Here is a 56905-nt window from a genome sequence, read left to right on the forward strand (position 1 = left end):
AAACCACTGGCTGCCCAGAGTTTCGGGTACATGCTGATATTGGTGAAGCCCGGCAAGGTATTGATCTCGTTGATCACCACATCACCCTGCTCTGTCAGGAAGACATCGACCCGCGCCATGCCGCGACATTCCAGAACCTGAAATGCCTGTAATGCAATAGCACGAATGCGGTCGTGTGTTTCCGGTGGCAAATCCGCGGGCACAGCGATGGATGCGCCGGACTCATTGATATATTTGGTATCGTAAGAGTAGAAGTCGTCATGCAGGATCACTTCGCCGCACACGCTGGCCTGCGGATGATCGTTGCCTAATACCGCGCATTCAATTTCGCGACCTTTGATTGCCGACTCCACCAATACTTTATGGTCGAAGCTGAACGCGTCATCCAGAGCACGAAGGTAACCGGCCTCATCGCTGATTTTACTCACACCGACCGATGATCCCTGATTCGCCGGTTTGATAAACAACGGCAAACCGAGTTGCTGCGAAACACTGGCAAAGGTGTTCTTCTGACGATTCGCGCGGGTCAGACAGACGAATGGCGCGACGGAAAGCCCGGCATCGCGCAGCAAACGCTTGGTCACGTCTTTGTCCATGCTGACCGCCGACCCTAAAACGCCGGAGCCGACAAACGCGATATTCGCCATGCGCAGTAAACCCTGCAAAGAGCCGTCTTCCCCCAGCGTACCGTGGACAATCGGGAAGATCACATCCACCTGCGACAACGCACTGGCGCTGTGGGTTTCGATTAACTGATTTTCGGTCTGACCGGGGATCAGCGCGACCTGATTATTCGAGCGGTTAAGGGCAATCAGCGAGGGGTTTTCAGCGTTGATCAGGTAGTTGCTGGCATCATTAATATGCCATTCGCCTTTCTTATCAATACCCAATAACGTCACATCAAAACGTTGTTTATCAATGGCATCGACTATGTTTTTCGCCGACTGCAATGACACTTCATGTTCTGCCGATTTACCACCAAAAATGATGCCTACCCGTAATTTACTCACCTGCTGCTCCTTGCTGCCAGCGTGAGGGCTGGCAGCGAATTTTTCTGTTAACGTTTTGGCTTAAAACTAGTCAACCACAAATAATTTCGCGCCAACCGGCGTCGATGAACGATGCGCCTCGGCATTGTCCGCCACCTGATAACTCATCCCCGGAGAAAGCGTAAACGTGCGGCCATCCTCCAGGCGCGTGTGCAATTCACCTTCCAGACAAAACAGAACGTGGCCCTTGCTGCACCAGTGATCCGCTTCATAACCGGCGGAATATTCCACGATGCGAACGCGTATATCGCCAAATTTCTGGGTGCGCCACAGCGCCATCCCTACATCGCCCGGATGCTGAGTCGGCGTGACCTCGCGCCAGTCGGTGGTGCAAAACGGAATCGCATCAAGCTTCATGAATTTCTCAGTGTCGGAAAACAAGGAAAGCCAGCATAAAAGTGAGCGCTTAATTTATCAATCGCTTGCTAAAACAAAACCACGGGAGAAAAAACCGGCTTTGGAAGAAAAGTTACGTAAAGACGATTAATCTCAGAGACAGCCCGCAGCCCTCGCGGGCTGTGGCCTGTAAGCAGGCAGCCAAAATACGGTGAAAAGACTGTGTTGCCGGAGGTGTCTGTGCGACAGACTTCACGTTTTATCGACTATGCTTATTGTTCGAATGAGACAGCGGAAACATAACGCAGAAAGGCGTACGCACCTCAATTCCAACGCGCGGCTGATTTTTAAAGCGGCGCGCCACAAAACAAGGAGCACCACATGCCATATCAAACGATAAATCCGTTCAACAACAAACTCATCAAAGAATACCAGACGCACAACGATAAGCAGGTCGAGGAAACGCTGGCCACCGCGCATGCGTTGTACAAATCCGACTGGGCACAGGGCGATATCCAGCAACGTGTGAAAGTCCTGCACAAGCTGTCGGAAATCATGTCGTCGCGCGTCGATGAACTGGCCAAAATTGTCAGCGTCGAGATGGGCAAGCTTATTGAGCAAAGCCGGGGCGAAGTGCAAATTTGCGCAGACATTGCGAAATTCTATGCCGAAAAAGCGGAAGAATTCCTCAAACCTGTGCCTTATAAGTCAGACCTGGGTGAAGCCTGGGTAGAGCACCATCCAATCGGCGTGATCATGGCCGTCGAACCTTGGAACTTCCCGTTCTACCAGCTGATGCGTGTTCTGGCACCGAATCTGGCTTCCGGTAACAGCGTGATTGTGAAACACGCCAGCATTGTGCCGCACTGTGCGGAAACCTTTGAAAAGCTGGTGACCGAAGCCGGTGCGCCAAAAGGCGCTTATACCAACCTGTTTATTTCGCAGGATCAGGTCGCGTCAATCATTGACGATGACCGCGTTCAGGGCGTGGCGCTGACCGGTTCGGAAAAAGCCGGTGCCGTGGTCGCAGCCCGTGCTGCCGGTAAGCTGAAAAAATCCACGCTGGAGCTGGGCGGGAACGACGTGTTTGCCGTGCTCGACGATGCGGATATCGATAAAGCGGCTAAAGCCGGTGCGCAGGCACGTATCTCCAACGCAGGTCAGGTGTGTACCGCGGCCAAACGTTTCATCATTCATGAAAAAGTCGCCGATGAATTCCTGAAAAAATTCACCGATCACTTTAAAGCGCTGAAGATGGGCGATCCGCTGGATAAATCCACCACGCTGGGCCCGTTGTCCTCTGCCGACGCGGTGAAAACGCTGAGCAAGCAGGTGGATGACGCCGTAAAACACGGGGCGAAACTGCACTTTGGCGGTAAAAAGGTGACAGACAATCCGGGTAATTTCTTCGAGCCAACGATTCTGACGCATATCACCCGCGACAATCCGGCATATTTTGAAGAGTTCTTTGGCCCGGTCGCCCAGGTGTATGTGGTGAAAAATGACGAGGAACTGGTGAAACTTGCCAATGACTCGCACTACGGCCTCGGCGGTTCGGTCTTCACCAAAGACATGGACCGTGCCCGTAAGCTGGCAAGCCAGATTGAAACCGGCATGGTATATGTCAATTCACCGACAGACACCGCCGCCGAACTGCCATTTGGTGGGGTTAAGCGCTCAGGTTTTGGTCGCGAGCTGTCAGATCTGGGGATCAAAGAATTTGTGAACCAGAAACTGGTCGTGCTGGCCGCGAAATCGTAACTGTTTCAACCAGAGTTCTGTACCCAAAATAATTCAGGCGGCAGCAAGGCCGCAAGCGAAGGAAACCCGATGAGCTGACTTATGCCAGTGATTCGGGTGACTGAATGTCGCCAACGCCCCTGCGGTTTGAATTATGACGGGTAGCCTTGACCCACGACAAAGCGGTATTGCATACAGCCTCTCTATAATCGGGGCTGTTTGTCTTTCCACTGGTGAATCACATGGCGTATGAACTCAATCTCGACTGGCCAGAGTTTTTAGAAAAATACTGGCAAAAACAACCTGTTATTATCAAAAAAGCGTTCACAAACTTTGTCGATCCGATCACTCCGGATGAGTTAGCCGGCCTTGCGATGGAACCTGAGGTGGACAGCCGCCTGGTCAGCCATAAGAACGGGCAATGGCAGGCGAGCAACGGGCCTTTCGAACATTTCGATAATTTGGGTGAAACCGGCTGGTCGTTGCTGGCGCAGGCGGTTAACCACTGGCACGCGCCTTCTGCCGAACTGGTTCGTCCTTTCCGTGTACTGCCTGACTGGCGTCTCGACGATCTGATGATCTCCTATTCCGTGCCGGGCGGCGGTGTCGGCCCGCATATCGATCAATATGACGTATTTATCATTCAGGGCATGGGCAGCCGCCGCTGGCGTGTGGGGGATGCTTTGCCAATGCGCCAGTTTTGCCCGCATCCGGCGTTATTACACGTTGACCCTTTCACGCCAATCATTGATGAAGATCTGGAACCTGGCGACATTTTGTATATTCCGCCAGGCTTCCCGCATGACGGTTTCACCCATGAAACGGCGCTAAACTATTCCGTCGGTTTTCGTGGCCCGAACACCCGTGATTTCATCAGCAGCTTTGCGGACTATGCGCTGGAAAACGATCTCGGTGGCAACCACTACAGCGACCCGGATCTGACACTGCGCGAGCATGTGGGCAAAGTTGAAGAGTACGAACTGGATCGTGTGCGTAATATGATGCACGAGCTAATCAATGAGCCGGAATCCTTTAAACAGTGGTTCGGACGCTTCGCCACCACGCCACGCCATGAACTGGACATCGCTCCCGCTGAACCGCCGTTTGAAGCTCACGAAATTGTCGATGCCCTGACGCAGGGCGACAGCCTGACCCGTCTCAGCGGCCTGCGCGTGCTGAATGTGGGCGGGCGTTTCTTCGTGAACAGCGAAGCGCTGGAAACCGATAATGTGAAGGCGGCCGATGCGTTGTGCCGTTACACCTGCATCAGTAAAAATGAGCTGGGGAACGCGGTACAGGATCCGGAGTTTATCGCTGTACTCACCGATCTGGTGAATCAGGGTTACTGGTTTTTTGACGAGTAAAAACTGACGCGGTTGAAACGAAAAAGGCGGCATCCAACAGGGACGCCGCCTTTTTTATTCCGCGTTTTATGGCCGGTAAAGCTCGACCGGCGTTTTCGATCTCCGCACTTCAGGCTCAAACAGCGCTATCTCTTCACCCTGAATATATTTCGCCCGCAGCATCGCGGAAATCTTGTCCATTATCATGACGATAGCCACCAGAATAAGCGTGATAAACATCACCACATCCCAGTTCCACAGCCGCATATTTTCCGCATACACCAGGCCAATCCCCCCTGCCCCGACAAAGCCGAGCACCGCGGCAGAACGGGTGTTGGATTCAATCTGATACAGCGACAGTGCAAGGAAGGTCGGGAACGACTGGGTAAAGATACCAAAGCGGTGGGTTTGAAGCGGTGAAGCGCCCAGCGCCCGCAGGCCACGGCTTGGCGAGCGTTCCACGGCTTCATGCCCTTCGGCGAATAATTTGCCCAGTAACCCTAAATCCTGCATCACTATCGCCAGCACGCCTGCCAGCGGCCCCATGCCGACGGCGCGAACGAAAATCAGCCCCCAGATCGCCATATCCAACCCGCGCAGCACGTCAAGAAGCCGGCGAACGATCAGCGAAACAGGTCTGAGCAAGGGAGTGTTCATCACGTTTCGCGCAGCCAGAAATGACAACGGCAATGCCAGGAAAGAGGCGGTGATCGTGCCGGCAAAAACTATCGCCAGCGTGATGCCAATTTGCGAAAAATAGTACATAAACGGCCATTCGGAGACGTTGTGCCAGACGAACATGCGCAGGAAATAGCGCCCGACTTCACGGCTGCCGCGCACCACTTCGCTCCACGGAATGCCGAAGTAACTGAAAAAGTAGACGTAATACAGCGTAATCACCACGGCCAGTATCGCGAGGTAGCGCAGATAGCGGCGCTGCGCGGCAAACAAATGTCCGTGCTGTTGTTTCAGGCTGCTGACAACATGAGGTTCAAGCGCATCGGTTAACATCAGAAAGTGCCCTCCACAACGCGTTTGCGCAGTTTTCCTGAGAGATAATCCATTATCGATACCACCAATATAATCAGCAGTAAGGTCATGCTGACCTGATCATAACGGTCGAGCTTGATTGAGGTCATCAGCTCCTGCCCGATGCCACCGGCACCGACCAGCCCGAGAATGGTGGACTGACGGAAGTTGATCTCAAGGCGCATAAAACTGTAGGACAGGAAAATCGGTTTCACCTGCGGCCACATGGCGAAACGCATGCGCTGCAGTCGCCCTGCGCCGCAGGCACGCAGGCCACGCACCGGTTTATCCGAGGCGGTTTCAATGGATTCGTAAAACAATTTGGTCAGGCTGCCAACGGTATGTAATGTCAGCGCGATAAAACCGGGGATTGCCCCCACGCCAAAGGCCATGACGCACATCACCGCCCAGGCCAGTTCCGGCATGGTGCGTAAGAAAGCGACAAACGTGCGGATACTGAATTTTATCCATTTTGGCGAATCGGTATTATTGGCGGCAAGAAATGCCAGAATAATGGCCAGCGCGGTGGATAAAATCGTCGACGAAAGTGCCAGCTGAATAGTTTCCCAGATCAGCGGCAACTGAATATTAAGCCGGTAGCCCCAGTAAGCGAAAGACCCTTCAGTATGACCATCAGCAAATAACAACGGCCAGTGCAATACCGGCACCGTTTCACCGATATAATCAAAAAAACTCGGCGCGGAAACAATAATGGTTTTCAGATTTAGCTCGGAAACATTGCCTGACCAAAGATATAAAACCAGCATCAATCCTGACCAGATCAGCGCTTCACGCTTTTGTTTCCCGCGCACCTGCTGATAATAACGATTGAAATCTTTATTCAAAATAATATTTCCGGTTTACAGATAATAATAATTCCTCCCCCTGCGAAGGAGGAGGAAACTACGGATTAACGACCGCCTTTAGTCAGCTCACGCTTCATATCGATAATCTGCTGATATTCCGCCAGCGACGTTTCACCGATGTGTTGTTTACCGCCGACGGCTTTCACGAAGCAGGCGTGGTCTTCTTTATCCAGTTTCTTGATGGCAGAAACCAGTTTGGCTTTAAATGCCGGTGGCAAATCGCTGCGCACTAAAATCGGGCCGTTAGGGATCAGCGGAGATTCCCAGATGATACGGATTTTCTTCATCAGATCCGGATGGTCCATGCGGATCATTCGGTTGAATGCCCCTGAGGTATAACCGGTTTCACGGTCACCAATCATTGAAGCCCAGGTCACCGCGCCTTCGAACTGGCCGTTCAGCACGCCAAGAATGTCCTGCTCATGGCCGCCGGAGAAGGTAACGCTGGAGAAGAAGTTGTTGTATTTATTATCCGTTGTGCCGCCAAACTCTTTCTTGAACGCCTGATTCGGGATCAGGTAACCGGAGGTGGAATCCGGGTCAGCGAAGCCAAAGGATTTACCTTTCAGATCAGAAATTTTCTGGTACGGGCTGTCGGCTTTGACCACGACAACCGAGTGATAACCGCGGGATTTGTCGGTATCGTCGATCACAATACCCACCAGATCCACTGCTTTCGGGTTATTAATATAAACCGACGCGAAAGACGACGGAGACATACTTAATACCATGTCGACTTTCTTGCCTAATAACCCCTGAATAACGCCTGAATAATCGGAGGAATTACGCAGTTTAGTATCCACATTTAATTCTTTATCGAAGAAATCTTTGACGCACTGATTATCCCCGATTTGCTGAGTCGCATTCTGCCCGCCCAAAATACCTAAGTTCAGTTCTTTAGGCGCATCTTCTGCCATGCTGTGCATTGCGGTAAAGGAACCTGCAACAAAGACTGCCAGACGTAATAACTTCTTCATGTAATGGTAACCTTGTGTAGATTGAGAGAAAGTAGAAATAAAGCGTGCCAAAATTGAGTCTTATAATTAAACCGCTACGGCTTCATGTTCCTCACCGTATAACTGATGCAGGATCCCGTCAGTTAACTGATCAGGATGACCATCAAATATAATTTGCCCTTTCGCAATGCCAATAACACGGGTGCAATAATCTTTCACCAGTTCGACCGAATGCAAATTCACCATCACTGCGATATTTTCTTCGCTGACTTTTTTCAGTGCATTCATGATGCGCAGGGTATTTTTTGGATCGAGAGAAGCAACGGGTTCATCGGCCAGCAAAATTTTGGGGTTTTGCATCAGTGCGCGACATATCGCCACCCGCTGCATCTGCCCGCCGGAAAGATTTTCGGCGCGTTGTAACGCATGCGGCAACATGTGCAGCCATTCCAGCAGGGAAATCGCCCGGGCGCGGTCTTCGTCGTTAAACTGGTTAAAGAATGATTTGAAAGTTGAGGTATGGCTCAGACGCCCGAGCAACACGTTAGTCAGTACATCCAGACGCGGGACCAGGCAAAAATCCTGAAAGATCATGCCACAACCGGAACGCCAGCGGCGCAACGCTTTGCCGGTCAGCCCGGCAAGCTCCTGCTGTTCACCATTTTCGTAATGACACACCACGCTGCCGTCGGTTAACGGAATGGTGCCATTGAGAACGTGCAGCAGCGTAGATTTTCCTGCACCGGAGCGGCCAATCACCGCGACAAACTCACCGGCGTGCAGATCAAAATTAATGTCATTAAGAACCCGCTGGCCGGATTTGTAGGATTTCACCAGGCCTTTGACGTCGAGTACTTTGTTCAGATGCTGTGTCCCGGCCTGAGGATATTCAGCCTGTGCCAGCTTAAGTTGTGCTTGCGCCATGATGCTGTCTCTCGGTTGCTTTCATTATCTGGCGTTCATTAAGCGCGAGTTTTATGACACATCAATGACGATTTAATGGACAGCGCATGACAAAAAGACGCTGGAATAAGTCTATGATTGTAGGGGTGCCAAATGCGCATCACGTCAAAAAAGGAAGATGAAATGGATAATCAGACACTCATCGCCGCATTGAAAGAGATTGCCGGCATCCGCCATGTTCTGACCGGTGACAGCAACACCGAGCGCTACCGTAAAGGGTTTCGCTCCGGCGGAGGCAAAGCGCTGGCGGTCGTATTCCCGCAGACATTGCTGCAACAGTGGCAACTGCTGAAAGTGTGCATCGCGGCCGATAAAATCGTCATCATGCAGGCTGCCAATACCGGCCTGACCGAAGGCTCGACGCCCAGCGGGGACGATTACGACCGCGACATTGTTATTTTCAGCACGCTGAAGCTGGATAAGATCCAGTTGCTCGACGGCGGCCATCAGGTGATAGGCTTTCCCGGCAGCACACTCTATAAGCTGGAGAAAATGCTTAAGCCGTACAACCGGGAACCTCACTCGGTGATCGGATCATCCTGCATCGGTGCCTCCGTTGTCGGCGGGATCTGCAATAACTCCGGCGGCTCGCTGGTCAAACGCGGCCCGGCCTATACCGAAATGGCACTCTACGCACAGATAGATGAGCAGGGAGAGCTGAAGCTGATTAATCATCTGGGTATCAACCTCGGTGATACACCCGAGGAGATCCTGACGCGTCTGGAAAAAGCGGAATATCTTGAAACCGATATCCTGCACGATAAGCGGCTGGCGTCCGATAACGAATACGCCTCACGCGTTCGTGAAGTGGATGCTGATACGCCGTCACGCTTTAACGCCGACCAGCGCCGGTTGTTTGAGGCCTCAGGTTGTGCCGGAAAGCTGGCGGTTTTTGCGGTACGCCTCGACACTTTCCCGGCAGAAACCCAGCAGCAGGTGTTTTACATCGGCACCAATGACACCGCCGTCCTCACTGAACTGCGCCGTCAGATCCTGCGTGACTTCACTCATCTGCCTGTTGCGGGCGAATACATGCATCGTGACATTTTCGATATCACCGAAGTCTATGGCAAAGACACCTTCATGATGATCGACAAACTTGGCACCGATAAAATGCCGGATATGTTTACCGCCAAAGGTAAATTCGATGCCCACGCCAGCAAAGTGCCTTTTCTGCCGAAAAACTTCAGCGACCGCGTCATGCAATGCCTGAGCAAAGCCCTGCCCAATCATCTGCCTCCCCGGATGAAACAATACCGCGATCGTTTTGAACATCATCTGCTGCTGAAAATGTCAGGTCAGGGCATTGATGAGGCCAGAAACTTCCTCACCCGATTCTTCAGTGACGGTCAGGGCGATTTCTTTATTTGTTCTGCCGATGAAGGTAAAAAAGCTTTCCTGCATCGCTTCGCCGCAGCGGGTGCCGCGGTGCGTTATCACGCAGTGCATGAAAAAGAGGTGGAGGACATTCTGGCACTGGACATCGCGCTGCGACGCAATGACCGCGAATGGTTTGAAACCCTGCCGGAGGATATCGATAACCAGCTGGTGGCAAAACTGTATTACGGCCATTTCATGTGCCACGTTTTCCATCAGGATTACATCGTCAAAAAAGGCGCGAACAGCAAGGCGCTGAAACACAGGATGCTTGAGCTTCTCGACGCCAAAGGCGCGGAGTACCCGGCCGAGCATAACGTCGGGCATCTGTATATGGCGAAACCGCACCTGAAAGCCTTCTACCAACAGGCCGATCCCACCAACAGCTTCAATCCGGGAATAGGAAAAACCAGTAAGTTGAAAAACTGGCAGGAATAACAAATCCTGGAGCATGGATTATGCGGGGTTAGTTTGTTGCTCCCTCCCCTTCGCTGTGGAGGGAGCAGTGCAGATCAAAATAGCTGAGTTCCGTAACCCCACATGATCACCGTCAGCGCGAGCAGCAGCTCAAGAACCAGAACACCCATTGCCAGAGTTGAACTGGAGAACAGAAAGCCTTCGCGCCGGTCGATATTCAGGAAGTTCGGAATACCGAGATACAGCAGATATCCGCTGTAGCACAAACCAATAATACCGACGAACAGGCACAGCCAGACCATCGGATATAACGCGACGATCCCGCTGAGGAACATCGGTGTGGCAACGTAACCGGCAAACACGATGCAGTTGTTGAGTGTCGGACGACTGTCATAGCGACGCGCCATCCAGTAGATAATTCGCCCCATCAGGGCGACAGCACCGAGCATCAGAACATAAAAAATAACGGCGATGTAGGACGCGGTGAACATGGAAACCAGCAGTTTCTGCCCGTCACCGAAATTCCAGCCAAGCTGCGTGGTTCCGATAAAGGAACAGACAACCGGAATAAGCGCCATCAGAAGAACATGATGAGAATACACATGTGAAACGGTTTCCCGTTCACGCTGGATTTGTTGCAGTTCGGGACCTGGATGGGACAACAGTCCCCAGACATGATTTACCATGAAACACCCCCTTGTACGCCGAAAGCCGCCAGCGGCGTGCGGTGATAAACCTTCGGGAATGCCCGTTACACTGAGGCACAAGGAAGGTGGCGACCTGTCTAAATTATAGCCGTTATTGTTGAATCTGCAGAGGCGGCCAATTCTGCATGAAGGATCATTGGCCGCCTCGGGTCGCCTTTAATGAATAAAGCGTGCAGCGGTAAAGGTCACGCCAACTAACACCAGCATCATGCTGATAATCCATCGGGTCTGTTGAATCATCAGATCATAAAACATGGCCTGCATCCCGCTCAGGGAAGCTTCAATTTTCACAAAGCGTGCGTCTACCTTTTCAAATCGTTGATCGATTTTGTCAAAACGCTCATCTACACGCTCAAACTGGTTATCGATCCGGACCAGATGATCGTCAATCCTCAGCAGGTGTCCGTCGATGCGGGCGACGCTCTGCTCGGTTCTCCCGAGACGCACCCCTATATCTGTCACGGTTTCAGTGAGCGTGACCATCTGGTGTTCCAGCTTGCCGACTCGGAGGTGGGTATCCGTGACCACGTCGGTCAGTTGACTGACCTGCTGTTCCACCTTCCCCACACGCAAATTCAGTCCAGCAAGTTCCTCACCGGTTTTAATTCCCTGCTTTTCAATACTGTTGATCTGATTTTGCAAAAGCTTTTCCATTAGCGATTTCTCCTTGGGTGCTTCCGGCCAGGCTGGTGCGCCTGGGAAATAGAGCGTCGGGTTGACGGGCGATATATCCATTGTGCTGAGCTGATACATAGTTGGTTATCCCTCACATGTGTTTCCCTGTTCAGATATCCTTAATCTGCAACCAGTTTGCACTGTATAAATAACCACCTCAAATCAATTTATTGCTCGTTTAACACACCGATTTTAATGTATCTATGTTTGAGGTCGTTGCATTGAGCAAAGAAATAACTCCAGATAAATTAGCATGTTACGCGTGGCGGTAACGGTGGTGAGTTACACGAAAACAAACTTAACCGCTATAACCGACTTCGCAGCATATCCGCCCTTCATCTCGATCCCGTCGCCAGTTATTGTTGACGCCGTTTATGCTCGCAGGAAAGACGGAGTGCTGAATAAAATAATGTATTTTTATCAATGCGTTATGATTGTTATGGGCAGCCAGAACACCCGGTAACGCGTGTTAACCGGCGCCAGCCACTCCCCATTCCCCCCACAAACCGTTAACGTAAAGGCTGAATCTCTCAAGGAGGCCGCTATGCGCATCACCTGCTTACACACCGCCGACAGTAATATTGCCGTTTTCGATAACGCCGCCCGCCAGCTTGGGCTTGATCATCATGAAATAACGCATCTCTCCCGGCCAGATTTACTGGCTGCGGCGGAAAGCACCGGCGGCATGACGGCGGATTTGCAACATCAAACTGCACAACTCCTGCGCAGCCTTGCCACCCATGCAGACCGTGTGCTGCTGACCTGCTCAACGCTCGGGGCTGCGGCCACGCTGGCAAACGAAAGCAGCCCGGCACCGGTTTTTCGCGTGGATCAGGCGCTGGCAGAGCAGGCGATGAAAACGCCGGGAAACGTGGTGGTGCTTTGCGCGGTGGAAAGCACCCTGGACACCACCCGGCGGCTGTTTGAACAGGCAGAAAGGCATCCGCTGGCGGTGCTGGAGGTCCGGCTGGTAGCGGGAGCATGGGAGAAATTTAAGCAGGGAAATCTGGCGGGCTATCTGCAAACGATTGCCGCTGCCGCTGACACCGCTTACCGGCAAGGCGCCGACTGCGTGGCGCTGGCTCAGGCTTCGATGACGGGTGCGGCAGAACTGACACAGATCGGGACGCCGCTCACCGCACCGGTTTGTGGCCTGCGGGCCGCCGTGTCTCAGTAACAGGCAACAAAAAGGCGAAAATCGAAAGAGTGGCTATACTCAAGGTGAAATATCATTGGCTTAGCACATCAGGCCGGTGAAGACTAAGAGTAGATTAAGGAAAAAATATGAAAATTATTCTGTGGATTATCGCCATTATCTTTATCGTCGGCTTACTGACCCTGACAGGGGTATTTAAACTGATCTTCTGATCGGCACGTCTGAACGTTTCTGCGCACAAAAGAAAAAGTCCGGCCACTGCGCCGGACTTTTTTCATCTGATTTCTGCTCATCAACGCGCTTATGCGACTCAGGCTGACGCAAAAATCAGTCCTGAGCCTCTTCCACGCTCGGCTGCGACTTCTGCTGATCTTTCTGTTTACGGTAGTTTTTCGCAATCTGCGGAACAGGCACCGTTTTACCGGTTTCCATCCAGGTGCGCAGACGGTTGGCATCGGCGAAGGCGGTGAATTTCCCGAAGGCATCCATCACCACCAGCGTCACCGGTTTACCATTGATGGTAGTGCGCATCGCCAGACAGTGCCCGGCGTCATCGGTATAACCTGTCTTGGTCAGCTGAATGCTCCAGGACGGGTTCATGATCAGATGGTTAGTATTCCGGAAAGGCAGTGCATAAGACGGATGGCTGAACACGGCGGTTTTTTCAGAGGTCGTGCTCAGTTCGCCAATCAGCGGATAGCGTTGAGAAGCCAGCAACAAACGGGTCAGATCGCGCGCGGTGGAGACGTTGCGCGGCGATAAACCGGTTGGTTCGGCGTAACGGGTATGCGTCATGCCCAGCGATTTGGCTTTGGCATTCATTGCTTTAATAAAAGCGCTGTAACCGCCCGGATAGTGCGCCGCGAGACTGGCGGCCGCGCGGTTTTCTGAAGACATCAGCGCCAGCTGAATCATCTGACGGCGGGTAATTTCACTGTTGAGTTTCACGCGGGAGAAGACGCCGCGCATTTCAGGGGTATTGCTGATATCAATATTGATGACTTCGTCGAGCGGAAGTTTCGCATCCAGCGTCACCATGGCGGTCATCAGTTTGGTCAGGGAGGCAATCGGCCTCACCTCATCCGGATTTCGCGAGTAAATCACTTCGTGGCTTTTAAGATCAACCACCATGGCACTGCCTGAAGCAATTTGAACCATCGGGGCGACGGCCTGCTCGTGCTTTGCAGCGAGCGCGGCTGGGGCAGACAACATGCCTGTATTTAAGGCGAATAAGCTCAGAACCAGAAGACGGATTTTCACATGCATTGCTCTGTATTTAAGAAAGTTGTCATAAAATCATGTCGAAACAGCCGCCGAATTATAAGTTAGGCGAATAGTCTTAGCACTCGCAATTTGCAAATCTATTTGTCACAAAGTCTGTCATCCCTCCCCGCAAACCGTGGATTGGCGAGTAAGTGAACACTCGCCACAGAAGTCACAGACGTACGGGGTGAACGGTGCGGAAGGGAAAATCGGTTACAGAAGGGGATAAACCAATTTTTGCAGGCGCGGGATATTCGTCAGCTGGTTTTTTGCGTCAATGACATTCAGTTCGGGTACATATATCGCCGCAATAAAATCAATATTAATGCCCCCCTGACTGACGGGATGGTCAATAAACGTAGGATGAACAGCCACCGCCTGATTTAACCCATACAACACAGGGAAATTCTGACCGGTTAACCCCATTGATGAATAATTACCTGCGCTTTCCAAATAATTCTGCAAATAATTCATACTTACGCCTTTAGAAATGGGCTGGTTCTTATAAATATTCTCGACAGAATAGCCTCTTTCTCCTGACGTCAGTGAATGGTGGGCAAACCAGCCGGTGCCATCGATTTCTTCCATGCTCAGCAAAGCCCGGAAGCGCACCAGGCCGGCGAAGCTCCCGCTGTGGGATCCATGAACATAGCAGACGCCGTGAGATAACATTTTCAAATACTGCGGCTGCTCATGCGTTTTAATAATTTTTAGCGGGGATATTTTTAATGGTCTTTTCACAAGTCACTCCTTTTTTATTATCAGTCCTTCTTCTGTCGCATGCTTAATAACTCAATATTTATATATAGATGACCTATTTAAATTCACCATCTGAATTTAAACCCTGAATTTACCTGAAAAGAATACCATTCGAGTTTATAAAAAATAACCCTTGTATAGGATAAATAACTTCGCCTTTAAAAAATTCACTGCGCTAAGTTAATATAATCATTCTGTTTATAAACAATGCATTGGATATTAATCACTGAACGAATTACGCAGACTGTTAAACCGGCTGCGTAATTCGCTATCCTGTTCGTTTATTTCAATGATTAACCTGGAGAGGTCATTACAAGGCCGTTTTAGATTCAATCAGATAACCAATTTCCTGCCCGTAAGAGAGTTCAAGCGTATTGCCATCGGGGTCATCGAGAAATGCCCAGTAGCCGACCGGTGCACCGGAATCCGTTGGCTCCTGACGCAGAACGCCCGCAGCGCGTGCCTCGGTCAGTCTGGCATCCATCGCTTCTCTGGAAGCGCAGGCGACACCGAGGTGACCGAATGGGCCGAGTCGGGTGTCGGTGTTTTCAGGGTCTTCGGCCAGCACGATGGCAAAATGGCGGGTCATGTCGCTGAGCCATGCCACGGGTCTGGCATCCGTGCCCCGCTCGCCGCGCCGGTGGATGACTTTCATGTCGGCAAACTGTTGGTAGAACCTGATGCTGGCATCAAGATCTTTCACCGCAAAAGCAATGTGACTCAGACCGATATCGTTGTTTTCCATGATACTTCTCCCTATTTAAGCGTTGCCGCGCGAAGAAGTCATGGAGTGACACTACCGGTTAATGCGTTCGGCAATGTCCTTCGACGTCTTCAGCACGCGCACTTCAGTAAATAACTCCGAGGCTTCGTCGTACTCTTTTCTCAAATATCCCAGCCACTGTTTGATGCGCGCCACGTGATACAACCCGGTATCGCCCTGCTTTTCAAGACGGGTATATTTTTGCAACAGCGTCATCACATCCGGCCACGGCATACGCGGTTCGTTGTATTTCACCATCCGGCTGAGGTTGGGAAGATTCAGCGCGCCGCGCCCCAGCATCACCGCATCGCAACCGGTGGTTTGCATACAGGCCTGAGCGCTGGCGTAATCCCAGATTTCGCCGTTGGCGATAACAGGAATACTCAGACGCTGACGAATTTCGCCGATCGCCTGCCAGTTGATACGCTCCGCTTTATAGCCGTCTTCTTTGGTGCGCCCGTGCACGGCCAGTTCGGTCGCGCCCGCCTGTTGCACCGCATCGGCGATTTCGAAGCTGCGGTCCAGAGAATCCCAACCCAGCCGCACTTTCACGGTGACCGGCAGGTGCGCGGGAACCGCTGCGCGCATGGCTTTCGCGCCCTGGTAAATCAGCTCCGGATCTTTGAGCAAGGTCGCCCCGCCGCCGCTGCCGTTGACCATTTTCGACGGACAACCGCAGTTGAGATCGACGCCGTATGATCCAAGTTCGACGGCACGCGCGGCATTTTCTGCCAGCCATTCAGGATATTGACCGAGCAGCTGCACGCGAACCCGTGTACCGGAAGGCGTGCGGCTGTCGTGATGTAATTCGGGGCACAGACGATGGAAGACTTTGGCGGGCAGCAGTTGATCAACCACACGCACAAACTCAGTGATGCACAAATCGTAGTCGTTCACTTCGGTGAGAAGTTCACGAACCAGGGGATCAAGCACACCTTCCATCGGAGCCAGTAATACGCGCATTGCAGTTCAACCCTTAAAAATGACGCGCAAGAGTAACGCAAGGCCCGTCTTCCGGCAATTACCCCTGTGATAAATCGCGGTCAAGGTGCGTCTGCGTGGCACTCTGCACCTGCCGCGCCTTCACCGAACGCCAGGCAATCCACACGGCCAGCAAAGCGGGAACAGCGAACAGCAGGAACATCCAGAACGCGGCGCTGGACGCGCCGGCATCGCCTTGATTCACTCCGGCAAAGTTCGCCACGGTGCCCGCCAGTGCGGCACCCAGCGCGGCGGCGAACGACTGCACCACGGTTATCGATGCGCCGGCTTTTTCGCGATCCTCTTCAGGAGCCTGTTGCAGCACGCGGGTCAGCAGATGCGGCCAGCCCAGACCGATCCCGAATCCGGCCAGCGTCAGGCCAAGCACCACACCGCTGATGTTCAGCCACGGCATCCCGAAAGCCACCGGCACCGTGAACAGCAATAACAGCAAACCGGCGGCCAGAATCAGCGGCCCCGAGATAATGGCGTTATCGGCGCGACGCCCCGTCCAGCCTGAGCTGGCCACTTCACTGAGCGTCCAGCCCGCGGCAGCGGCGGCAGTAATGTACCCGGCGGCCAGCGGCGTCTGGCCGTGCAGATGTTGCAGCAAATAAGGCACGAAGAGTTCACAGCCAAGACCGATAATCAGTAACGTCATCACCAGATATAAACCGTACAGCGGCGATGAGGTACGCAGCGCATCACGCGGTAACAACCGGACATCGGCGGTAAATTCCCGGTGACGCAGAATCAGCATCATCAGGACCGCAACCCCGAACCCGAGAAGATTCACCAGGCCGTGCGTGGACAAACTACCCGCAGACACCACCAGCACCGAGCCAGTCAGCAGCGCCAGTTGCATCAGCGGCAGCGGTTCTTGCGGTTGTTTCACCCGCTGAGATTTTGGTAAAAGCCGCCAGACCCAGAAACCGAACAACGATGTCAGCGGCAGCAGCAAGCCAAATGCCCAGCGCCAGGCGTGCAGCTCCGCAAAAATTCCGCCAATCGCCGGGCCTACCAGCGTGGCAATCCCCCACATCGCGGAAATCAGCGCCATCGCGCGCGGCCAGAGGGATTCCTTAAACAGAAGATTGATCATCGCGTAGGAAAGCGCGAACAGGAATCCGCCTCCGAGCCCCTGTAGCGCCCGTCCCAGCAGCAGCACCGGCATGCTCGGCGCCACCGTACAAATGGCCGCTCCGGCGATAAAAATCGCGGTGGCGGTGAGATAGCTGCCGCGTGGCCCGGCGGTGCGCATCAGCCGGGCAGATAGCGCGGAGCCGAGGATCGAACACACCACATACAGCGTGGTATTCCACGCATACCACGCCAGCCCGCCGATATCCTGCACGACGGACGGTAAAATCGTGATCACGATGTAACTGTTGGTGGCGTAAAGCGCGACTCCGGCGCTCAGGGTAATGGCACTGCCCCGGTTTTCCGCGCTGAATAAATCCGACCATCCGCTCTGACTTTCCGACATTTCTCTGCATCCCTTTGGTTTGTGCTGTCCACGCATTGAAGCATGTTGTGGTTATGGTATGATTAAAACAAGAAATCACTTGGAATATGTTTTACGTAATCTAGAACCCGGCGAGGCAATATGTCAAGCAGTGACTTGGAAAATAACAATCTGGTCAGGCACAGCGTGGCTGAACGCATCCTGACGTTGCTCAAAACCCGCGGGGAATTACAGGCCAGTGACGCCGGTCATCTGTTAGGCACCAGCGGCGAAGCGGCGAGACAGCAGTTTGTCAAACTGGCGAAAGAAGGTCTGGTGGAAGCCAAATCTGTCTCGCAGGGCGTCGGGCGTCCGGCACAGTTCTGGCAACTTACCGCACAGGGACATGCACATTTCCCCGATGCGCACGCCGATCTGACTGTACAACTGTTACAGCTTATCCGCACTTCATTGGGTGATTCTGCGCTGGATCAGTTGATCACCTCGCGGGAAAATCTGACGCAGGATAATTACCAGCTGGCGATGACCGGGGCGAATTCACTGGAGGAAAGACTGCAAAGGCTGACGGAGATCCGCACCCGTGAGGGGTACATGGCGGACTGGACGCTGCAGGATGACGGCAGTTATCTGTTTGTCGAAAACCACTGTCCGATTTGTGCCGCGGCCGCGACCTGTCAGGGATTCTGCCGGGCCGAACGTGACGTATTCAGCAACGTGCTTTGCGCCAGCGTCGAACGCACCGAGCATATTTTGCAGGGTGCACGCCGTTGCGCGTATGTGATCACCCCCTGACGGCACAGGCTTAACGAAAAACAGGCAAAAAAAAACCGCCTTCATGGAAGGCGGTTTAGCATCGGACTGTCGGGGAGCGTTACTTGTTGCCGCTGCCCGCAGGACCGCTGCGACGCTGGCCTGCATGTGCAGGACGCGCACGGGCCGGACGGTTTTCACCGGAGCCACGGTTTTCAGAAGTACCGCTGCGCGCGCTGCTGCCGCCCGGACGCGGAGCGCCAGAACGTGGAGCACCGGAGCGCGGTGCGCCCGGACGCTGGCCCTGACGTGGTGCGCCACGACCGCCGCCGCCACCACTGCCCTGACGACCATTGATGATCGGCTCAGCTTTGATGCTTGGGTCTGGTTCATAGCCTGGCAGTGCGACACGCGGAATTTCACGCTTGAGCAGACGCTCGATGTCACGCAGCAGTTTATGTTCGTCTACGCATACCAGAGACACCGCTTCACCGGTGGCTTCTGCACGGCCTGTACGGCCGATACGGTGAACGTAATCTTCCGGTACGTTTGGCAGTTCATAGTTCACGACGTGCGGCAGCATATCGATATCCAGGCCACGTGCCGCGATATCCGTCGCAACCAGTACGCGTACTGAGCCGGCTTTGAAATCGGCCAGTGCGCGGGTACGGGCGCCCTGACTTTTGTTGCCGTGAATCGCCGCGGCAGTGATGCCGTCTTTATTCAGCTGTTCGGCCAGATGGTTAGCACCGTGTTTAGTACGGTTGAACACCAGCACCTGTTTCCAGTCGCCTTCGCCGATCATCTGTGACAGCAGTTCTCTTTTGCGTTTTTTATCAACAAAGTGAACCGTTTGATCAATTTGCTCTGACGCGGTATTACGGCGTGCCACTTCGACAGAGGCCGGGTTGGTCAGCAGTTTGCTCGCCAGCCCTTTGATCTCATCAGAGAAAGTGGCGGAGAACAGCAGGTTCTGACGCTTGGCAGGCAGTTTGGCCAGCACACGACGGATGTCGTGAATGAAGCCCATGTCCAGCATACGGTCGGCTTCATCGAGCACCAGAATTTCAACCTGAGATAAATCAACAGCACGCTGATGTTCCAGATCCAGTAAACGGCCCGGCGTTGCGATCAGCACATCCACACCACCGCGCAGTTTCAGCATCTGCGGGTTGATGCTCACACCACCAAATACCACCATCGAACGCAAGGTCAGGTATTTGCTGTAAGCCTGGACGTTTTCACCGATCTGCGCCGCGAGTTCACGGGTCGGGGTCAGGATCAGCGCACGAACCGGGCGACGTCCTTTGAATTGCGCATTGGTATGGCTCAGCATATTCAGCAGCGGCAGAGTAAAACCAGCGGTTTTACCGGTACCGGTCTGCGCGCTGGCCATCAGGTCACGACCCTGCAACACAACAGGAATAGCCTGACGCTGGATAGGCGTAGGTTCGCGATAGCCCTGTTCTTCAACAGCACGCAAAATTTCGGCACTTAAGCCGAGGGAATCAAATGACATATAAGGAAAAGCTCCAGTCCACTCTAACCCGAACGGGGTTCGGTGCAGTTTCAAGAGTGGATGATCAGACGAGGCAAATGAGGCATTACCACGAGGATTCGGCACAAACTGCAGTGCGCCAGTTGGGGCGATAATAGCACAGAACGCCGCTTCGCGTGAAATAATCTCCTTTTGGCTGTAACCAGTGATGTCAGTCACAGACGCAGGTGAAATAATGTGACCGGATTTTCTACCGATATATCCAGAAACTTTGATACAGGATAATCAATTATTCACCTTATCAATACGTTCCCACTTTTTGAACTCCGCAGTGGGGATTAGCTTGCTATGCTGCTGAGAGTTCCCTTTCTCTGCTTAAGGCCGCACCGCAGCACCATGGAAACCTGGAAAATAAATTTAATCTCCGTCTGGCTGGGGTGTTTTTTCACCGGCATGGCGATGAGTCAAATCCTGCCTTTTTTACCGCTTTATATCGAACAGCTGGGCGTCACTTCTCACGAATCTCTGAGTTTATGGTCGGGTCTGGTCTTTAGCGGAACCTTTCTGGTTTCGGCGATTGTCGCGCCGTTGTGGGGCAGCCTTGCCGACCGCAAAGGCCGCAAGCTGATGCTGCTGCGTGCGGCGCTCGGCATGGCTATCGTGATGATGTTGCAGGGTTTCGCCACCAACGTCTGGCAGTTGTTCATCCTGCGCACGCTGATGGGGCTGACGTCCGGCTACATTCCCAACGCCATGGCGCTGGTCGCCTCGCAGGTGCCACGCGATAAAAGTGGCTGGGCGCTGGGAACACTGTCAACCGGTCAGGTTTCCGGGGTGATTATCGGCCCGTTGCTGGGCGGTTTTATGGCGGACCATCTCGGTTTGCGCACGGTGTTTTTCGTCACCAGCGGCATGCTGTTTATTAGTTTTCTGATCACGCTGTTTTTGATTAAAGAGCGCGTGGTGCCGGTCACCAAAGCCAACCGGCTCAGCGGCAAAGCCGTCTTCACCACGCTGCCCTATCCGTGGCTGATTGTCAGCCTGTTCGTGACCACCATGATGATCCAGTTAGCCAACGGGTCCATCAGCCCGATCCTCACCCTGTTTATCCGCGAACTCTCCTCAGACACCAGTAATATCGCCTTTATCAGCGGCGTGATTGCCGCCGTGCCGGGCGTTTCCGCCCTGATGGCCGCACCAAAGCTCGGCAAGCTCGGCGACCGCATCGGCGCGCACCGTATTCTGATCGCCGCCCTGGTCTTCTGTTTCATTCTGTTTTGTCTGATGGCGCTGATTAATACGCCGACGCAGCTGGGCATTCTGCGTTTCATGCTGGGTTTCGGCGATGGCGCACTGATGCCCGCCGTGCAGGCGTTGCTGGTGAAATACAGCAGCGATCAGGTGACCGGCCGGATATTCGGTTACAACCAGTCGTTCATGTACCTCGGCAATGTCATAGGCCCGCTGATTGGTTCAAGCGCCTCGGCGCTGCTCGGATTCCGCTGGGTGTTTATCGTCACAGCGATTCTGGTGCTGTTTAATACGGTTCAGGTGTGGTGGAGTTTTCGGCAGGTACCGACGGGGCGCATCAGAATACCCTAACCGGGTATCCGGGGCGGGTTGGATCATTGGGAAAGGGGTGGCTTGTTGGTTTAAAAATCTTCACCTTTCTAAAAGTGTTCAAAGCCGCCCATGCCACGGCCATCGGCATAAAAAAAGGGACACTTCTCAGTGTCCCTTTTCATTTTCATTCAAAAACCTTAACGACGGTTGCCGAAAATACGCAGCAGCATCAGGAACAGGTTGATGAAATCCAGATACAGCGTCAGCGCGCCAACAATCGAATATTTGCGGAAGTTATCGCGGTCGTCTGCGGACAGCTGCGCGCCCATATTTTTCAGCTTCTGGGTGTCATAGGCGGTCAGACCCACGAAGATCAGCACACCGGCGTAAGAGATGATGTTGGCAAGGCCAGAGCTTTTCAGCCACATGTTCACCAGTGACGCCAGAACCAGACCAATCAGCGCCATGAACAACATGCTGCCGATACCGGTCAGGTCGCGCTTAGTCACGTAACCGTACGCACTCATCGCACCGAACATCCCGGCTGCCACGATGAAGGTGCCGAAAATAGAGTCGCCGGTGTAAACCAGGAAAATACTGGAAAGCGTCAGGCCGGTCAGCGCCGAATACAGCATGAACAGGCCGGTCGCGACCGTGCCGCTCAGGCGATTCACCATGCCGGAAATCACGAAGACCAGCGCCAGCTGCGCGATGATCAGACCGAAGAAAGTAATCTGGCTTGAGAAAACAAAACTCATTATTTTTTCAGAACCGGAAGCATACCAGGCCACAAATGCGGTCAGCAGCAAACCACAGAACATCCAGCCATAGACTTGCGCCATATAAGCCTGAATGCCGGTATTCGCGCGTTCAACAATTGAACCGTTACTGCGTGGATATCGATCCATGATGATTACCCTTTTGCATGGAGGACGAAAATGAGGCTGAATCAGCCTCCCGATTTTTAAAGCGTATCACAGATAGACAGAAAAGCATGGACGGTCTGCATGCGGTTGAGGCGCGATTTACCAGCGCGCGGCAGCGTCTTTATCGCTGTCACGGGCATCCACCCAGCGGTCGCCCTCTTCCGTTGCTTCACGCTTCCAGAATGGCGCACGCGTTTTCAGGTGATCCATAATAAATTCAGTGGCTTCAAACGCCATACTGCGATGCGCGCTGGTCACGCCGACGAACACGATTTCATCGCCCGGAAACATCGGGCCGATGCGGTGATAAACAGACACCCGTTGCAGCGGCCAGCGGCTGCGGGCTTCGGCGACAATCTCAGCCAGCGCTTTTTCGGTCATGCCAGGGTAATGCTCCAGCGTTAACGCGCTGACGTGATTACCCAGATTATGATTACGCACTTTGCCGGTAAAGGTCACCACGGCGCCATCTGCGTCAGATTGCGCCAGCCAGTTGTACTCGTCGCCGACGTTAAAACGGGCAGCATCGACGATAATTTTGGTCTGATCCATCTCAGCCTCCGGTCACCGGCGGGAAGAATGCCACTTCATCACCGGCTTTCAGCGGATGCGCCATGTCGGTCAGCGTCTGATTGACCGCCACCAGCAGTTTTCCCGATTCCAGCGCCAGCGCCCAGCGGTCGTCCCGCCCGGCAAGTGACTGACGTAAATCATTCACGGTCGGAAATTCCGCCGGCAGTTGCAGCGCAGAAGTGCCGACCAGTTCGCGCACCTGGGCGAAAAATAAAATGTCGATCATAGCTCCGCCTTACCTTCTGCCTGAGTTTCCGCCTTAAAGTCCCCGGATTTGCCGCCGGTTTTTTCCAGCAGGCGGATCGGGCCGATGACCATGTCTTTCTGAACCGCTTTACACATGTCATAGATAGTCAGCGCAGCCACAGAAGCCGCCGTCAGCGCTTCCATTTCCACGCCGGTTTTACCGCTCAGGCGGCAGCGGGATTCGATGCGCACGCGGTTATGTTCCGGCTGCGCTTCCAGATTCACTTCTACTTTGGTCAGCAACAGCGGATGACACAGCGGGATCAGATCCCAGGTTTTTTTTGCCGCCTGAATGCCGGCAATACGCGCTGTGGCGAACACGTCACCTTTATGGTGATTGCCGCTGATGATCATCGCCAGCGTGCTTTCCGCCATCTCAACAAAGGCTTCCGCGCGGGCTTCGCGCACGGTTTCCGCTTTACCGGAGACATCCACCATATGGGCGTCGCCGGAAGCGTTAATGTGTGTGAGTTCTGACATGCTTATTTCTTCAAATGTGGAGTGAAATTGCACGGGCCCTGACGGGCGTCGAGCTGGGCTTCAATGATGTTATCCCAGGCAGTCTGGCAGGCGCGGGTGGAGCCCGGCATGGCGAAAATCACGGTCTGATTGGCGATTCCCGCAATGGCCCGTGACTGAATGGTCGAGGTGCCGATATCTTCGAATGACACCATGCGGAACAGCTCGCCGAAGCCTTCGATTTCGCGGTCAAACAGCGGTTTCAGCGCTTCCGGGGTGTTATTTCCGGCATTAAAACCGGTACCGCCGTTGATCAGAATCGCCTGGGTTTTTTCATCCGCAATCCATGCGGAAACCACCGCGCGGATGCTGTAAATGTTCTCTTTGACGATGTGCTGTGCGACGACGTGGTGACCGCTTTCGGTCACGGCTTCTTTCAGGTAATGCCCGGACGTGTCTTCAGCGTCGGTGCGGCGGTCAGACACCGTCATGATCGCGACAGATAAAGGCAAAAAATCTTTACTGGCTTTGCTCATCAGTTTGCTCCTTAAACGATTAGTACCGGATTCAGCCGCCGATAAACGACAGATTCTGGGTAATGCCGGTATTGCCTTCATGCAGGAAGTGAGTCTGTTTTTTACGGCTAAGGCCGCCCTGAATGCGGTGCATCAGGTCGTCCTGCTGCATGTCGTCGGCCAGTAAATCGCGCAGCGCAATACCCTGCTCGCCGAACAGACACAAATGCAGATTGCCGGTGGCAGATACGCGCAGGCGGTTACAGCTGGCGCAGAAGTCTTTTTCGTACGGCATGATCAGACCGATTTCACCGAGGTAATCCGGGTGGCTGAAGACCTGCGCAGGGCCGTCGCTGCGGGAGCGGATCTGTAACTGCCAGCCCTGACGCACCAGTTGCTCGCGCAGCACTTCGCCGGAGACGTGGTGTTTACGGAATAAATCTCCGCCGTCGCCGGTTTCCATCAGTTCAATGAAACGCAGCTGAATCGGGCGGGTTTTTATCCAGTCGAGGAAGGTGCCGAGGCTCGCGTGATTCACATCGCGCATCAGCACGGTATTGACTTTCACCTTGCTGAAACCGGCATCAAAGGCAGCGTCAATGCCGTCCATCACCTCGCGGAATTTATCCTGGCCGGTGATGGCGTGAAACTGGCGGGCATCGAGGCTGTCAACGCTCACGTTGATGTTGGTCAGCCCGGCATCACGCCATTTGCTGATGTCACGCGCCATGCGATAACCGTTAGTGGTCACCGCGAGGGTTTTGATAGAGGGGTTTTCGCGCACGGCGGCAATGATTTCGCAGAAGTCGCGGCGCAGCGACGGTTCGCCACCGGTCAGGCGCACTTTTTCCGTTCCCAGATTGGCGAACGCGCGGCTGACCCGACGGATTTCATCGAGCGAAAGAAAACTTTTATTGCTGTGTCCGTGCGGCTTGTAACCGTCCGGCAGACAGTAGGTGCAACGGAAATTGCACACGTCGGTGATCGACAGCCGCAAGTAATAAAACTTGCGGGCAAAAGCATCAGTAAGTTGAAGCACCTTAAACACCTTTCCAAATACGGGAGATGCGGGCATTTCTGCCATGCACCCTGGTGACGTTCGTCACGGCCAGCGCACCATATTGTTTCTGTGGGAAAATCGTCAGAAAGCAACTTAGGAACAAAGGCTAGGAGTTGATTCATTGCATTCTTTGCAGAAGCCATGAACTCGGGTAACGGCGCATATTCTAACGCCGCAAAGTCCGGATCACCAAGATGGTTTTTCGTTATGCATTTTGATATATAACGCTTTTTCACCACAAAATGCCGCATTTTCAACGCCAAAAGCACTGGTTTTTGAATACAGTGAGACAGCGGTGAAGTGATAACATCTTGTTGCAAAATTATGTAAAATCCGCAGCAGGAAACAGACTCCCTCACCCGCTTCAGAAGGAAATTATGCGCAACAGAACTTTAGCCGATCTCGACCGGGTGGTGGCATTAGGCGGAGGCCACGGGCTTGGCCGCGTGATGTCTTCGCTTTCCGCCCTTGGGCCACGCCTGACGGGCATCGTGACCACCACGGATAACGGCGGGTCGACAGGCCGTATCCGCCGCTCGGTGGGCGGTATCGCCTGGGGCGACATGCGCAATTGTCTGAATCAGCTGATCACTGAACCGAGCCTGGCATCGGCGATGTTTGAATACCGTTTCAGCGGTCAGGGCGAGCTGGACGGCCACAATCTCGGCAATCTGATGCTGCGCGCGCTGGATCATCTCACCGTGCGCCCGCTGGAAGCCATCAATCTGGTGCGCAGCCTGCTCAAAGTTGATGCGGAGCTGATCCCGATGTCAGAGCATCCGGTGGATCTGACGGCCATCGACGCCGACGGTGAAACGGTTCATGGCGAGGTGAATGTTGATAAACTTCAGCAGACACCGCGCGAACTGCGCCTTGAACCGCAGGTTCCGGCCACGCGTGAAGCATTACTGGCGATTGCCGAAGCCAATCTGATCCTGATCGGGCCGGGCAGTTTTTACACCAGCCTGATGCCGCTGTTACTGATGAACGATCTCACCTCGGCCCTGCGCCGCAGCCGCGCGCACATTGTGTATATCGGTAATCTGGGCAAAGAACTGAGCGTGGCTGCCGCATCCCTGACGCTTGACGATAAACTGGAGATGATTGAGAAACGTATTGGCCGCCGCGCCGATGCCGCGATTGTCGGACCCAAAGTGCAGGTAGGCCACTGCGCCACTGAGCATCTGGTTATTCAAAGCCCGCTGGAAGCCAGCGATATTCCGTATCGCCATGATCGCGAAATGCTGCGAATGGCGCTGGAAGAAGCGCTGCAAAAGATGCAATAAACCCAACCCCATCAAAAACAAAAAGGCCGCGCAATGCGGCCTTTGTCATATCAGAATCGGGGGAATGCGTTACTGCCAGTCTGCGAGGATCTGCGCCGTGGTTTTCACCGTCACCGGATTGCCCGGTACCGACAGTTCTTGCCACACCTCATTGTGCTGAGCGATCAGTTGCTTCGCCGTCACGTGCGTCCGGTCGCCGGTAGTGTGGGCATCGGAAGCGACGGTAACCGCATAGCCTTTGCTGGCCGCGACTTTGATGGTGGTATCAACGCAATAATCGGTCGCGCAACCGCACACCGTAAAGCGCGTGGCCTGCAGGTCTTTGAGAACCGCTTCCAGCCCGGTGCGGTAAAACGAGTCGCAGGCCGTCTTGGTTACGGAAATCGCGTCATCCGGGCGATGCAGTTCCGGCAACAGATCCCACAGCGCACTGCCCTCGATCATGTCGCCTTCAGCGTGCTGGATAAAGATAACGCGACCGGCCTGGTCAATCAGACGGTTAATCTGCGCAACACGTCCGGCACGATCCCTCCGTTGAGAGGCAAAAACGCCATTTTGCATGTCCACGACAATCAGTACATTTTGCTCTGCCAAAATCCTTCCCCCTCAAAAGAAAAACCTGAATTACTTTTTCACCAGCGGATGGTTATTCCACGGGCTGTCAGCCGCCGGGCTGGCGGTGCTGACTTTAGGCTTTTGCGGCGCCTGCGCCGACAGCGGTGTGCGGCGTTTGCTGCGCGTCATGTCCGGACGCAGGTGGCCTTCGATAAAATCCAGATACAGCGTTTCGACTTCCTTGCGCGCCCAGGGGGTACGGCGCAGGAATTTCAGGCTGGATTTCACACTGGGGTCGCTTTTAAAGCAGTTGATATTCACCTGCGAAGCCAGCGCCGGCCAGCCGAAGTTATCCACCAGCGTTGTCAGCAGTTTTTCCAGCGTGACGCCGTGCAGCGGGTCTTTCGCCGCACCGGGGTTTTGTGGTGTATCAGTCATCAGCAAGCTCACTCAACAAAATTCAGGGCGCGCAGTCTAGCACTTTTGTTCGTTGCCGGCACTGCGCGCGGCGGAGTTTACGAAACGGCGATAAACTGTTCGCGCAGGGCATGCAGTTCGTCGCGCGTATTGGCTGCCTCTTCGAACTCCAGATTCTGGGCATGCGCATACATCTTGCTTTCCAGCTCTTTGATGCGCTGCTCCAGCGCTTTTGGCGTAAGTGACTTGAAGGTTTGCGCCGCTTCGGCATCCCGCTTGTCTTTGTTCTTTTTGGTCTTAGGCTGACCGAGTTGCAGAATGTCGGAAATCTTTTTGTTCAGGCCCATCGGCGTGATGCCGTTTTCCAGGTTGTACTGCTCCTGTTTGGCACGGCGTCGCTCTGTTTCTTCGATAGCTTTTGCCATCGATTTGGTGATGCGGTCGCCGTACAAAATGGCTTTACCGTTGAGGTTACGCGCCGCGCGACCAATGGTCTGGATAAGCGATCGTTCCGAACGCAGGAAGCCTTCTTTGTCCGCATCGAGGATCGCCACCAGCGACACTTCCGGCATATCCAGCCCCTCACGCAGTAAGTTGATGCCGACCAGCACGTCAAATTCGCCGAGACGCAGGTCACGGATGATCTCCACGCGCTCCACGGTATCGATGTCAGAGTGCAGGTAACGCACCTTCTCGCCGTGTTCTTCCAGATACTCGGTCAAATCCTCCGCCATCCGTTTGGTCAGCGTAGTGACCAGCACACGCTCATTGATGGCAACACGTTTGCGAATTTCAGACAGCAGGTCATCCACCTGAGTTGTTACAGGGCGCACTTCAATCAGCGGGTCGAGCAGACCGGTCGGACGCACCACCTGTTCCACCACATCGCCACCGGATTTTTCCATCTCATAGGTGCCGGGCGTCGCCGAGACGTAGATACTTTGCGGGGCGGCGGCTTCGAATTCCTCAAAGCGCATCGGGCGGTTATCCAGCGCGGACGGCAGACGGAATCCGTATTCCACCAGAGTTTCTTTACGCGAACGGTCGCCTTTGTACATGCCGCCGATTTGCGGAATGGTGACGTGGGATTCATCGACAATCAGCAGGCCATCGGCGGGCAGATAGTCAAACAGCGTCGGTGGCGGCTCGCCGGGCCCGCGGCCAGAAAGATAGCGCGAGTAGTTTTCGATACCGGAGCAATAGCCCAGTTCATTCATCATTTCGAGATCAAACTGCGTGCGCTGGCTGATACGTTGCTCTTCCAGCAGCTTGTTGTTGTCCAGCAGCACTTTGCGCCGGTCGGCCAGTTCGATTTTGATGTCTTCCATCGCCTGCACGATACGCTCGCGTGGCGTCACGTAGTGCGTTTTAGGGTAGATGGTGAAACGCGGCACTTCATGCTGAACCTGACCGGTCAGTGGATCAAACAGCGACAGCCGTTCAACTTCCTGATCAAACAGCTCAATGCGCACCGCCAGATCGTCTGACTCCGCCGGGAAGACGTCAATCACTTCGCCGCGCACGCGGAAGGTACTGCGCTGAAACGCCTGGTCGTTGCGGGCGTATTGCAGTTCGGCCAGACGGCGCAGGATAGAGCGCTGATCGATAATCATGCCCTTGGTCAGATGCAGCATCATTTTGAGATACAGATCCGGATCGCCCAGACCATAAATCGCCGACACTGACGCCACCACGATCACGTCGCGACGCTCCAGCAGTGCTTTCGTGGCCGAAAGACGCATCTGCTCAATGTGTTCGTTTACCGAGGCATCTTTTTCGATAAAAGTGTCAGAGCTCGGGACATACGCCTCGGGCTGGTAGTAATCGTAGTAAGAGACAAAATATTCGACGGCGTTGTCCGGGAAGAACTCTTTCATTTCGCCGTAGAGCTGTGCGGCCAGCGTTTTGTTGGGCGCCAGCACCATCGTCGGGCGGTTCAGATCGGCGATCACATTCGCCACGGTAAAGGTTTTGCCGGAGCCGGTTACACCGAGCAGCGTCTGATGGGCCAGGCCGTTCTCCAGCCCCTCTTCGAGACGACGTATCGCGTCGGGCTGATCGCCTGATGGTTTAAATTCGGAATGCAGTTTGAACACTTTACTCATGACGGGCTACCTGACTGAAGAAGAAAACGCACAAGACCATTCTAAAAGAACAAGACCGTGGGCGGTGAATGAGTATGGAAGACTCCGCGCTTTTTGCCACTCTTGATTTTTACCGCCGCTATAATACTGTATATAAAACCAGCCTCCAATGACTATTCTTCACACAAGGCTTAACCGGTTGCCTTACCTGCACTTTTTTAGGTGATGACAATCCCTTCTTTTCACCATCAGATGACATTTATCCCCAAAATTTATCATCTGATAACTTACTGACAACAGGTTGACGAAAACTGACACAGTGAAGACGACAGAATTGTGACCGTATTGCTTTTAACTAACCTGTTGATAATAAATCACTTCATGAAAAAGCTGCGAATACGGGCAAACCGAGCGCAACCCGCGTCCCGTCTCGCCTGTAGCATCTTTTCTCACTCTCATGCACAAGGTTATCCACAGGAATAGTGGATAAGTCACAGCGCGCCGCATACAGCGGGAGTTAGTAAAAAACCTCATTTAGGCATCCGGGACCCCTGAGTGGTCTTTTTTAGTTATTTTTTATCTTTTTTATCACCTTATTTATGCCTATTTTGACTGAATTTCAGGGCGTAAGTTTCTTGCAAAAACCAAAACCCCAACTCTGAAGGACGGCTGAACAAAATATGCCCACCCTCTTGCACCAAAATCAGTGAACCCGGCACTGGCAAAGTGCAGCGCTATTCTCCATATGCACTGTGAACCACATCAAAACCTGAGCATTGCTTATGAATAATCCGAAATCCCTGCCCGCTGCCGCGTTAACAGCCCGGTAACTTCTCTTTTTATTGTCACCACAAGAAACTTGGCCTGAGAGTTGCAAATTCCCTGCTGTGAGAGATTTTATGAAGCATTCCGCTGCGTAAGGTGCAAACAGTGGAATAAAAATGTCAGAAAAATGACAGTGGCCGTCAAAGTGATGTTCAGCGGAAAGCTCCGTGAGCGAGGGAGGTCTGATGTTAAGTGTAAAATCAGTTAATCAGTATTACGGTCAAAAACACATTCTCTGGGATATCAATCTCGAGCTTTATCGCGGGCAATGTACCGGGCTTATCGGCAGAAACGGCGTGGGGAAAACCACGCTGATCAACTGCATCATGGGGCATCTGCCGGTGAAAAGCGGCGCGATTTTCTGGCAATCAGCCAATGAAGAACCGCAAAGTTTGCTGAATTTGCCGGTAGAAAGCCGGGCGCAGATGGGCATTGGCTATGTGCCGCAGGGGCGGCAGATTTTTTCGCAGATGAGCGTCGATGAAAATCTGCAAATTGCCATGATGTCCAGCCGGAATAAGACGCGTCGCGTGCCTGAGCAGGTGTACGACCTGTTTCCGGTACTTAAGGAGATGGGAGCGCGCAAGGCGGGAGAGCTGGATGAGAGCCAGCAACAGCAACTGGCGATCAGCCGCGCGCTGGTTCAGCAGCCGGAACTGCTGATCCTCGACGAGCCGACCGAGCACACCAGCGCGGCGATGGCAGCGAATATGGGGAATATCATTCACCGCCTTAACCGTGATCTCGGCCTGACGCTGCTGCTGGTGGGCCATAAGCTGCCCTTTATCCGCACCGTCGCTGACCGGTTCTGTCTGGTTGATGGCGGGCGTAACGTCGCGCAGGGCACGCTGGCACAGCTCGACGATACGCTGGTCAAAGACTATCTGACCTTCTGACAGCCGGTTTTAACGCTCAGTGTGGCCGAGGCGGGTCAGATCGAGATATTGCCCCAGATTGCCGTCAGGCCCGGTTAGCAGGTACGGGATCTCGCCCAGCAGTGGCGCAGGCAGCATACGCGTGAGCGTATCGATATATGCCTGATGATGCTTCCCCGTTTCCTGTATATCGTTGGCTATCCATCCCGCAAGCTGTAAACCGCTGTGTGTGATGGCCTGCGCGGTCAGCACGGCATGGTTGATACACCCCAGGCGCATACCGACCACCAGCACGACCGGTAACTGTTCAGCCTTCACCCAGTCGGCAAAGGTGTAACTGGCGGTGAGCGGCGTAAACCAGCCGCCTGCACCTTCCACCACCACCCAGTCTGCCAGCGGTTCGAGGTGACGCAACCCTTGCGATAACACCGCCGGATCGATCGGACGCTTTTCAAGTTCGCTGACGATGTGCGGCGAGGTCGGTTCGATAAAGGTGCACGGATTCACTTCGTCATAACGTAAACCCACAGTGCTGAACGCCTGCAGCGCCAGCGCGTCACTGTTGCGCGCTCCTTCCGGCGTCATTTCACTGCCAGAGGCCACCGGTTTGTACCCGGCAGTGGTGTGTCCGGCACGCGCTGCGGCCTGTAAAAATGCGGTAGTCGCGACGGTTTTACCGACTTCAGTGTCGGTACCGGTGATGAAGTATTTTGTCATGATTTATTCTGCTAAAAATCTGGTGTGGGTTTAGCTCCCTCCCCCTTTCACAGGGGGAGGAGTCGGTCAGCGTGGGATCAGTTCTTCGACCTGCAAAATGCCGTAGACCAGCCGGTAGTTGAGGGGCAGGATGCCGTCGCGGCGAACGTAGTGTTTTTCCAGCAATTGCAGGCGTTCCCGGCCACCCAGCCCGCCGATACGGCCATTTTTAATGTGCGTCGCGCCGATGCCTTTCAGTGAGCGCATCAGCGACATCACGTCCGGGAATTCTGCAATGTGATCGCTGAAGGTGACTTCATGGCGATACGGCGCGCAGGCCTCGGCAATTTTGTCCGGCGTGAGAAATTTGTTCACGTGACGACGTCCGTCTACTTTCATCCAGGCAGCGGCCAGCTCATTGAGCGAACCTTCCGCCAGCGTCGAAAACAGCACCAGCCCGCCGTTGCGGGTCACGCGGTGCATCTCTTCCAGTGCACGGGGCAATGCATTGCACCACTGCACGGCCAGATTGCTGAAACAGATATCGACGGAGTTATCCGCAAACGGCAGGCGCTCGATATCGCCTGGCACATACTGTTGAGCCGAATCCAGTTCCCTGGCGCGGTTTAACATGCCTTCGGAGAGATCCAGCGCAATGACATTATGCCCCTGCGCTTTCCAGAAGCGGCTGAAATAACCGGTGCCGCAGCCTGCATCCACGACGGTATTCCCTGTCCCGTCCAGACCGTACATTTTCAGATAAGGCGCGGCGAGAGACAGCAATTCCTCCCCCACGTCACGCTGCAGTTGTGCGGCGTTTTCATAACTGATGGCGGCACGACTGAACGCGTCGGCCACCGCTTGTTTATTCACTAATTCAGTGACTGCACCCATGAAGGGACTCCAGCAAAAAATCGATATCTTCAGGCCCGTGCGCCGCCGTCAGCGTGATACGCAACCGCGCACTGCCCGGCGGTACCGTCGGTGGACGGATGGCGCTGACCCACAACCCGCGCTCGCGCAGCCTGGCGGCCACATCCAGCGCGGGCTGATTTTCGCCCACAATAACGGGCTGGATCGCGGTCTGCGAGCCGGTCAGCGCATAAGGCAATCCGGCGGCACCTGAACGAAAACGGGCAATATTGGCGGCCAGTTTATCACGCAGGCCGTCGTCTTGCTGGATCCGCGCCAGCGATGCCTGTAACGCACACACCTGTGCGGCGGGCATTGCGGTGCTGTAAATCAGATGACGGGCGAACTGCAACAGGTAATCTGCGGTCGCATCATCACACAATACCGCCGCCCCGCTACAGCCGAACGCTTTACCGAAGGTGACCACCAGCAGTTCCGGGCGAATGCCCTGCTGCCAGCAACTTCCCCGCCCTGCCTCGCCGATAACGCCCACCCCGTGCGCATCATCGACCATCATCCAGCTGCCGTGCGCCTGGGACAGGTTATGCAGATCTGCCAGCGGTGCGGCATCGCCGTCCATGCTGAACACGCCTTCGGTCACCACCAGCGTTTCCCCGTTCACCGGTTTTTCCAGCAAGCGCTGTAAGGATCCCGGCTGGTTGTGATGAAAACGACGCAGCTGCGAAGGCGCATGGGCGGCAGCTTCCAGCAAGGAAGCATGGCTGAGTTTATCCGCCAGCACGCGATCCTCGCTTTGCATCAGCGCCGCCAGAATCGCCTGGTTAGCAGCAAAACCGGAGATGAACAGCAGCGCGCGCGGATAGCCCTGCCACGCTGCCAGCTGCTGCTCAAACTCTGCGTGCGCATCGCTGTAGCCCGTGACGTGCCCGGAACCGCCACTGCCGACGCCATATTTCGCCGCGCCCTGCTGCCAGGCGGCGATCACCTCAGCGTCCTGACTCAGCCCCAGATAATCATTACCTGAGAAGTTCAGATAGCGGCGGTCGCCCTGCGTCAGATAGCGCGCGCTGCCGCCCCGGTTTGGCTGCCGCACACGGAAAGCGGCGGCCTGCTGACGGGCCAAAATCGCGGCGTCGATCCGCGTTTGCCAGCTCATGGGTCAGACGGCAGCGTTATAAAACTGTGGCGTATCCGCATGAACCAGCTGTTCAGCCAGCGCGGCCTGCTGCTGGTTATCGCCCATCTCGGTTTCGAAGGTCTGCGGGTTCAGCCCCAGTTTGCCAAAAAGAATTAAATCTTTGTCTTCCGCCGGGTTTGGCGTGGTCAGCAATTTGCAGCCATAGAAAATGGAGTTGGCACCGGCCATAAAGCACATCGCCTGCGTCTGCTCGCTCATCTGCTCGCGGCCTGCGGAAAGGCGCACGTAGGATTGCGGCATCATGATGCGCGCGATAGCAATGGTACGGATAAAATCGAACGGATCGACGTCGTCGTTATCTGCCAGCGGCGTGCCTTTGACCTTCACCAGCATGTTGATCGGGACGCTTTCCGGTGGCACCGGCAGGTTCGCCAGCTGCATCAGTAAACCGGCCCGGTCTTTCACCGTTTCACCCAAGCCCACAATCCCGCCGGAACAGACTTTAATGCCCGCACCGCGCACTTCCGCCAGTGTGTCCAGACGTTCCTGATAACTGCGGGTGGTGATGATGCTGCCGTAAAATTCCGGCGAGGTATCCAGGTTATGGTTGTAGAAATCGAGCCCGGCGTGCGCCAGACGTTGCGCCTGCGTGGTATTGAGGGATCCGAGTGTCATGCAGGTTTCCATCCCCATCTCTTTCACGCCCTGCACCATTTGCTCAAGGTAAGGCATATCGCGGTCGTGCGGGTTTTTCCACGCGGCGCCCATGCAGAATCGGGTGGAACCGGCGGCTTTCGCCTGACGCGCCGACTCCAGCACCTGCTCGACTTCCATCAGACGCTCTGATTCCAGCCCGGTTTTGTAACGGGAACTCTGCGGGCAATATTTACAGTCTTCCGGGCAGGCGCCGGTTTTGATCGACAGCAAAGTGCTGACCTGCACCTGGCGAGGATCAAAGTGCTGACGGTGGATCTGCTGAGCTTCAAACATCAGCTCAAGAAAAGGTTTGTTAAACAGTGCCTGAGTCTTCTCAAGCGTCCATTGGGTGCGGGTGGTCATCGCGACAACTCCAAAATAAATGTTTCGTGAACGTTTTTATGGTCGGTATACTGTCAACCATTCTCGATTCGTTTTAGTTTACGGTCAACGATAATTATATTTTTTAGTTTACAACTTATTCACCGCAGGACAGTTTTATGAACCCCGCCGATCTCGAGTTCGACCAGCGCCACATCTGGCATCCTTATACGTCTATGACCAAACCGCTGCCTGCCTATCCGGTCGAATCTGCCTCGGGCGTCATGTTGCATCTCGCCGATGGCCGCGAGCTGGTGGACGGCATGTCGTCCTGGTGGGCGGCGATCCACGGTTATAATCACCCGCAGCTGAATCAGGCGGCGATCGAACAAATCGGCAAAATGTCCCACGTGATGTTTGGCGGGATCACCCATCCTTCGGCGGTGGCGCTGTCGCGCCGCCTGGTTGAGATGACGCCGGCCGGGCTGGAATGCGTGTTTCTGGCAGATTCAGGTTCTGTGGCGGTCGAAGTGGCGCTGAAAATGGCGATGCAATACTGGCAGGCGCGCGGTGAAAAACGCCAGACTTTGCTGACGCTGCGTAACGGCTATCATGGCGATACGTTTGGCGCGATGTCAGTGTGCGATCCGCAAAATTCGATGCACAGTTTGTATCAGGGATACCTGCCGCAGCATCTGTTTGCCGATGCGCCACAAAGCCGTTTTGGCGGGGAGTGGGACGAGACGGATATCGCACCGTTCGCCAGAATGCTGGAAGAGAATCACCGCAAGATCGCGGCGGTTATTTTAGAGCCGGTGGTTCAGGGCGCAGGCGGGATGCGGATTTATCATCCTCTGTATCTCAAACGCGTGCGCCACTTGTGCGATGAGTACGGCGTGCTGCTGATTGCCGATGAAATCGCCACCGGATTTGGCCGCACCGGCAAGCTGTTTGCCTGCGATCACGCGGGGATTTCGCCGGACATTTTGTGTCTCGGTAAAGCCCTGACCGGCGGTTACATGACGCTTTCCGCCACGCTGACGACCCGTCATGTGGCCGAGGTGATCAGTAACGGCGAGGCCGGATGCTTTATGCATGGCCCGACGTTTATGGGCAACCCGCTGGCCTGCGCGGTCGCCAATGCGAGCCTGCACTTGTTGTCGGAAAACCGCTGGCAGGCGCAGGTATTCAGCATTGAAAAACAACTGAGTGCCGAATTGCAGCCGCTGGCTGAACACCCGGCGGTGGCGGATGTGCGCGTACTTGGCGCGATTGGCGTCGTGGAGATGCATCAGCCGGTGAACATGGCGCAGTTGCAAAAACACTTCGTGGCCGAAGGCGTGTGGATCCGTCCGTTTGGCAAACTGATTTATCTGATGCCGCCTTACATCATCTCTAGCGGTGAACTGACCCGGCTCACCGGCGCGATTGCCGGTGCGCTGGCGGCGCTGTATTAACGCCTGCGAAAGCAACGCTACAAAGCGCTGACCAGGCGATGAGAGGTGGAAAGCAGCGCGCTCAGTTTCTCACGGCTGAGCCGCGCTTCTTCTGTCAGAAAATCTATCGCCACGGTCAGCGCGGGCGTGGGATTTTCCGGATACAACAGGGTGTAAGCTGCGCCGCTCGCGACACACAGCGGGAAAGGTGCTATCACCCTGCCCGCCTGCAAATCATCTTCGATCAGCGTCAGATCCCCGATCGCCACGCCATACCCCTGTAACGCCGAATTGATCGCCAGATCCAGCGTATCAAAATGCTGAGATTTGCCTGACGGCAGGCTCTGCACCCCCTCTTCCCGCAGCCACATCAGCCAGTCGCGACGATCGCGTGTCGGATGCAGCAGGGTTTTATCGGCCAGATCGGCGACTTCGGTACGCCCGTTATGACGCGGTAAAAAATCTGGCGTGCACACCGGCGTCAGCACTTCATCAAACAGATGATGTGCGCGGCGCGGTGACTCCGGCGGGCGGCCGAAAATGACCGCCGCGTCAAAATGTTCATTGCTGAAATCCACACCGTGAGCAATCGAGGCCGTCAGCTCAATACGCATATCCGGCCGGTCGTTTTGCAGCTGGATCACCCGTGGCAGCAGCCAGCGCATCGAACAGGTCGGGCATTTGATGCGTAAGGTATCGGGATGAGAACCGACACGTTTCAGGGCATCCCCCATCAGTGCCAGCGCCTGCTGTACCGGTGGCAACAGCTGTGCGCCGCGCGGGGTCAGCGTTAATCCGCGCGCCTGACGTAAAAATAACGGGTAGCCCAGCGCCACTTCCAGCCCGGTAATCTGACGGCTGACCGCGCCCTGCGTGATGTGCAGTAAGGTCGCGGCATGGGTCAGATTCAGCGTCTGCGCCACGACGGCAAAGGTTTTCAGCACATTGAGCGAGGGTAAATTCAGCGCATTGAGATGCGACAGTTCTGGAGAAAGGGCCACACATACCTCGTTAAAACCGCAATAAGCCATGACGAAAAGTCATAGCGAGTATGACAAATTTTCTATTGTCGGCACAGGGGAACTGTTGCTTAATCGTTGAACACCTGTTTTGACCCACTGATGGCCGTCTGGCCTGAATTTTTTGGGAAGTCTGCCATGAAAAGCGCACTGTTACCGCAGTCAAAATTACCGGACGTCGGCACCACCATTTTTACGGTGATTGGTCAGCTGAGCGCCGAGCACAATGCCCTTAATCTGTCGCAGGGCGCACCGAATTTCTCCTGTCAGCCGTCGCTTATCGACAGCGTGACTAAAGCCATGCGTGAAGGTCATAACCAATATGCCCCGATGAGCGGCGTGTCGGCATTGCGCCATGCGTTGTCGGCGAAGGTCGAGGCACTTTACGGCTGCCAGTATGACGCGGATGCGGAAGTCACGGTCATGGCCAGCGCCAGCGAAGGGCTTTACTCCGCCATCAGCGCGCTGGTGCATCCGGGCGATGAGGTGATTTACTTCGAACCCTCGTTCGACAGTTACGCGCCGATTGTGCGATTGCAGGGGGCAAAACCGGTCGCTATCAGCCTGTCGATGGAAGATTTCAGCATCGACTGGGATCAGGTGGCGAGTGCAATCAACAGCCGCACGCGAATGATCATCATCAACAGCCCGCACAACCCGACCGGCGCTATCTTTTCCGATTTCGACATTGAACGCCTGACCGCGCTGACGGAAAACACCGACATCATCATTTTGTCCGATGAAGTCTACGAACACGTGGTGTTTGATGGCGAACGCCACGAGAGCATGGCCTGCCACCCGCCACTGGCGGAGCGCAGCGTCATTGTGTCGTCGTTCGGCAAAACGTATCACGTCACCGGCTGGCGCGTTGGTTACTGCCTGGCGCCTGAAGAACTGATGAATGAGATCCGCAAAGTGCATCAGTTTATGATGTTCTCCGCCGACACGCCGATGCAGGTCGCCTTCGCCGAAGCGATGGCGGATCCGCAAAGTTATCTCGGGCTGGCGGATTTCTATCAGCAAAAGCGTGATTTGCTGGCTGACGCGCTCAGTGAATCCCGCTTTGAATTACTGCCCAGCCGTGGCAGTTTCTTTATGCTGGCGCGTTTTAGCCATTTCAGCCCGCTCTCCGACGACGAATTTGTGCTGAGCCTGATCCGTGATCATCAGATTGCGACGATTCCGCTGTCGGCGTTTTACAGCAATAACAAACCCACCGGGCTTATCCGCCTGAGTTTCGCCAAAGATAACGACACGTTGTATGAAGGCGCACGCCGCCTGTGTCGCGTCTGAGCCTTTGTATTTATCTGCATCACGCTGGGGAATTGTGAATAATGAAAAAATTGAACATCGCATTACTGTTAGGTTGCGCCGTGGCGTCTTTCTCCGCACTGGCTGACGGTTCCACGCTGAAATTTGGCCTGGAAGCGCAATATCCGCCGTTCGAATCTAAAAGCGCCACCGGCGAATTACAGGGTTTTGATATCGATCTGGGCAACGCCGTCTGCGCTGCCGCCAGCGTAAAATGCGAATGGTACGACACCTCTTTCGATGGCCTGATTGCCGCCCTGCAGTCACGAAAATTTGACGCCATTAACTCCGCAATGAACGTCACCGAAAAACGCCGTCAGGCCATTGATTTTACGGACGTCATTTACCGCGTACCCAGCAAACTGATTGCTAAAAAAGACTCCGGCCTGCTGCCTGTCGTTGACTCGCTGAAAGGGAAACACATCGGCGTATTACAGGGTTCGATTCAGGAAAGTTATGCGAAGGCGCACTGGGCACCTGAAGGCGTGGATGTGGTGTCATATCAGGATCAGAACCAGGTTTATCTGGATCTCTCCTCGGGCCGGCTTGACGGCACATTAGTGCTGGCTCCTGCCGGTCAGACCGGTTTCCTGTCCCGTCCGGACGGAAAAGATTACGGATTTGTCGGTGACGCCATGCGTGACGATAAGATCCTCGGCAGCGGCATTGCATTCGGTCTGCGTAAAGGCGATACCGCCACCAAAGAGAAACTCGACAAAGCCATCGCCAAAGTGAAGCAGGAAGGCACCGTGCAAACGCTGTCGAAGAAATATTTCGGCGATATTGATGTGAGCGTGAAGTAAATTTTCGAGCCAATGCCAGTTGACATGATCAACTGGCATTATCTGCTGACGCTTTATGTTGCGGCTTTACTGCCCGTCAGTATTCCGAATTCACCACCACTTCTTCGCCATAGGCGCCGGCTTGCGGCAGCGGTTTATAGCTTGAGTTAGATGCACGCAGAACACGGATGCCCCTGGCACCTGCGGCTTGCGCTGCGGTGATGTCGTTGTCTGAATCGCCGTAGAAAATCTTGATCTGCTTGTCTTTAAGCCACTGCGTTTTGGTGTTCTGCCCTGCTTTGTCACCGGCGAAAATCACCGGATTCACTTTGTCTTGTGGGATCTGGAAATCTTCCTGCAAGGTTTTGGTGACCGTCTCGGTTTTGGTTTCGCTGCGGCCGGTGACGAAATAAATGCTGTCACCGCGTTTGATGTGCATGGCAATCAGGCCTTTCGCCACTTCTTTCGGCATGCTGAACTCATCCCACCCGTTGTTCATCTTTTCCCAAAATTGCGGGTTTTTCAGATAATCCTGTTTGCCCGGCGAGAACTCGAGTTGCCCGCGATAAAAGCCCGGCGAAGAGAACAGCACCGTATCATCAATATCAAACCCGACCGCCACCGGCCCGCGCCCTTGCAGGCTGTTTTCGATTTGCGCGACGGATACCCAGTGTACCGGCGACTGCTGGGCAAGTTGCGCCACGTTGACGCCCGGATAGAGCGGCGCAGGTGCGGACTCTTTGGCAACCGCAGAGTGATTCAGGCTGAGCATCAGGCAAACGGCACTGAGTGCCAGTGTTGTTTTACGCATCGTGATCCCTTTTTTATGCTTAATAATCTTAAAGATAAGATGGAGCAATTGGTCAAAAATCTTACCAAACATACCTGTGTACCTCTCCCGGGCAAAGGGATTTCCCGGCGGGTATCATAGGAAAAGATGATGATCACACTTTGATGCAGAATCGTCTGACTTAGCCAGGTACAGCATCAACCGCTTTATGCGCAAATGACTTCGCGTCCTATACTTATTCCCTATTGTTTAAATTTTTAACGCTCTTATACGCAAACGGAAAGGAACAGGTATGCCTCAATTACAGTCCGAAAACCGCCGCATCGTGCTGGCTTCACGCCCTCACGGTAAACCCGTTGACGAAAATTTCCGCCTCGAAAAAGCCCCTTTACCGCAGGCCAAAGACGGGCAGTTATTACTGCGCACCGTGTGGCTTTCACTTGACCCGTACATGCGCGGCCGTATGAGCGATGCGCCTTCTTATGCTGCGCCCGTACAAATCGGTGAAGTGATGACCGGCGGCGCCGTTTCCCGCGTGGTCGAATCTCACAGCCCGGATTTTAAAACCGGCGATCTGGTGGTCGGCAGCACCGGCTGGCAGGATTACGCGGTGGCAGACGCCAAAACCGTGAAGAAACTGGAAGCCGCGGCGCTGAAACAACCTTCACTGGCGCTGGGTGTGCTGGGTATGCCGGGCTTTACCGCCTTTATGGGCCTGCTGGATATCGGCGAACCTAAGCCAGGCGAAACGCTGGTTGTGGCCGCGGCGACCGGCCCGGTCGGTTCGCTGGTCGGGCAGATCGGCAAGATCAAAGGCTGCCGCGTGGTCGGTATCGCCGGCGGTGAAGAGAAATGCCGCTACGCCGTTGAGCATTTCGGTTTCGACGAATGTCTGGATCACCGCGCACCCGATCTGGATAAGCGCCTGAAAGCTGCCTGCCCGGACGGTATCGACGTCTACTTTGAAAACGTCGGCGGTGAGGTGTTTGATGCTGTGCTACCACTGCTCAACACCAAAGCGCGAATACCGGTCTGCGGGCTGGTTTCACAGTACAACGCCACCGGCCTGAATGAGGGGCTGGATCGTCTGTCGCTGCTGACCGGGACTATCCTTAAGAAACGCCTGCGTATGCAGGGTTTCATTATTTTTGATGATTACGGCCACCGTTATCATGAATTCGCGGCACAAATGAGCGAATGGTTTGAGGCCGGTAAAGTGAAGTTCCGCGAGGATATCGTGGAAGGGCTGGAAAACGCACCGCAGGCATTCTTCGGGCTGCTTGAGGGGAAAAACTTTGGCAAACTGGTTGTCCGTGTCGGGCAGGATTAAACCCTGCTGACGTCCACAGGAGGTAACATGAAATTACTGATTGTATTGACATCGCACGATAAACTCGGCGAAACCGGCAAGAAAACCGGTTTCTGGCTGGAAGAATTCACCGCGCCTTATTATGAATTTCTGGATGCGGGTGCCACGCTGACGCTGGCTTCACCGAAAGGCGGTCAGCCGCCGCTGGATCCGAAAAGCGATGAGCCGGACGCCCAGACAGAAACCACCGACCGATTCCGGCAGGATAAAGAGGCGCAGCACGCACTGGCCACGACGGTGAAACTCGCCGACGTCAGCGCCGCAGACTTTGATGCGGTGTTTTATCCGGGTGGTCACGGCCCGTTGTGGGATCTGGCAGAAGATGCGCATTCCATCGCGTTAATTCAGGCATTCTGGAAAGCGGGCAAACCGGTTTCCGCCGTCTGCCATGCGCCGGGGGTTTTGCGCAATGTTCTGCTCGAAGACGGCACGCCGCTGGTGAAGGACAAGCGCGTCACCGGGTTCAGTAACAGTGAGGAAGATGGCGTGGGCCTCACCGACATCGTGCCGTTCCTGGTAGAAGATGAGCTGAAAAAAAATGGCGGGGATTACAGTAAAGCGGCCGACTGGCACTCTTATGCCGTGACCGACGGAAAACTGATCACCGGCCAGAACCCGGCCTCTTCAACCGCCGTTGCTAAGGCATTGTTGAAAATGCTGGGCGCTGAGGCGGCTGGCAAGTAATCTGACGAACAACGACACACTATCAGATGAGGGTTTTATGGCATTTACACTGACCAGCAACGATCTGCGCGACGGCGAGAAAATGCCGGAAACGCAGGTCTTCAACGGTATGGGCTACACCGGCGACAATCTGTCACCGCATCTGGCCTGGTCCGGCGCACCGGAAGGCACCAAAAGTTTTGTGATCACCTGCTATGACCCGGATGCGCCTACCGGCTCCGGTTGGTGGCACTGGGGCGTCGCCAATATTCCGGCTGACGTCAGCGAGTTGCCGCAGGGCGCAGGTTCCGGCAAAGGCGGTCTGCCAGCCGGTGCCGTGCAAACCCGTACGGACTTCGGCAAGGCCGGATACGGCGGCGCAGCACCTCCGCAGGGCGAGCATCACCACTACCATTTCACCGTGTATGCCCTCGATGTGGAACATCTCGACGTCAACGAAGAGGCCAGCGGTGCCTACCTCGGTTTCAACGTGCACTTCCATACGCTCGGCAAAGCATCACTGACAGTGATATACAGCTGATTCCTGTGGTATAAAAGAACCAGAAAAGGTGGTCAGTTTTGCTGACCACCGTTTTTTATTGCGGCTTTCACCGCAACTTTTAAAAAAAGAATAATGTTCTTCATCAAGGAGTCAGTCACAGTGAATATTTCCACCCTGTCGCGCGCGTGCGCTGTGTTGTCAGCCAGCCTGTTCCTGGCGGCATGTAGCAGCAGCCACGAAGGCTTATCGAGCCAGGTTGCTCCGGGCACCGCGTCCCTGCCCGTGTTATCTGCGGACGAAGCGGCCAACTTCACAACAAAAAATTATCTGGCCTTTGGCGGCCCTTCTTTGCAGGTTCAGAAACAGGGTTGGTTCCCTAAACTGGCCAGCACGGATGGCGTAAAAACAGACTTCGTGGTTGGCCCGCAACTGGGTACCGACGGCGCGGCATACACTAACGTACAGCTGGCGGTGAACGCAGCGCTGGCCGTGCGTAACCACGGTGAACGCATCTTCATCAAGATCCTGCCAGGCACCTATACCGGCGCGGTTTACATTCCGGCAGGTTCTCCGCCAGTCACCTTATTCGGTGCAGGCACCAGCCCTTCTGACGTCACCCTGTCTCAGGGTCTGGAAGCGGCCAGCACACCGGCAACTTACCGTGCAACCGTCAGCCCTAACGGCCAGTTCCTGCCAGGCGATCGCGCATTCTACATGTATAAAAACTGCGCAACGCTGACCACCGACACTATCGGCACCGGCTGTTCTGCCACCGTCTGGTCACAAAGCAACGGCCTGCAACTGCAGAACCTGACGATCGGTAATGCCACCCTCGACACCGTTGACGCAGGCGATCATTCCGCCGTGGCACTGCGTACCGATGGCGACAATGTCGTGATCGATAACGTGCGCCTGATTGGCCGTCAGAACACCTATATGGTCAATACCGCCAACATCCATAATGAAACGGACAACAACCGTTACAGCCGCGCTTACGTGCACAACAGCCTGATCGTGGGTGATGTGGATTACGTGTTTGGCCGTGCCCTTGCGGTGTTTGACCATGTGGAATTCCACACCGTCAGCAGCCGTGGCGTGAAAGAAGCGTCTGTCTTCGCCCCGAATACTCCGGCCAATGCGCCTTATGGCTTCCTGGTCATCGACAGTAATCTGACCGGCGACCGTGGCTTCGAGCAGGCAGCGAAAGCGAAAATGGGCCGTGCGTGGGATGTGGACGGTGCCAGCAGCCAGCTGGTTATCCGCGACAGCAGCTTCGACAACAGCTACGACCAGATGAATCCTTGGGGCGCAGCAGCGTTCTCAGGCCGTCCGTTCGCGGGCAATGTGCCGAAAGATGAAAAACAGCAGCGCAACCTGAACGACACAAACTTCAACCGCCTGTGGCAGTACAACAACGTGCTGACTCAGCCTGCGAAGTAATTCAGTCTGATGCGATGAAAAAACCGCCGGGGTTGCCTCCGGCGGTTTTTTTTCGTTCAGAGAAGACCTTACTGCGCTTCGTTACCCAGACGGAAGACGGACACCGTTCGTTCCAGCGTCACCGCCTGTTCGTCCAGCGATGCCGCCGCGCTGGCAGACTGCTGCACCAGCGCCGAGTTTTGCTGGGTCACGGTATCCATTTCCGCTACGGCCAGCGCAATCTGGCTGATCCCCCTGCTTTGCTCATCCGACGCCGAGGCAATTTCATGAATAATCTGCGTAACGTGACGGACAGATCCGACAATCTCTTCCATGGTGTCACCCGCTTTAGCGACCAGTTGCGACCCGTTATTCACGTTGGCGACGGACTTCTGAATCAGCCCTTCAATCTCTTTCGCCGCCTGCCCGCTGCGCTGTGCCAGGCTGCGCACCTCGCTGGCGACAACCGCAAAGCCCCGCCCCTGTTCACCGGCTCTCGCCGCTTCAACCGCCGCATTCAGCGCCAGAATGTTGGTCTGGAAAGCAATGCCGTTGATCACGGTGGTTATCTCGGAAATCTGCTTCGAGCTGACGGCAATCTCTTTCATGACACCCACCACATCACTCACCAGCTTGCCCCCGCGTGCAGCGGTGTCTGCGGCGTCGGATGCCAGCTGGCTGGCCTGCGTGGCGTTATCGGCGTTTTGTTTTACCGTGGAAGTCAGCTCTTCCATGCTGGCCGCGGTCTGCCCTAACGCCGCCGCCTGCTCTTCGGTGCGCGCCGACAGATCGATATTTCCGGCAGCAATTTCACCGGATGCACGCGACACCTGCGTCACGCCTTCGCGGATATTGCCGATGATCCCGTGCAGATTCTTGTTCATGCCTTCGATGGCGCGGCTCAGTTGCCCGACTTCATCAAAACTGTGGCTGGCGTTGTGCATAGTCAAATCACCGGCCGCAATGCGCTCCGCCGTCGCCAGCGTCCGGCGCAACGGCAGGGTCAGCTGACGGGTCATCCGCCATGAAATCAACGCCCCTGCAATGATGGTGGCGATGACAATGCCCACCATTTCTGTGATGGTCTGGCTGACTTCGTGATGGGTGTTGGCGATTTCATGATCGAGCATCGTGTTGGATGCTGAGGTCAGCGCCAGCCCGGCGGCGGCGAGTTGTGCAGAGATGTCTTGCGCGTCGCTTCCGGCCGGAGGATTCAGCGTATGTTGCCAGCTTTCGCGGTAACGACGGATGTTTTCCGGCATCGCCTCTTCCAGAGGCTGATCCTGTACGTCCCACGTATAGGCGGCGACCTCGGACAGTCTGGCCTCCAGTTTATCCAGCGCCTGAGCGTTCTCTTCGACAAACTTCGGATCTTTGGTCGCCATGTAGGACAGGCGTGAAAATTTCGCGCTGCTCAGCAGATCATTGACGGTTTTGAGCAGCGTCACTTTTTCTGCCCGCTCATTAATACGGGTCAGATGGTAGATCCCGGATACCGCCACGAGCGAGCCCAGCAGCAACACCAGTGCGAAACCGGCTCCCAGTTTATTAGCGATAGTAGCGTGGCGAACGGGGCCAGCGATCCCTGAAAGTACATTCATTTTCTTCTCCCTGATTGACCAAAAGGACTGACTCTGAGGTGGCAGGGCCAGCACAGAATGAGTGAATAGCGGGAGAGTTATCGACCTGATAGGCACAATATTTAGAGGGAGATGAAAATAAGTCTTAACAATAGCACGGGAAGCTCAGGGATAAAAAAGCCCCTTAATACAGGGGCTTGATCATTATTACCTGACGGTATTATTCACCCACACAAAATGAATCATAAGCCTGACGCATTGATTGAGGTTTGTTTAGCCTTCAGTCTCAGTTACGAATGTCCAGAATACTGACCCACATCGGGCCTTTGCCCACCGGGTAAGTTTTCAGCGTGGTCAGCTGGCCGTTTGCCGGATCAATTTTCGCCACTTCAATGGCGTCGGATTTCTGACCGGCAGTGATCACAAACTGACCGCTGTGATCGATGTTGAAACCGCGCGGCTGCGTTTGTGTCGCGTGATGCCCCGCCAGCGTCAGTTCACTACCGTCTTCTGATACGGTCATTACCGAGATCAGGCTGGCCGTGCGGTCAGAGGCATACAGGAATTTGCCGTCCGGCGTAATGTGCAAGTCTGCAGCCCAGCAGGTGCCGGTGAAATCAGCAGGCATAATGCCCAGCGTCTGCACCTGACGGTATTCGCCGCTGGTCACGTCTTTCTGATACACATCCACGCTGCTGTTGAGTTCATTCACACAGTAGGCGAAATGGTGGTTCGGATGGAAAGCCATGTGGCGCGGACCGGCCCCTTCCACCGTGCGCAGTTCGGCGGATTCATGCGGCGTGGCCTCGCCCTGCTGGCTGAAATCGAACTGACGGATGCGGTCTTCTTTCAGCGCCGGGATCATCAGCAACTGGTTGGTCGGATCGATATTGGCAGAGTGCGGAGCCTGAATATTTTCCAGAACCTGCGTCGGTGCCAGTGCGTGGCCCTGCTCATCCAGCGGATGAATGCTGACGTTGTTGAAGCTGTAGGAGGCGGAGAACACAAATCGCCCTTGCAGATCGATACCCAGATGCGTCGGGCTGCCCGGCAGCGGGGCCATCGATGCTTCTTCGAGTTTGCCTTCGTGATCGATACGGTAAGTGAGCACGCCAAATGCAGGACGCACACCTACATACAGACGGTGACCGTCAGGATGGATCACCATCGGCTGTACTTGCCCCGGCACTTCCACGGTTTGCAGCAGGCTCAGTTCACCCTTGTCCTCTAAACGAAAAGCGTGGATTTGCTGGCTATCAGGGCTGGCAACGTAGACAACTTGCTTCATCACAACTCCTTATTAAATCTCATTAGATTTGAAAGCGTAGTTCAGGATAACCCAACAACCCGGCAGCAGCCATGCCCTAAATCTGTTGGCCGTCCGGCAGGGCATTCACTGCACAAGTATGGCGGGTTTGCAGGTTTAATTAGCAGGCTTAACACGGTAACATGATGATAATTTCTTCGATCCTCTCACTTTATGATGGACTGCCCATGACTTATCGCATCATCGCACTTGATCTCGACGGTACGTTGCTCGACCGTCAAAAACGTATTCTGCCGGAATCTTTGTCTGCGCTGGCCGACGCCCGCGCACAGGGAATCAAAGTGGTCATCGTCACCGGACGCCATCACGTCGCGATCCATCCGTTTTACCAGGCCTTACAGCTGGATACACCGGCTATCTGCTGTAACGGTACCTATCTGTATGATTATCAGGCACGTAAGGTTCTGACCTCCGACCCGATGGATAAAGTGAAAGCCAAAAAAGTGGTCGACCTGCTGGAATATCACGGCATTCATGGCCTGCTGTATGTGGATGATGCCATGCTTTATCAGCAGCCGAGCGGCCACGTCAGCCGTTCCATCGCCTGGGGTGAAACGCTGCCGGAAGGCCAGCGTCCGAACATCGTTCACGTCAACAGCCTGCGGGACGCAGCCGATGAAGCGCAGTCCGTGTGGAAATTCGCCACCTCACATCAGGATTTGGATGCGCTGCACACTTTTGCCGCTCAGGCAGAAAATGAACTGGGCCTGGCCTGCGAGTGGTCATGGCACGATCAGGTGGACGTCGCCAAAGGCGGGAACAGCAAAGGCCGTCGTTTGCAGGAGTGGGTCGAATCTCAGGGCATGAGCATGCAGGATGTGGTGGCCTTCGGGGATAACTTTAACGATCTCAGCATGCTGGAAAATGTCGGGCTGGGTGTCGCGATGGGCAATGCGGTCGATGCCATTAAAGAGCGAGCCGCGCTGGTGATTGGCGACCATGAAACGCCGGGCATCGCGGAGGTTATCCGCAGTAAAGTCCTGAACTGATCCCGCGTTCACACCTGTCGACATCGACACCGTTAAAGCCTTCCTCCGCCACGAGGAAGGCTTTTTTTATGTCATGCCGGGCGGAACATCAGCATTCCGTCTTATGCTTTTCAGGCCGGACGCGGCGCTGAATTAACTGGTGATCTTCATCGAAATAGCGGCTTGGCCAGATCGTCGCCGGGGGCACCCCCAGCGCTTTCGCAATGATCATTTCGCCTTTCGCCCAGGGACGCGCCAGTGCATTGGCCAGCGTCGAAGACCCTAATCCGGCTTCGCGGGATACCGCGGCCAGCGACGTTTTCCGTTTACGCAGTCCGGCAATGATATCCGCCGGATGCCAGTCACTTTCCTTTTTCATCGTTCTTCCTTTTGTTGTAGGTTCAGCCGTTGAAATGTGGTCTACACTTTCTCGTTACGTCGTTCAGTAACTCTAAACAACAATATGTTAAGGGATGCTTAACATAACGTCAATACAGTTTATATGGTTATTGACTATGATCCCGCACAGACTGAAATCAGCACGGAAAAAAGCCAAACTCACGCAGGAGAAACTGGGTGTGTTAGGAGGCATTGATGAAAGCACCGCACGTTCGCGGGTATCGCAATATGAGAGCGGGACGTACAGCCCGAACTTCGACACTTTGTGCCATTTCGCGCGCGTGCTGAACGTACCGGAATGCTATTTCTATATTATTGACGACGATTTCGCCGAGCAGGTTCTGAGCCTGTATGAAAACTTCAATACGCCAAAAGATTAACGGTTGACCGACACGCTTTTAATCTGCGCATACAGCCACTGGCCTGCGCGGATCATCAGCTCGTCCCGCGCCCACGGCGTGATACGCGCCCAGATGACGTGGCCGGCCATCGCCAGTTTCACTTCCACCTGATTGCCGACCTCCAGACATTCCAGCACCTGCGCGGGCAGTACGTTGCGAATGCTGCTGTTATTGGCGGTCGGTTGCAGCACCAGCGAAACGTCGGTGGCATTGACCCGCACCCGCAACGGCGTGCCCGGTTCTTCGTCCACTTTGCTTATCCACAAACGCTGATCGCCGATCGCCAGCGCGGTCATTTCGTAACGCGGATGGTGCTCCAGCACGCTGACGTTCAGCACGCTGCTTTGTTCTTCCTTCGGCAGCCACGGGCGCATCACGTTGCTCGCCCAGACCTCTTCCAGAGTGCCCATCGCCAATACTTTACCGGCATCCAGCACCAGGACTTTTTCCGCCAGCCGCAGAATTTCATCCAGGCTGTGCGTCACGTATAAAATCGGAATACTGACTTCCTGCGCCAGCCGTTCGAGATAGGGCATGAGTTCGCGTTTACGAGGAAGATCCAGCGCTGCCAGCGGTTCATCCATCAGCAAAATTTCCGGGGCGGTGAGTAACGCACGGCCAATGGCGACGCGCTGCTTTTCTCCGCCGGAAAGTGTGAGCGGAAAACGGTCGAGCAAAGCTTCAATGCCCAGCAAACGGACAATACTGTCGAACTGGCCGCGCATCGACGCCGCCATGCCGTATTGCAGATTTCCCTTCACCCGATAGTGCGGGAACAGCCGCGCATCCTGAAACACATAACCGACACGCCGCTTTTCCGGCGGCAGAAAAATCTTGCCCTGCGCGTCAGACAGCAGACGGCCATTCAGGGAAATATGGCCGCTGTCGGGTTTTGTCAGGCCGCCGATGGCGTTAATAAGCGACGTTTTCCCTGCGCCGGATAACCCGAAAATCGCAGTAATGCCCTGCGCCGGTAAGGTTTGTGTGACCTGTAAATTCAGCTCACCCAGTTGCTGACTGAAATCCAGTTCCAGCATGTCAGCCTCCCAGCCGCGTTCGGCTGCGCTTTGCCAGCCAGTCAGAAATCAGTAATGCCGCCAGTGACAGCAGGATAGCCAGCACGCAAAGCCGCGCGGCGGCGCCCTCTGCGCCGGGGGTTTCAATCAGGGTGTACATCGCCAGCGGAATGGTGCGGGTTTCACCAGGGATGTTGGAGACGAAGGTAATGGTTGCGCCAAATTCTCCCAGCGAGCGGGCAAATGCCAGCACCACACCGACGATCACGCCAGGAACGGACAGCGGCAGGGTAATGGTGAAAAACACCCGCCACGGCGAGGCGCCGAGCGTCCGGGCGGCGAGTTCCAGCTTAGGATCAACGGCTTCCAGCGACTGGCGAATGGCGCGCACCATCAGCGGAAAGGCAACGACGGCAGAAGCCAGTACCGCGCCGTGCCAGCTGAAGCTGAAACTGAATCCGAACCACGCGTACAACCACTCGCCCACCACGCCGCGCCTTCCCATCACTACCAGCAGCAAATAGCCAATCACCACCGGCGGTAACACCAGTGGCAGATGGATAATGCTGTCGAGCAGGGATTTGCCGGGAAAACGGCAGCGGACCAAAATCCACGCCATCAGAATACCAAGTGGCAGACTGCAAACTACGGACAGGCTCGATACTTTCAGACTGAGAAATACCGCCTGCCACTCATATTCACTCAACATCATTTGCGTGGCGTAAATCCATAATGGGTGAAGATCTCAGCGGCAGCAGGCGTTTTCAGGTAATCGTAAAACGCGCTGACCGTCGGATTTTCATGGCCTTTAACAATAGCCATCGGATATTCAACCGGCTTATGGCTTGCAGCCGGGAAGATACCGACAACCTTCACTTTTTTGCTGGCGATGGCATCAGAGCCGTACACGATACCCAGCGGTGCTTCTTCACGCTCTACCAGCGCCATCGCGGCACGCACGTCGCTGGCACGCGCCAGTTTCGGTTCCAGCGTGGTCCAGGCACCCAGTTTTTGCAGTGCCTCTTTGGCATAAATGCCCGCCGGGACGTGATCCGGATCGCCCACGGCTAAGCGGCTGTCGCCAATCAGTTTCAGCCATTCTGTTTTTTCAGAGATATCGACTTTATCGATTTTGCTGGTTTTAGCGGAGATCAGCACCAGCTCATTGCCGAGCAGAGTATAACGGGTGTTATCGACAATTTGTTGCTTGCCGATGGCGTAATCCATCCATTGCTGATCGGCAGAAATGAACAGATCGGCCGGTGCACCCTGTTCAATCTGGCGTGCCAGAGTGGATGACGACGCGAAAGAAGACACCACCTGCACGCCTTTTTCTTTCTGATACTGCGCGGCGATATCCTGCAGGGCGTTAGTCAGCGACGCGGCGGCAAACACCGTGATTTTCTCTGCGGCCTGCGCCTGAACGTTCAGACCTGCCACCAGCACGGTCGCCGTTAATAATTTCGCCCAAGAAGTTTTCATCATTTTTCCTCGCCTGTTATGGGTTATTCATGCTTTTGAAGATGCGTTATGTACGCAACAATATAGCGCAGGAAAAAGGAGTGTCATCTGATTTATCGGCGGAAATGGCAGGAACTTGATGTTTGTTGATCTGGCTTCGCTGAAAAGTTTTCGAAGGGCTGTCTGCTTCACTGCGCTTAGAAAAAAGAAAACCCGGCACAGGGGCCGGGTTATTCGAATCAATACTGCGGGTATCAGTAATGAGGCTTATTGCGGGACTCTTTAGAGTGGCCGACGACCGAAATGATGTTGAAAACTTCGCCCAGTCCCCAGATCAGGCCCAGGATCACTGCGATGAAGATCGGCACCATGATGGCAGCGAATACCAAACTTTCGATTAATTCTAACATGATAGCCTCACTTGACTGGCTGAATCGCACAACACGGCGATGTTCATAAACTGAATTACAGACTGTGACGGATAATAACAGCACGGGGCTGCAATTACTTTAGCATTTCGCCAACTTGCCTGCAGACCGGTTTAACGGCGACAATGCCCCTTCGTCCATTAAGGAAGCTGACATGCAAGCTGAAATCCTGTTAACCCTCAAGCTGCGGGAGCGGTTGTTCGCTGACCCGCGTCGTATGGAATTACTGCGCCAGATACGCCATACCGGTTCAATCAGCCAGGGCGCGAAGCTGGCGGGTATCAGTTATAAAAGCGCGTGGGACGCCATCAACGAGATGAACCAGCTGGCGGATGATACCCTGGTCGAGCGCAGTACCGGCGGTAAAGGCGGCGGCGGCGCGATCCTCACGCCTTACGGGGAGCGGCTGATCCAGCTGTACGAACTGCTGGCGCAGATCCAGCAAAAAGCCTTTGATGTGCTGAAAGAAGATTCCCTGCCGCTCGACAGCCTGCTGGCCGCCATTTCGCGCTTTTCCCTCCAGACCAGCGCGCGCAATCAGTTCTTCGGCAACGTGGTGGAACGCAGCCACGAAACGGTACAGCAGCATATTGATGTGGTGCTGGCTGATGGCGAAACCCGGATCCGCGCCGCCATCACCGAACAAAGTGCTGACCGGCTGGCGTTGACGCCCGGCAAAGAAGTGCTGGTGCTGATCAAAGCGCCGTGGATCACCCTCGGGCTCAGCGCGGAAAATCCGCATAACGCATTACCGGGCGAAGTGACCCATATTCAGCGCGGCGAACTGAACAGCGAGGTACTGCTGAAACTTACCGGCGGCGAGACGTTATGCGCCACCGTTCCGAACCAGGATACCGACAGTCTGCGGCTGGCGACCGGTCAGTCTGTGTTTGCTCAGTTTGATGACGATAAAGTGATTCTTGCCACGCTGTGCTAAAAATGCCCTGTTAATCATATCCTTGCAGAATCAGCGTTAACACTTTGCAGAATTGTCAATTGACTTGCACGGCGGCAGCGCTTATCCCTTCTTACATAACATGCCTGCATAAAAAGGGATAAATCATGCCGTCGTTGCACATCTCGCAAGGTATTTTCCGCCTGAGCGATACCCGAACCCTCACACTTTCCGATCTGACCCTGCAGCAGGGTGACACCTGGGCCTTCGTTGGCTCCAACGGCAGCGGAAAATCCGCGCTGGCGCGTGCGCTTGCCGGTGACTTAACGCTTCTCAAAGGCACGCGCGAGAGCAGCTTTGCGCATATCGTCAGACTTTCTTTCGAGCAGCTGCAAAAACTGGTGGCCGATGAATGGCAGCGCAACAACACCGATTTGCTCAGTGAAGGCGAGGACGATACCGGCCGCACCACTGCCGACATCATTCAGGAAGAGGTGAAGGATCCGGCGCGCTGTGCTGCCCTCGCCGCCCAATTTGGCATTGAGAAACTCCTCGATCGCCGCTTCAAATACCTTTCTACCGGCGAAACCCGCAAAACACTGCTGTGTCAGGTGCTGATGCAACAACCCGATTTGCTGGTGCTCGACGAACCTTTCGACGGTCTGGACGTCAACGCCCGCGCCCAGCTGGCGCAGTTGCTCGCCACGCTGTCAGAACACGGGCAGACCATGGTGCTGGTGCTGAACCGCTTTGACGATATTCCGCCGTTCGTTCAACACGTCGGCGTGCTGGCCGATTGCACGCTGGCGTCATTCGGCCCGCGTGAACAGGTGATGGCCGATGCCCTGGTGGCGCAGCTGGCGCACAGTGAAAGCCTGAGCGGCATGGCGGTACCGGAAGCCGAAGACCCGACGATGCGCGTGAGCCCGCCGGCAGACTGCCCGCTGATCGTTCTGCGCGACGGTGTGGTGCAATACGACGATAAACCTATCCTGCATCACCTGAGCTGGCAGGTTGATCCCGGTCAGCACTGGCAAATCACCGGGCAAAACGGAGCGGGTAAATCCACCCTGCTCAGCCTGATTACCGGCGATCACGCGCAGGGCTACAGCAACGATCTGACGCTTTTTGGCCGCCGTCGTGGCAGCGGTGAAACCATCTGGGACATCAAACGCCATATCGGTTACGTCAGCAGCAGCCTGCATCTCGACTACCGCGTCAGCACCAGCGTGCGCAACGTCATTACGTCGGGTTTCTTCGATTCCATCGGGATTTATCAGGCCGTTTCCGACCGGCAGCGCCTGCTCACATCGCAGTGGCTGACTCTCCTCGGCCTCGGCGGCAGCGCCGGAGAGACGCCGTTTCACAGTTTGTCGTGGGGGCAACAGCGGCTGGCCCTGATTGCCCGCGCGCTGGTGAAACACCCTGCGCTGCTGATCCTCGACGAACCGTTACAGGGTCTGGATCCGATCAACCGTCAGCTGGTGCGCCGCTTTGTGGATATTCTGATTGGCGAAGGTGACACCCAGTTGCTGTTTGTTTCGCATCACCCTGAAGATGCGCCTGAGTGCATTACTCACCGCCTGAGTTTTATTCCTGACGGCGATATCTACCGGTATCAGACAGAACAGCTGTAATCCCTCACGGCCTTCCTGCTGCGGAAGGCCGCTTTTCTGACGACATCCTGCTTTTTTCTCCCCTGAAACTGTTTTCAAACCCTGCTGAGTGATCAGTGTAATCGATTACACAAGCCGCCTGTTGTGGGGCGAGATGATCTACACTCCGCTTTCGATATCGCCGGTATCACCTGTTTAGCGCCGTGGAAAGGTGGTAAACTGTTTGTGTAAGCGATTCCATTTTATTGGGGATGGATCACCTTTTTCAGCCTAGCAGCGTGATATCGTTGCAACATTGATACTCATCGGGGAGCGATTATGTACGTCTTAGTCACAGGTGGTAGCGGTTACATCGGCAGTCATACTTGCGTGCAGTTAATTGAAGCGGGTTACACACCCGTCATTCTGGACAACCTTCACAACAGTAAAGTCAGCGTGCTTGAACGTATCAACACGCTCACCGGCAAAACGCCGCTGTTCTACGAAGGCGATATCCGTGACCGCGCGATCCTCGATAAAATTTTCAGCGAAAACCAGATTCATTCGGTGATTCACTTCGCAGGCTGGAAAGCCGTGGGCGAATCCGTCGCCAAACCGCTGGCGTATTACGACAATAACGTCACCGGTACGCTGGTCCTTCTTGAAGCCATGCGCGATGCGGGCGTCAAAAACCTGATTTTCAGCTCCTCGGCGACCGTGTATGGCGATCAGCCAAAAACACCTTACGTTGAGGACTTCCCGACCGGTAACCCTTCCAGCCCTTATGGCCGCAGCAAACTGATGGTCGAGCAAATTCTGGAAGACGTTCAGCGCGCTGAGCCGGAGTGGAGCATGACGCTGCTGCGCTATTTCAACCCGGTCGGCGCACATCCGTCAGGCCTGATGGGTGAAGATCCGCAGGGCGTGCCGAATAACCTGATGCCGTTTATCGCGCAGGTGGCGGTCGGGCGCCGTGAGTCCGTTGCCGTATTTGGCAATGATTATCCGACCAAAGACGGTACCGGCGTGCGTGATTACATCCACGTGGTCGATCTGGCCGACGGCCATCTGGCGGCGATGAAAACCCTGCACAATAAATCCGGCGTTCACATTTACAACCTCGGCGCGGGTTTCGGCCAAAGCGTGCTGGAAGTGATCAACGCCTTCAGCAAAGCCTGCGGCAAACCGGTGAAATACACCTTTGCGCCACGCCGTGACGGCGACTTACCGGCCTATTGGGCAGACCCGGCCAAAGCCGAAAAAGAGCTCAACTGGAAAGTCACCCGTACGCTGGAAGATATGGCGAATGACACCTGGCTGTGGCAGTCGAAAAACCCGCAAGGTTACCCAGACTAAGGCGGACTAAGGAATCTTTATGACCACGTTTAACCCAATTGATCACCCACATCGTCGCTACAATCCGCTGACCGATCAGTGGATTTTAGTCAGCCCGCACCGCGCCAAGCGCCCGTGGCAAGGGCAGCAGGAAGCCGTTTCGGATGAGGTTCTGCCAGCGCACGATCCTGACTGCTTCCTGTGTCCGGGGAATACCCGCGTCACCGGTGATGTGAATCCTCAGTACACCAGCACCCATGTGTTCACCAACGATTTTGCTGCACTGATGCCAGACACACCGTTTGCGCCACAAAGCACCGATCCGCTGATGCGTCTGGAAAGTGCGCGCGGCACCAGCCGGGTGATTTGCTTTTCGCCCGATCACAGCAAAACGCTTCCGCAACTTTCCGTAGAAGCGCTGACCGATGTGGTGAAAACCTGGCAGGAACAGAGCGCAGATCTGGGTAAATCCTACCCGTGGGTGCAAGTTTTCGAGAACAAAGGCGCGGCAATGGGCTGCTCCAACCCGCATCCGCACGGCCAGATCTGGGCCAACAGTTTCCTGCCAAACGAAGCTGAACGTGAAGACCGCCTGCAACGTGCCTATCTCGAACAACAGGGTTCGCCGATGCTGGTCGATTATGCTCAGCGTGAGCTGGCCGACGGCAGCCGTACGGTGGTGGAAACCGAACACTGGCTGGCGGTGGTGCCTTACTGGGCGGCGTGGCCATTCGAGACACTGCTGCTGCCGAAAGCACACATTCTGCGCATCACTGATTTAACCGACGCACAGCGCAGTGATTTAGCCCTGGCCCTGAAAAAACTGACCAGCCGCTACGACAATCTGTTCCAGTGTTCTTTCCCGTATTCAATGGGCTGGCACGGCGCGCCGTTTACCGAAGGCGACCACCAGCACTGGCAGTTACATGCCCACTTCTATCCGCCGTTGCTGCGTTCAGCCACGGTACGCAAATTCATGGTCGGCTACGAAATGCTGGCTGAAACCCA

Annotated in this window: 57 protein-coding genes and 1 riboswitch (1 of these 58 cut by a window edge); of the genes, 21 read left to right on the plus strand and 36 right to left on the minus strand. The window is 54.8% G+C overall.

All coding sequences use genetic code 11. The features are described from left to right. A partial coding sequence (ddlA, locus tag ED901_RS10075) for a D-alanine--D-alanine ligase (RefSeq protein ID WP_122096109.1) occupies nt 1-1010 on the minus strand: 1010 nt, incomplete at its 3' end. A gap of 66 nt (nt 1011-1076) precedes the next feature. Beyond that, the gene (locus ED901_RS10080) at nt 1077-1406 is read right to left on the minus strand and encodes a DHCW motif cupin fold protein (RefSeq protein ID WP_056778304.1); all 330 of its coding nucleotides are present in this window, start codon (nt 1404-1406) and stop codon (nt 1077-1079) included. Between the two features lie 360 nt (nt 1407-1766). On the opposite strand from ED901_RS10080, the gene ED901_RS10085 reads away from it, so the two are divergent. After that, the gene (locus tag ED901_RS10085; protein WP_122095819.1) at nt 1767-3146 is read left to right on the plus strand and encodes an NAD-dependent succinate-semialdehyde dehydrogenase; all 1380 of its coding nucleotides are present in this window, start codon (nt 1767-1769) and stop codon (nt 3144-3146) included. Nucleotides 3147-3367: 221 nt separating this feature from the next. Further along, the gene (locus ED901_RS10090; RefSeq protein WP_122095820.1) at nt 3368-4489 is read left to right on the plus strand and encodes a cupin domain-containing protein; all 1122 of its coding nucleotides are present in this window, start codon (nt 3368-3370) and stop codon (nt 4487-4489) included. Nucleotides 4490-4555: 66 nt separating this feature from the next. Here ED901_RS10090 and phnE (ED901_RS10095) read toward each other — a convergent pair whose 3' ends face one another. The 4 genes from phnE (ED901_RS10095) to phnC form a co-directional block, all read right to left on the minus strand. Further along, a complete protein-coding gene (gene phnE / locus ED901_RS10095; RefSeq protein WP_122095821.1) occupies nt 4556-5479 on the minus strand; it encodes a phosphonate ABC transporter, permease protein PhnE in 924 nt (307 codons plus the stop codon). After that, nucleotides 5479-6342 (minus strand): phosphonate ABC transporter, permease protein PhnE, encoded by an 864-nt coding sequence (gene phnE, locus ED901_RS10100; protein WP_056778289.1) that lies wholly within the window; start codon nt 6340-6342, stop codon nt 5479-5481. The genes phnE (ED901_RS10095) and phnE (ED901_RS10100) overlap by 1 nt, the downstream gene beginning before the upstream one ends. A gap of 65 nt (nt 6343-6407) precedes the next feature. After that, a complete protein-coding gene (gene phnD / locus ED901_RS10105; RefSeq protein WP_122095822.1) occupies nt 6408-7340 on the minus strand; it encodes a phosphonate ABC transporter substrate-binding protein in 933 nt (310 codons plus the stop codon). A gap of 66 nt (nt 7341-7406) precedes the next feature. Further along, nucleotides 7407-8243: a phosphonate ABC transporter ATP-binding protein gene (phnC, locus tag ED901_RS10110; protein ID WP_122095823.1), complete on the minus strand. Its 837-nt coding sequence runs from the start codon at nt 8241-8243 to the stop codon at nt 7407-7409. A 162-nt stretch (nt 8244-8405) separates the two neighbouring features. Between phnC and dld the strand changes: the two genes are divergently transcribed. Beyond that, nucleotides 8406-10097 carry a D-lactate dehydrogenase gene (gene dld, locus ED901_RS10115; RefSeq protein WP_122096110.1) on the plus strand — a complete coding sequence of 564 codons (1692 nt, stop codon included), beginning with the start codon at nt 8406-8408 and terminating at the stop codon, nt 10095-10097. Between the two features lie 74 nt (nt 10098-10171). Here dld and ED901_RS10120 read toward each other — a convergent pair whose 3' ends face one another. Both ED901_RS10120 and ED901_RS10125 read right to left on the minus strand, forming a co-directional pair. After that, the gene (locus ED901_RS10120; protein WP_056778278.1) at nt 10172-10762 is read right to left on the minus strand and encodes a Yip1 family protein; all 591 of its coding nucleotides are present in this window, start codon (nt 10760-10762) and stop codon (nt 10172-10174) included. Between the two features lie 177 nt (nt 10763-10939). Further along, nucleotides 10940-11536: a hypothetical protein gene (locus tag ED901_RS10125; protein ID WP_122095824.1), complete on the minus strand. Its 597-nt coding sequence runs from the start codon at nt 11534-11536 to the stop codon at nt 10940-10942. 466 nt (nt 11537-12002) lie between these two features. Between ED901_RS10125 and ED901_RS10135 the strand changes: the two genes are divergently transcribed. After that, the gene (locus ED901_RS10135) at nt 12003-12635 is read left to right on the plus strand and encodes an aspartate/glutamate racemase family protein (RefSeq protein ID WP_122095826.1); all 633 of its coding nucleotides are present in this window, start codon (nt 12003-12005) and stop codon (nt 12633-12635) included. 306 nt (nt 12636-12941) lie between these two features. Here ED901_RS10135 and pbpG read toward each other — a convergent pair whose 3' ends face one another. The 5 genes from pbpG to ED901_RS10160 all read right to left on the minus strand — a co-directional run bounded on the left by pbpG (nt 12942) and on the right by ED901_RS10160 (nt 17866). Further along, nucleotides 12942-13880, minus strand: a complete 939-nt coding sequence (gene pbpG, locus ED901_RS10140) for a D-alanyl-D-alanine endopeptidase (RefSeq protein WP_056778269.1) — start codon at nt 13878-13880, stop codon at nt 12942-12944. 210 nt (nt 13881-14090) lie between these two features. Continuing rightward, nucleotides 14091-14618, minus strand: a complete 528-nt coding sequence (locus tag ED901_RS10145) for a hypothetical protein (protein WP_122095827.1) — start codon at nt 14616-14618, stop codon at nt 14091-14093. 328 nt (nt 14619-14946) lie between these two features. After that, nucleotides 14947-15381, minus strand: coding sequence for a VOC family protein (locus tag ED901_RS10150; RefSeq protein WP_122095828.1), 435 nt, complete (start codon nt 15379-15381; stop codon nt 14947-14949). A gap of 51 nt (nt 15382-15432) precedes the next feature. After that, nucleotides 15433-16362 (minus strand): tRNA dihydrouridine(16) synthase DusC, encoded by a 930-nt coding sequence (gene dusC, locus ED901_RS10155; RefSeq protein ID WP_122095829.1) that lies wholly within the window; start codon nt 16360-16362, stop codon nt 15433-15435. 58 nt (nt 16363-16420) lie between these two features. Next, nucleotides 16421-17866, minus strand: coding sequence for an MFS transporter (locus ED901_RS10160; RefSeq protein WP_122095830.1), 1446 nt, complete (start codon nt 17864-17866; stop codon nt 16421-16423). 120 nt (nt 17867-17986) lie between these two features. On the opposite strand from ED901_RS10160, the gene ED901_RS10165 reads away from it, so the two are divergent. Further along, nucleotides 17987-18637: a metalloregulator ArsR/SmtB family transcription factor gene (locus ED901_RS10165; RefSeq protein WP_122095831.1), complete on the plus strand. Its 651-nt coding sequence runs from the start codon at nt 17987-17989 to the stop codon at nt 18635-18637. Nucleotides 18638-18716: 79 nt separating this feature from the next. On the opposite strand, the gene rhlE is transcribed toward ED901_RS10165, so the two are convergent. Beyond that, nucleotides 18717-20114 carry an ATP-dependent RNA helicase RhlE gene (rhlE, locus tag ED901_RS10170; protein ID WP_056778248.1) on the minus strand — a complete coding sequence of 466 codons (1398 nt, stop codon included), beginning with the start codon at nt 20112-20114 and terminating at the stop codon, nt 18717-18719. 375 nt (nt 20115-20489) lie between these two features. On the opposite strand from rhlE, the gene ED901_RS10175 reads away from it, so the two are divergent. Further along, entirely contained in the window at nt 20490-21695 is a 1206-nt protein-coding gene (locus ED901_RS10175) for a multidrug efflux MFS transporter (protein ID WP_122095832.1), read from the plus strand. Nucleotides 21696-21853: 158 nt separating this feature from the next. Here ED901_RS10175 and ED901_RS10180 read toward each other — a convergent pair whose 3' ends face one another. The 6 genes from ED901_RS10180 to moaA all read right to left on the minus strand — a co-directional run bounded on the left by ED901_RS10180 (nt 21854) and on the right by moaA (nt 25414). Then, on the minus strand, nt 21854-22564 hold the full coding sequence (locus tag ED901_RS10180) for a Bax inhibitor-1/YccA family protein (protein ID WP_056778240.1): 711 nt from the start codon (nt 22562-22564) through the stop codon (nt 21854-21856). A 117-nt stretch (nt 22565-22681) separates the two neighbouring features. Next, nucleotides 22682-23134: a molybdopterin synthase catalytic subunit MoaE gene (gene moaE, locus ED901_RS10185; protein WP_122095833.1), complete on the minus strand. Its 453-nt coding sequence runs from the start codon at nt 23132-23134 to the stop codon at nt 22682-22684. A 1-nt stretch (nt 23135) separates the two neighbouring features. Further along, complete coding sequence (moaD, locus tag ED901_RS10190) at nt 23136-23381, minus strand: molybdopterin synthase sulfur carrier subunit (RefSeq protein ID WP_122095834.1); 246 nt, start codon at nt 23379-23381, stop codon at nt 23136-23138. Next, nucleotides 23378-23881, minus strand: coding sequence for a cyclic pyranopterin monophosphate synthase MoaC (gene moaC / locus ED901_RS10195; protein ID WP_056778229.1), 504 nt, complete (start codon nt 23879-23881; stop codon nt 23378-23380). Before moaC ends, moaD begins: the two co-directional genes overlap by 4 nt. Before the next feature lie 2 nt (nt 23882-23883). Beyond that, the gene (gene moaB, locus ED901_RS10200) at nt 23884-24396 is read right to left on the minus strand and encodes a molybdenum cofactor biosynthesis protein B (RefSeq protein WP_056778225.1); all 513 of its coding nucleotides are present in this window, start codon (nt 24394-24396) and stop codon (nt 23884-23886) included. Nucleotides 24397-24427: 31 nt separating this feature from the next. Next, a complete protein-coding gene (gene moaA / locus ED901_RS10205) occupies nt 24428-25414 on the minus strand; it encodes a GTP 3',8-cyclase MoaA (RefSeq protein ID WP_122095835.1) in 987 nt (328 codons plus the stop codon). After that, nucleotides 25405-25560, minus strand: a riboswitch (molybdenum cofactor riboswitch). (Overlaps the previous gene by 10 nt.) 252 nt (nt 25561-25812) lie before the next feature. On the opposite strand from moaA, the gene yvcK reads away from it, so the two are divergent. Continuing rightward, on the plus strand, nt 25813-26721 hold the full coding sequence (yvcK, locus tag ED901_RS10210; protein WP_056778220.1) for a uridine diphosphate-N-acetylglucosamine-binding protein YvcK: 909 nt from the start codon (nt 25813-25815) through the stop codon (nt 26719-26721). Nucleotides 26722-26790: 69 nt separating this feature from the next. Here yvcK and ED901_RS10215 read toward each other — a convergent pair whose 3' ends face one another. The 3 genes from ED901_RS10215 to uvrB form a co-directional block, all read right to left on the minus strand. Further along, nucleotides 26791-27315, minus strand: a complete 525-nt coding sequence (locus ED901_RS10215) for an isochorismatase family protein (protein WP_122095836.1) — start codon at nt 27313-27315, stop codon at nt 26791-26793. A gap of 30 nt (nt 27316-27345) precedes the next feature. Further along, complete coding sequence (locus tag ED901_RS10220; RefSeq protein WP_056771793.1) at nt 27346-27714, minus strand: VF530 family DNA-binding protein; 369 nt, start codon at nt 27712-27714, stop codon at nt 27346-27348. Between the two features lie 77 nt (nt 27715-27791). Then, on the minus strand, nt 27792-29798 hold the full coding sequence (gene uvrB / locus ED901_RS10225) for an excinuclease ABC subunit UvrB (RefSeq protein ID WP_056771790.1): 2007 nt from the start codon (nt 29796-29798) through the stop codon (nt 27792-27794). Between the two features lie 989 nt (nt 29799-30787). Here uvrB and ED901_RS10230 point away from each other — a divergent pair. Then, nucleotides 30788-31498 (plus strand): ABC transporter ATP-binding protein, encoded by a 711-nt coding sequence (locus ED901_RS10230; RefSeq protein ID WP_056771787.1) that lies wholly within the window; start codon nt 30788-30790, stop codon nt 31496-31498. 9 nt (nt 31499-31507) lie between these two features. Here ED901_RS10230 and bioD read toward each other — a convergent pair whose 3' ends face one another. The 4 genes from bioD to bioB form a co-directional block, all read right to left on the minus strand. Next, nucleotides 31508-32194, minus strand: a complete 687-nt coding sequence (gene bioD, locus ED901_RS10235; RefSeq protein ID WP_371414301.1) for a dethiobiotin synthase — start codon at nt 32192-32194, stop codon at nt 31508-31510. A gap of 66 nt (nt 32195-32260) precedes the next feature. Beyond that, nucleotides 32261-33067 (minus strand): malonyl-ACP O-methyltransferase BioC, encoded by an 807-nt coding sequence (gene bioC / locus ED901_RS10240; RefSeq protein WP_122095838.1) that lies wholly within the window; start codon nt 33065-33067, stop codon nt 32261-32263. Next, nucleotides 33051-34202, minus strand: a complete 1152-nt coding sequence (bioF, locus tag ED901_RS10245) for an 8-amino-7-oxononanoate synthase (protein ID WP_122095839.1) — start codon at nt 34200-34202, stop codon at nt 33051-33053. Before bioF ends, bioC begins: the two co-directional genes overlap by 17 nt. 3 nt (nt 34203-34205) lie before the next feature. Beyond that, nucleotides 34206-35243 carry a biotin synthase BioB gene (gene bioB, locus ED901_RS10250; protein ID WP_056771775.1) on the minus strand — a complete coding sequence of 346 codons (1038 nt, stop codon included), beginning with the start codon at nt 35241-35243 and terminating at the stop codon, nt 34206-34208. A 137-nt stretch (nt 35244-35380) separates the two neighbouring features. On the opposite strand from bioB, the gene bioA reads away from it, so the two are divergent. Further along, complete coding sequence (gene bioA / locus ED901_RS10255; RefSeq protein WP_122095840.1) at nt 35381-36658, plus strand: adenosylmethionine--8-amino-7-oxononanoate transaminase; 1278 nt, start codon at nt 35381-35383, stop codon at nt 36656-36658. 17 nt (nt 36659-36675) lie between these two features. Here bioA and ED901_RS10260 read toward each other — a convergent pair whose 3' ends face one another. After that, a complete protein-coding gene (locus ED901_RS10260; protein WP_122095841.1) occupies nt 36676-37638 on the minus strand; it encodes a LysR substrate-binding domain-containing protein in 963 nt (320 codons plus the stop codon). Nucleotides 37639-37794: 156 nt separating this feature from the next. On the opposite strand from ED901_RS10260, the gene ED901_RS10265 reads away from it, so the two are divergent. Then, nucleotides 37795-38949 carry a methionine aminotransferase gene (locus ED901_RS10265; protein ID WP_056772034.1) on the plus strand — a complete coding sequence of 385 codons (1155 nt, stop codon included), beginning with the start codon at nt 37795-37797 and terminating at the stop codon, nt 38947-38949. 41 nt (nt 38950-38990) lie between these two features. Then, on the plus strand, nt 38991-39770 hold the full coding sequence (locus ED901_RS10270; RefSeq protein ID WP_122095842.1) for an ABC transporter substrate-binding protein: 780 nt from the start codon (nt 38991-38993) through the stop codon (nt 39768-39770). A 76-nt stretch (nt 39771-39846) separates the two neighbouring features. Here the strand turns inward: ED901_RS10270 and aphA are convergent, their stop codons facing one another. Next, nucleotides 39847-40560 (minus strand): acid phosphatase AphA, encoded by a 714-nt coding sequence (gene aphA / locus ED901_RS10275; protein ID WP_122096111.1) that lies wholly within the window; start codon nt 40558-40560, stop codon nt 39847-39849. A gap of 271 nt (nt 40561-40831) precedes the next feature. Between aphA and ED901_RS10280 the strand changes: the two genes are divergently transcribed. The 4 genes from ED901_RS10280 to ED901_RS10295 all read left to right on the plus strand — a co-directional run bounded on the left by ED901_RS10280 (nt 40832) and on the right by ED901_RS10295 (nt 44513). Then, the gene (locus ED901_RS10280) at nt 40832-41869 is read left to right on the plus strand and encodes an NADP-dependent oxidoreductase (RefSeq protein WP_122095843.1); all 1038 of its coding nucleotides are present in this window, start codon (nt 40832-40834) and stop codon (nt 41867-41869) included. Between the two features lie 27 nt (nt 41870-41896). Beyond that, nucleotides 41897-42592: a type 1 glutamine amidotransferase domain-containing protein gene (locus ED901_RS10285; RefSeq protein WP_122095844.1), complete on the plus strand. Its 696-nt coding sequence runs from the start codon at nt 41897-41899 to the stop codon at nt 42590-42592. 37 nt (nt 42593-42629) lie between these two features. After that, nucleotides 42630-43112: a kinase inhibitor gene (locus tag ED901_RS10290; RefSeq protein WP_122095845.1), complete on the plus strand. Its 483-nt coding sequence runs from the start codon at nt 42630-42632 to the stop codon at nt 43110-43112. Between the two features lie 120 nt (nt 43113-43232). Beyond that, nucleotides 43233-44513 carry a putative acyl-CoA thioester hydrolase gene (locus ED901_RS10295; RefSeq protein ID WP_056771751.1) on the plus strand — a complete coding sequence of 427 codons (1281 nt, stop codon included), beginning with the start codon at nt 43233-43235 and terminating at the stop codon, nt 44511-44513. A gap of 68 nt (nt 44514-44581) precedes the next feature. On the opposite strand, the gene ED901_RS10300 is transcribed toward ED901_RS10295, so the two are convergent. Next, entirely contained in the window at nt 44582-46093 is a 1512-nt protein-coding gene (locus ED901_RS10300; RefSeq protein ID WP_122095846.1) for a methyl-accepting chemotaxis protein, read from the minus strand. Between the two features lie 265 nt (nt 46094-46358). Beyond that, nucleotides 46359-47360, minus strand: a complete 1002-nt coding sequence (gene pgl / locus ED901_RS10305; protein ID WP_122095847.1) for a 6-phosphogluconolactonase — start codon at nt 47358-47360, stop codon at nt 46359-46361. A gap of 206 nt (nt 47361-47566) precedes the next feature. On the opposite strand from pgl, the gene ED901_RS10310 reads away from it, so the two are divergent. Then, nucleotides 47567-48388 carry a pyridoxal phosphatase gene (locus ED901_RS10310; protein ID WP_122095848.1) on the plus strand — a complete coding sequence of 274 codons (822 nt, stop codon included), beginning with the start codon at nt 47567-47569 and terminating at the stop codon, nt 48386-48388. An 88-nt stretch (nt 48389-48476) separates the two neighbouring features. Here ED901_RS10310 and ED901_RS10315 read toward each other — a convergent pair whose 3' ends face one another. Beyond that, nucleotides 48477-48746: a helix-turn-helix transcriptional regulator gene (locus tag ED901_RS10315; RefSeq protein WP_056771737.1), complete on the minus strand. Its 270-nt coding sequence runs from the start codon at nt 48744-48746 to the stop codon at nt 48477-48479. 136 nt (nt 48747-48882) lie between these two features. Here ED901_RS10315 and ED901_RS10320 point away from each other — a divergent pair, with 136 nt between their 5' ends. Continuing rightward, on the plus strand, nt 48883-49146 hold the full coding sequence (locus tag ED901_RS10320) for a helix-turn-helix transcriptional regulator (RefSeq protein ID WP_056771734.1): 264 nt from the start codon (nt 48883-48885) through the stop codon (nt 49144-49146). Here the strand turns inward: ED901_RS10320 and modC are convergent. The 4 genes from modC to ED901_RS10340 all read right to left on the minus strand — a co-directional run bounded on the left by modC (nt 49143) and on the right by ED901_RS10340 (nt 52054). Beyond that, the gene (gene modC, locus ED901_RS10325; RefSeq protein WP_122095849.1) at nt 49143-50204 is read right to left on the minus strand and encodes a molybdenum ABC transporter ATP-binding protein ModC; all 1062 of its coding nucleotides are present in this window, start codon (nt 50202-50204) and stop codon (nt 49143-49145) included. The genes ED901_RS10320 and modC overlap by 4 nt on opposite strands. Before the next feature lies 1 nt (nt 50205). Next, nucleotides 50206-50895 carry a molybdate ABC transporter permease subunit gene (gene modB, locus ED901_RS10330; protein WP_122095850.1) on the minus strand — a complete coding sequence of 230 codons (690 nt, stop codon included), beginning with the start codon at nt 50893-50895 and terminating at the stop codon, nt 50206-50208. Next, nucleotides 50892-51665, minus strand: coding sequence for a molybdate ABC transporter substrate-binding protein (modA, locus tag ED901_RS10335; RefSeq protein ID WP_122095851.1), 774 nt, complete (start codon nt 51663-51665; stop codon nt 50892-50894). The genes modB and modA overlap by 4 nt, the downstream gene beginning before the upstream one ends. Before the next feature lie 233 nt (nt 51666-51898). Further along, nucleotides 51899-52054 carry an AcrZ family multidrug efflux pump-associated protein gene (locus tag ED901_RS10340; protein ID WP_072158040.1) on the minus strand — a complete coding sequence of 52 codons (156 nt, stop codon included), beginning with the start codon at nt 52052-52054 and terminating at the stop codon, nt 51899-51901. Between the two features lie 172 nt (nt 52055-52226). Between ED901_RS10340 and modE the strand changes: the two genes are divergently transcribed. The 4 genes from modE to galT form a co-directional block, all read left to right on the plus strand. Then, nucleotides 52227-53009 (plus strand): molybdenum-dependent transcriptional regulator, encoded by a 783-nt coding sequence (gene modE / locus ED901_RS10345; RefSeq protein WP_122095852.1) that lies wholly within the window; start codon nt 52227-52229, stop codon nt 53007-53009. 125 nt (nt 53010-53134) lie between these two features. Continuing rightward, complete coding sequence (gene modF / locus ED901_RS10350; RefSeq protein ID WP_122095853.1) at nt 53135-54604, plus strand: molybdate ABC transporter ATP-binding protein ModF; 1470 nt, start codon at nt 53135-53137, stop codon at nt 54602-54604. A 297-nt stretch (nt 54605-54901) separates the two neighbouring features. Then, nucleotides 54902-55918: a UDP-glucose 4-epimerase GalE gene (gene galE, locus ED901_RS10355; RefSeq protein ID WP_056771711.1), complete on the plus strand. Its 1017-nt coding sequence runs from the start codon at nt 54902-54904 to the stop codon at nt 55916-55918. A gap of 19 nt (nt 55919-55937) precedes the next feature. Next, a protein-coding gene (galT, locus tag ED901_RS10360; protein WP_122095854.1) for a galactose-1-phosphate uridylyltransferase crosses the window boundary here: on the plus strand, nt 55938-56905 show its 5' portion. 85 nt of this gene lie beyond the right edge of the window; only the first 968 of its 1053 coding nucleotides appear in the window; it begins with the start codon at nt 55938-55940; the stop codon falls past the right edge of the window.

It is taken from the genome of Rahnella sp. Larv3_ips (assembly GCF_003697865.1).
GTDB lineage: Bacteria > Pseudomonadota > Gammaproteobacteria > Enterobacterales > Enterobacteriaceae > Rahnella > Rahnella rivi.

Excerpts from the sequence above, each read along its gene's own strand:
- moaE (WP_122095833.1), bottom strand. The coding sequence starts at position 23,134 with ATGGATCAGACCAAAATTATCGTCGATGCTGCCCGTTTTAACGTCGGC.
- ED901_RS10085 (WP_122095819.1), top strand. The coding sequence starts at position 1,767 with ATGCCATATCAAACGATAAATCCGTTCAACAACAAACTCATCAAAGAA.
- ED901_RS10315 (WP_056771737.1), bottom strand. The coding sequence starts at position 48,746 with ATGAAAAAGGAAAGTGACTGGCATCCGGCGGATATCATTGCCGGACTG.
- dld (WP_122096110.1), top strand. The coding sequence starts at position 8,406 with ATGGATAATCAGACACTCATCGCCGCATTGAAAGAGATTGCCGGCATC.
- bioD (WP_371414301.1), bottom strand. The coding sequence starts at position 32,194 with ATGACAAAATACTTCATCACCGGTACCGACACTGAAGTCGGTAAAACC.
- aphA (WP_122096111.1), bottom strand. The coding sequence starts at position 40,560 with ATGCGTAAAACAACACTGGCACTCAGTGCCGTTTGCCTGATGCTCAGC.
- phnD (WP_122095822.1), bottom strand. The coding sequence starts at position 7,340 with ATGAAGAAGTTATTACGTCTGGCAGTCTTTGTTGCAGGTTCCTTTACC.
- ED901_RS10285 (WP_122095844.1), top strand. The coding sequence starts at position 41,897 with ATGAAATTACTGATTGTATTGACATCGCACGATAAACTCGGCGAAACC.
- ED901_RS10290 (WP_122095845.1), top strand. The coding sequence starts at position 42,630 with ATGGCATTTACACTGACCAGCAACGATCTGCGCGACGGCGAGAAAATG.
- ED901_RS10300 (WP_122095846.1), bottom strand. The coding sequence starts at position 46,093 with ATGAATGTACTTTCAGGGATCGCTGGCCCCGTTCGCCACGCTACTATC.
- bioC (WP_122095838.1), bottom strand. The coding sequence starts at position 33,067 with ATGGGTGCAGTCACTGAATTAGTGAATAAACAAGCGGTGGCCGACGCG.
- ED901_RS10270 (WP_122095842.1), top strand. The coding sequence starts at position 38,991 with ATGAAAAAATTGAACATCGCATTACTGTTAGGTTGCGCCGTGGCGTCT.
- modA (WP_122095851.1), bottom strand. The coding sequence starts at position 51,665 with ATGAAAACTTCTTGGGCGAAATTATTAACGGCGACCGTGCTGGTGGCA.
- moaB (WP_056778225.1), bottom strand. The coding sequence starts at position 24,396 with ATGAGCAAAGCCAGTAAAGATTTTTTGCCTTTATCTGTCGCGATCATG.
- modB (WP_122095850.1), bottom strand. The coding sequence starts at position 50,895 with ATGATGTTGAGTGAATATGAGTGGCAGGCGGTATTTCTCAGTCTGAAA.
- galE (WP_056771711.1), top strand. The coding sequence starts at position 54,902 with ATGTACGTCTTAGTCACAGGTGGTAGCGGTTACATCGGCAGTCATACT.
- pbpG (WP_056778269.1), bottom strand. The coding sequence starts at position 13,880 with ATGCATGTGAAAATCCGTCTTCTGGTTCTGAGCTTATTCGCCTTAAAT.
- moaC (WP_056778229.1), bottom strand. The coding sequence starts at position 23,881 with ATGTCAGAACTCACACACATTAACGCTTCCGGCGACGCCCATATGGTG.
- ED901_RS10310 (WP_122095848.1), top strand. The coding sequence starts at position 47,567 with ATGACTTATCGCATCATCGCACTTGATCTCGACGGTACGTTGCTCGAC.
- ED901_RS10135 (WP_122095826.1), top strand. The coding sequence starts at position 12,003 with ATGCGCATCACCTGCTTACACACCGCCGACAGTAATATTGCCGTTTTC.
- ED901_RS10150 (WP_122095828.1), bottom strand. The coding sequence starts at position 15,381 with ATGGAAAACAACGATATCGGTCTGAGTCACATTGCTTTTGCGGTGAAA.
- modE (WP_122095852.1), top strand. The coding sequence starts at position 52,227 with ATGCAAGCTGAAATCCTGTTAACCCTCAAGCTGCGGGAGCGGTTGTTC.
- ED901_RS10320 (WP_056771734.1), top strand. The coding sequence starts at position 48,883 with ATGATCCCGCACAGACTGAAATCAGCACGGAAAAAAGCCAAACTCACG.
- pgl (WP_122095847.1), bottom strand. The coding sequence starts at position 47,360 with ATGAAGCAAGTTGTCTACGTTGCCAGCCCTGATAGCCAGCAAATCCAC.
- ED901_RS10175 (WP_122095832.1), top strand. The coding sequence starts at position 20,490 with ATGGAAACCTGGAAAATAAATTTAATCTCCGTCTGGCTGGGGTGTTTT.
- dusC (WP_122095829.1), bottom strand. The coding sequence starts at position 16,362 with ATGCGCGTATTACTGGCTCCGATGGAAGGTGTGCTTGATCCCCTGGTT.
- uvrB (WP_056771790.1), bottom strand. The coding sequence starts at position 29,798 with ATGAGTAAAGTGTTCAAACTGCATTCCGAATTTAAACCATCAGGCGAT.
- ED901_RS10090 (WP_122095820.1), top strand. The coding sequence starts at position 3,368 with ATGGCGTATGAACTCAATCTCGACTGGCCAGAGTTTTTAGAAAAATAC.
- moaD (WP_122095834.1), bottom strand. The coding sequence starts at position 23,381 with ATGATCGACATTTTATTTTTCGCCCAGGTGCGCGAACTGGTCGGCACT.
- ED901_RS10180 (WP_056778240.1), bottom strand. The coding sequence starts at position 22,564 with ATGGATCGATATCCACGCAGTAACGGTTCAATTGTTGAACGCGCGAAT.
- bioF (WP_122095839.1), bottom strand. The coding sequence starts at position 34,202 with ATGAGCTGGCAAACGCGGATCGACGCCGCGATTTTGGCCCGTCAGCAG.
- rhlE (WP_056778248.1), bottom strand. The coding sequence starts at position 20,114 with ATGTCATTTGATTCCCTCGGCTTAAGTGCCGAAATTTTGCGTGCTGTT.
- modC (WP_122095849.1), bottom strand. The coding sequence starts at position 50,204 with ATGCTGGAACTGGATTTCAGTCAGCAACTGGGTGAGCTGAATTTACAG.
- phnE (WP_122095821.1), bottom strand. The coding sequence starts at position 5,479 with ATGTTAACCGATGCGCTTGAACCTCATGTTGTCAGCAGCCTGAAACAA.
- ED901_RS10230 (WP_056771787.1), top strand. The coding sequence starts at position 30,788 with ATGTTAAGTGTAAAATCAGTTAATCAGTATTACGGTCAAAAACACATT.
- ED901_RS10165 (WP_122095831.1), top strand. The coding sequence starts at position 17,987 with ATGTCAAGCAGTGACTTGGAAAATAACAATCTGGTCAGGCACAGCGTG.
- ED901_RS10125 (WP_122095824.1), bottom strand. The coding sequence starts at position 11,536 with ATGTATCAGCTCAGCACAATGGATATATCGCCCGTCAACCCGACGCTC.
- ED901_RS10160 (WP_122095830.1), bottom strand. The coding sequence starts at position 17,866 with ATGTCGGAAAGTCAGAGCGGATGGTCGGATTTATTCAGCGCGGAAAAC.
- ED901_RS10080 (WP_056778304.1), bottom strand. The coding sequence starts at position 1,406 with ATGAAGCTTGATGCGATTCCGTTTTGCACCACCGACTGGCGCGAGGTC.
- ED901_RS10340 (WP_072158040.1), bottom strand. The coding sequence starts at position 52,054 with ATGTTAGAATTAATCGAAAGTTTGGTATTCGCTGCCATCATGGTGCCG.
- bioA (WP_122095840.1), top strand. The coding sequence starts at position 35,381 with ATGAACCCCGCCGATCTCGAGTTCGACCAGCGCCACATCTGGCATCCT.
- ED901_RS10220 (WP_056771793.1), bottom strand. The coding sequence starts at position 27,714 with ATGACTGATACACCACAAAACCCCGGTGCGGCGAAAGACCCGCTGCAC.
- yvcK (WP_056778220.1), top strand. The coding sequence starts at position 25,813 with ATGCGCAACAGAACTTTAGCCGATCTCGACCGGGTGGTGGCATTAGGC.
- ED901_RS10280 (WP_122095843.1), top strand. The coding sequence starts at position 40,832 with ATGCCTCAATTACAGTCCGAAAACCGCCGCATCGTGCTGGCTTCACGC.
- bioB (WP_056771775.1), bottom strand. The coding sequence starts at position 35,243 with ATGACCACCCGCACCCAATGGACGCTTGAGAAGACTCAGGCACTGTTT.
- phnC (WP_122095823.1), bottom strand. The coding sequence starts at position 8,243 with ATGGCGCAAGCACAACTTAAGCTGGCACAGGCTGAATATCCTCAGGCC.
- ED901_RS10265 (WP_056772034.1), top strand. The coding sequence starts at position 37,795 with ATGAAAAGCGCACTGTTACCGCAGTCAAAATTACCGGACGTCGGCACC.
- modF (WP_122095853.1), top strand. The coding sequence starts at position 53,135 with ATGCCGTCGTTGCACATCTCGCAAGGTATTTTCCGCCTGAGCGATACC.
- ED901_RS10120 (WP_056778278.1), bottom strand. The coding sequence starts at position 10,762 with ATGGTAAATCATGTCTGGGGACTGTTGTCCCATCCAGGTCCCGAACTG.